Origin of the sequence: Chryseobacterium sp. 2VB (assembly GCF_005503635.1) — a bacterium.
Taxonomy (GTDB): domain Bacteria; phylum Bacteroidota; class Bacteroidia; order Flavobacteriales; family Weeksellaceae; genus Chryseobacterium; species Chryseobacterium cupriresistens.
This window is the reverse complement of sequence record NZ_SCNC01000020.1, coordinates 1-57,671: the sequence shown is the minus strand read 5'-3', so window position 1 is coordinate 57,671 and position 57,671 is coordinate 1. Positions and strand designations below refer to the sequence as shown.

Annotated in this window: 49 protein-coding genes and 4 tRNA genes (1 of these 53 running past the window's edge); 31 read left to right on the top strand and 22 right to left on the bottom strand. The window is 37.1% G+C overall.

The annotated features are described in order from the left end of the window. From FFS26_RS16995 to FFS26_RS16965, 7 genes are all read left to right on the top strand, one after another. Positions 1–804 carry the final stretch of a DNA topoisomerase IV subunit B gene (locus FFS26_RS16995; protein ID WP_110010988.1) on the top strand. It extends 1,083 nt beyond the left edge of the window, so only the last 804 of its 1,887 coding nucleotides appear in the window; the start codon falls outside the window, past its left edge; it ends in the stop codon at positions 802–804. Between the two features lie 107 nt (positions 805–911). Beyond that, a complete protein-coding gene (locus FFS26_RS16990; protein ID WP_110010987.1) occupies positions 912–1,418 on the top strand; it encodes a hypothetical protein in 507 nt (168 codons plus the stop codon). Further along, on the top strand, positions 1,393–3,984 hold the full coding sequence (locus FFS26_RS16985; protein WP_410493551.1) for a DNA gyrase/topoisomerase IV subunit A: 2,592 nt from the start codon (positions 1,393–1,395) through the stop codon (positions 3,982–3,984). The genes FFS26_RS16990 and FFS26_RS16985 overlap by 26 nt, the downstream gene beginning before the upstream one ends. 37 nt (positions 3,985–4,021) lie before the next feature. Next, positions 4,022–4,663: a rhomboid family intramembrane serine protease gene (locus FFS26_RS16980; protein ID WP_137905634.1), complete on the top strand. Its 642-nt coding sequence runs from the start codon at positions 4,022–4,024 to the stop codon at positions 4,661–4,663. A gap of 30 nt (positions 4,664–4,693) precedes the next feature. Beyond that, complete coding sequence (locus tag FFS26_RS16975) at positions 4,694–5,782, top strand: helix-turn-helix domain-containing protein (protein WP_110010984.1); 1,089 nt, start codon at positions 4,694–4,696, stop codon at positions 5,780–5,782. A 159-nt stretch (positions 5,783–5,941) separates the two neighbouring features. Then, positions 5,942–6,727, top strand: coding sequence for an SDR family NAD(P)-dependent oxidoreductase (locus tag FFS26_RS16970; RefSeq protein ID WP_110010983.1), 786 nt, complete (start codon positions 5,942–5,944; stop codon positions 6,725–6,727). Next, positions 6,673–7,713: an NAD-dependent epimerase/dehydratase family protein gene (locus tag FFS26_RS16965; RefSeq protein WP_228406550.1), complete on the top strand. Its 1,041-nt coding sequence runs from the start codon at positions 6,673–6,675 to the stop codon at positions 7,711–7,713. The genes FFS26_RS16970 and FFS26_RS16965 overlap by 55 nt, the downstream gene beginning before the upstream one ends. A 16-nt stretch (positions 7,714–7,729) precedes the next feature. Here the strand turns inward: FFS26_RS16965 and FFS26_RS16960 are convergent, their stop codons facing one another. The 8 genes from FFS26_RS16960 to FFS26_RS16925 form a co-directional block, all read right to left on the bottom strand. Further along, positions 7,730–9,271: a lectin-like domain-containing protein gene (locus tag FFS26_RS16960; protein ID WP_228449450.1), complete on the bottom strand. Its 1,542-nt coding sequence runs from the start codon at positions 9,269–9,271 to the stop codon at positions 7,730–7,732. Positions 9,272–9,278: 7 nt separating this feature from the next. Then, positions 9,279–9,851, bottom strand: a complete 573-nt coding sequence (locus FFS26_RS16955) for a hypothetical protein (RefSeq protein WP_110010981.1) — start codon at positions 9,849–9,851, stop codon at positions 9,279–9,281. Between the two features lie 533 nt (positions 9,852–10,384). After that, positions 10,385–10,744: a DUF4180 domain-containing protein gene (locus tag FFS26_RS16950; protein ID WP_110010980.1), complete on the bottom strand. Its 360-nt coding sequence runs from the start codon at positions 10,742–10,744 to the stop codon at positions 10,385–10,387. A gap of 2 nt (positions 10,745–10,746) precedes the next feature. Further along, positions 10,747–11,769: a serine hydrolase domain-containing protein gene (locus tag FFS26_RS16945; protein ID WP_137905633.1), complete on the bottom strand. Its 1,023-nt coding sequence runs from the start codon at positions 11,767–11,769 to the stop codon at positions 10,747–10,749. Positions 11,770–11,798: 29 nt separating this feature from the next. Beyond that, entirely contained in the window at positions 11,799–12,647 is an 849-nt protein-coding gene (gene prmC, locus FFS26_RS16940) for a peptide chain release factor N(5)-glutamine methyltransferase (protein WP_137905632.1), read from the bottom strand. Further along, complete coding sequence (gene yaaA / locus FFS26_RS16935) at positions 12,648–13,406, bottom strand: peroxide stress protein YaaA (protein WP_110010977.1); 759 nt, start codon at positions 13,404–13,406, stop codon at positions 12,648–12,650. It lies immediately after the preceding gene. A gap of 4 nt (positions 13,407–13,410) precedes the next feature. After that, on the bottom strand, positions 13,411–14,112 hold the full coding sequence (locus FFS26_RS16930) for a CPBP family intramembrane glutamic endopeptidase (protein WP_110010976.1): 702 nt from the start codon (positions 14,110–14,112) through the stop codon (positions 13,411–13,413). A 44-nt stretch (positions 14,113–14,156) separates the two neighbouring features. Then, complete coding sequence (locus tag FFS26_RS16925) at positions 14,157–14,768, bottom strand: L-threonylcarbamoyladenylate synthase (RefSeq protein ID WP_110010975.1); 612 nt, start codon at positions 14,766–14,768, stop codon at positions 14,157–14,159. A gap of 101 nt (positions 14,769–14,869) precedes the next feature. Between FFS26_RS16925 and FFS26_RS16920 the strand changes: the two genes are divergently transcribed. From FFS26_RS16920 to FFS26_RS16905, 4 genes are all read left to right on the top strand, one after another. Next, positions 14,870–14,942 (top strand) — tRNA-Met (locus FFS26_RS16920). A 38-nt stretch (positions 14,943–14,980) separates the two neighbouring features. After that, a tRNA-Met gene (locus tag FFS26_RS16915) sits at positions 14,981–15,053 on the top strand. Positions 15,054–15,091: 38 nt separating this feature from the next. Then, a tRNA-Met gene (locus FFS26_RS16910) sits at positions 15,092–15,164 on the top strand. A gap of 38 nt (positions 15,165–15,202) precedes the next feature. Further along, positions 15,203–15,275, top strand: a tRNA-Met gene (locus FFS26_RS16905). A gap of 155 nt (positions 15,276–15,430) precedes the next feature. Here the strand turns inward: FFS26_RS16905 and FFS26_RS16900 are convergent. The 4 genes from FFS26_RS16900 to FFS26_RS16885 form a co-directional block, all read right to left on the bottom strand. After that, positions 15,431–16,282, bottom strand: a complete 852-nt coding sequence (locus FFS26_RS16900) for a GLPGLI family protein (RefSeq protein ID WP_110010974.1) — start codon at positions 16,280–16,282, stop codon at positions 15,431–15,433. Between the two features lie 75 nt (positions 16,283–16,357). Then, positions 16,358–16,639, bottom strand: a complete 282-nt coding sequence (locus FFS26_RS16895; RefSeq protein ID WP_110010973.1) for a hypothetical protein — start codon at positions 16,637–16,639, stop codon at positions 16,358–16,360. 304 nt (positions 16,640–16,943) lie between these two features. Next, a complete protein-coding gene (locus FFS26_RS16890) occupies positions 16,944–17,192 on the bottom strand; it encodes an Ada metal-binding domain-containing protein (protein ID WP_110010972.1) in 249 nt (82 codons plus the stop codon). Between the two features lie 18 nt (positions 17,193–17,210). Then, the gene (locus tag FFS26_RS16885; protein WP_137905631.1) at positions 17,211–17,924 is read right to left on the bottom strand and encodes a 2OG-Fe(II) oxygenase; all 714 of its coding nucleotides are present in this window, start codon (positions 17,922–17,924) and stop codon (positions 17,211–17,213) included. A 184-nt stretch (positions 17,925–18,108) separates the two neighbouring features. On the opposite strand from FFS26_RS16885, the gene FFS26_RS16880 reads away from it, so the two are divergent. Then, positions 18,109–18,555, top strand: a complete 447-nt coding sequence (locus FFS26_RS16880; RefSeq protein WP_110010970.1) for a GNAT family N-acetyltransferase — start codon at positions 18,109–18,111, stop codon at positions 18,553–18,555. A gap of 346 nt (positions 18,556–18,901) precedes the next feature. Here the strand turns inward: FFS26_RS16880 and FFS26_RS16875 are convergent, their stop codons facing one another. Then, positions 18,902–19,483, bottom strand: coding sequence for a hypothetical protein (locus FFS26_RS16875; protein ID WP_110010969.1), 582 nt, complete (start codon positions 19,481–19,483; stop codon positions 18,902–18,904). A gap of 335 nt (positions 19,484–19,818) precedes the next feature. Between FFS26_RS16875 and FFS26_RS16870 the strand changes: the two genes are divergently transcribed. From FFS26_RS16870 to FFS26_RS16855, 4 genes are all read left to right on the top strand, one after another. Continuing rightward, positions 19,819–20,184: a BlaI/MecI/CopY family transcriptional regulator gene (locus FFS26_RS16870; protein WP_110011010.1), complete on the top strand. Its 366-nt coding sequence runs from the start codon at positions 19,819–19,821 to the stop codon at positions 20,182–20,184. A 5-nt stretch (positions 20,185–20,189) separates the two neighbouring features. After that, positions 20,190–22,106, top strand: a complete 1,917-nt coding sequence (locus tag FFS26_RS16865; RefSeq protein ID WP_137905630.1) for a M56 family metallopeptidase — start codon at positions 20,190–20,192, stop codon at positions 22,104–22,106. Positions 22,107–22,162: 56 nt separating this feature from the next. Beyond that, positions 22,163–23,065: a GLPGLI family protein gene (locus FFS26_RS16860; protein WP_137905629.1), complete on the top strand. Its 903-nt coding sequence runs from the start codon at positions 22,163–22,165 to the stop codon at positions 23,063–23,065. 218 nt (positions 23,066–23,283) lie between these two features. After that, positions 23,284–23,847 (top strand): sugar O-acetyltransferase, encoded by a 564-nt coding sequence (locus tag FFS26_RS16855; protein WP_110010966.1) that lies wholly within the window; start codon positions 23,284–23,286, stop codon positions 23,845–23,847. Between the two features lie 73 nt (positions 23,848–23,920). Here the strand turns inward: FFS26_RS16855 and fsa are convergent, their stop codons facing one another. Continuing rightward, positions 23,921–24,574, bottom strand: a complete 654-nt coding sequence (gene fsa / locus FFS26_RS16850; protein WP_002978975.1) for a fructose-6-phosphate aldolase — start codon at positions 24,572–24,574, stop codon at positions 23,921–23,923. A 298-nt stretch (positions 24,575–24,872) separates the two neighbouring features. On the opposite strand from fsa, the gene FFS26_RS16845 reads away from it, so the two are divergent. Continuing rightward, positions 24,873–25,361, top strand: coding sequence for a YdeI/OmpD-associated family protein (locus FFS26_RS16845; RefSeq protein WP_110010965.1), 489 nt, complete (start codon positions 24,873–24,875; stop codon positions 25,359–25,361). 64 nt (positions 25,362–25,425) lie between these two features. Here the strand turns inward: FFS26_RS16845 and FFS26_RS16840 are convergent, their stop codons facing one another. After that, entirely contained in the window at positions 25,426–25,956 is a 531-nt protein-coding gene (locus FFS26_RS16840; protein ID WP_228406548.1) for a tetratricopeptide repeat protein, read from the bottom strand. Between the two features lie 194 nt (positions 25,957–26,150). Here FFS26_RS16840 and pepE point away from each other — a divergent pair, with 194 nt between their 5' ends. The 4 genes from pepE to FFS26_RS16820 all read left to right on the top strand — a co-directional run bounded on the left by pepE (position 26,151) and on the right by FFS26_RS16820 (position 30,341). Next, complete coding sequence (gene pepE, locus FFS26_RS16835) at positions 26,151–26,843, top strand: dipeptidase PepE (RefSeq protein ID WP_137905628.1); 693 nt, start codon at positions 26,151–26,153, stop codon at positions 26,841–26,843. Further along, the gene (locus FFS26_RS16830; RefSeq protein ID WP_137905627.1) at positions 26,843–27,694 is read left to right on the top strand and encodes a hypothetical protein; all 852 of its coding nucleotides are present in this window, start codon (positions 26,843–26,845) and stop codon (positions 27,692–27,694) included. The genes pepE and FFS26_RS16830 overlap by 1 nt, the downstream gene beginning before the upstream one ends. 97 nt (positions 27,695–27,791) lie before the next feature. Next, a complete protein-coding gene (gene dacB, locus FFS26_RS16825; protein WP_110010961.1) occupies positions 27,792–29,165 on the top strand; it encodes a D-alanyl-D-alanine carboxypeptidase/D-alanyl-D-alanine-endopeptidase in 1,374 nt (457 codons plus the stop codon). Between the two features lie 6 nt (positions 29,166–29,171). Further along, positions 29,172–30,341: a sensor histidine kinase gene (locus tag FFS26_RS16820; RefSeq protein ID WP_137905626.1), complete on the top strand. Its 1,170-nt coding sequence runs from the start codon at positions 29,172–29,174 to the stop codon at positions 30,339–30,341. Between the two features lie 114 nt (positions 30,342–30,455). Here FFS26_RS16820 and FFS26_RS16815 read toward each other — a convergent pair whose 3' ends face one another. From FFS26_RS16815 to FFS26_RS16795, 5 genes are all read right to left on the bottom strand, one after another. Then, entirely contained in the window at positions 30,456–32,312 is a 1,857-nt protein-coding gene (locus FFS26_RS16815; protein ID WP_137905625.1) for a PDZ domain-containing protein, read from the bottom strand. Between the two features lie 132 nt (positions 32,313–32,444). Then, positions 32,445–34,076 (bottom strand): M1 family metallopeptidase, encoded by a 1,632-nt coding sequence (locus FFS26_RS16810; RefSeq protein ID WP_137905624.1) that lies wholly within the window; start codon positions 34,074–34,076, stop codon positions 32,445–32,447. Positions 34,077–34,211: 135 nt separating this feature from the next. After that, positions 34,212–37,172: a reprolysin-like metallopeptidase gene (locus tag FFS26_RS16805; RefSeq protein WP_137905623.1), complete on the bottom strand. Its 2,961-nt coding sequence runs from the start codon at positions 37,170–37,172 to the stop codon at positions 34,212–34,214. A 226-nt stretch (positions 37,173–37,398) separates the two neighbouring features. Beyond that, complete coding sequence (tatC, locus tag FFS26_RS16800; protein ID WP_171006338.1) at positions 37,399–38,226, bottom strand: twin-arginine translocase subunit TatC; 828 nt, start codon at positions 38,224–38,226, stop codon at positions 37,399–37,401. A 130-nt stretch (positions 38,227–38,356) separates the two neighbouring features. Beyond that, positions 38,357–39,316 (bottom strand): SIS domain-containing protein, encoded by a 960-nt coding sequence (locus tag FFS26_RS16795; protein WP_137905622.1) that lies wholly within the window; start codon positions 39,314–39,316, stop codon positions 38,357–38,359. A 158-nt stretch (positions 39,317–39,474) separates the two neighbouring features. On the opposite strand from FFS26_RS16795, the gene recQ reads away from it, so the two are divergent. From recQ to lpdA, 5 genes are all read left to right on the top strand, one after another. Continuing rightward, positions 39,475–41,679 carry a DNA helicase RecQ gene (gene recQ / locus FFS26_RS16790; protein ID WP_110010955.1) on the top strand — a complete coding sequence of 735 codons (2,205 nt, stop codon included), beginning with the start codon at positions 39,475–39,477 and terminating at the stop codon, positions 41,677–41,679. A 205-nt stretch (positions 41,680–41,884) separates the two neighbouring features. Next, positions 41,885–42,967, top strand: coding sequence for a glycosyltransferase (locus FFS26_RS16785; protein ID WP_110010954.1), 1,083 nt, complete (start codon positions 41,885–41,887; stop codon positions 42,965–42,967). 76 nt (positions 42,968–43,043) lie between these two features. Next, positions 43,044–43,388, top strand: coding sequence for a hypothetical protein (locus FFS26_RS16780; protein WP_137905621.1), 345 nt, complete (start codon positions 43,044–43,046; stop codon positions 43,386–43,388). 37 nt (positions 43,389–43,425) lie between these two features. Next, positions 43,426–43,812, top strand: a complete 387-nt coding sequence (locus FFS26_RS16775) for a cupin domain-containing protein (RefSeq protein ID WP_110010952.1) — start codon at positions 43,426–43,428, stop codon at positions 43,810–43,812. A gap of 130 nt (positions 43,813–43,942) precedes the next feature. Then, positions 43,943–45,346 (top strand): dihydrolipoyl dehydrogenase, encoded by a 1,404-nt coding sequence (gene lpdA, locus FFS26_RS16770; RefSeq protein ID WP_047429636.1) that lies wholly within the window; start codon positions 43,943–43,945, stop codon positions 45,344–45,346. Positions 45,347–45,484: 138 nt separating this feature from the next. On the opposite strand, the gene FFS26_RS16765 is transcribed toward lpdA, so the two are convergent. Then, entirely contained in the window at positions 45,485–45,946 is a 462-nt protein-coding gene (locus FFS26_RS16765; protein ID WP_228406547.1) for a hypothetical protein, read from the bottom strand. Positions 45,947–46,064: 118 nt separating this feature from the next. Between FFS26_RS16765 and FFS26_RS16760 the strand changes: the two genes are divergently transcribed. Further along, positions 46,065–46,889 (top strand): S1 RNA-binding domain-containing protein, encoded by an 825-nt coding sequence (locus tag FFS26_RS16760; RefSeq protein WP_137905620.1) that lies wholly within the window; start codon positions 46,065–46,067, stop codon positions 46,887–46,889. Positions 46,890–46,925: 36 nt separating this feature from the next. On the opposite strand, the gene FFS26_RS16755 is transcribed toward FFS26_RS16760, so the two are convergent. Further along, on the bottom strand, positions 46,926–50,837 hold the full coding sequence (locus FFS26_RS16755) for a T9SS type B sorting domain-containing protein (protein WP_171006337.1): 3,912 nt from the start codon (positions 50,835–50,837) through the stop codon (positions 46,926–46,928). Positions 50,838–51,015: 178 nt separating this feature from the next. On the opposite strand from FFS26_RS16755, the gene FFS26_RS16750 reads away from it, so the two are divergent. The 4 genes from FFS26_RS16750 to FFS26_RS16735 all read left to right on the top strand — a co-directional run bounded on the left by FFS26_RS16750 (position 51,016) and on the right by FFS26_RS16735 (position 57,318). Further along, positions 51,016–51,609, top strand: coding sequence for a TetR/AcrR family transcriptional regulator (locus tag FFS26_RS16750; RefSeq protein ID WP_062675102.1), 594 nt, complete (start codon positions 51,016–51,018; stop codon positions 51,607–51,609). An 89-nt stretch (positions 51,610–51,698) separates the two neighbouring features. Next, positions 51,699–53,051: a TolC family protein gene (locus tag FFS26_RS16745; protein ID WP_137905618.1), complete on the top strand. Its 1,353-nt coding sequence runs from the start codon at positions 51,699–51,701 to the stop codon at positions 53,049–53,051. A gap of 9 nt (positions 53,052–53,060) precedes the next feature. Continuing rightward, complete coding sequence (locus FFS26_RS16740; protein ID WP_137905617.1) at positions 53,061–54,122, top strand: efflux RND transporter periplasmic adaptor subunit; 1,062 nt, start codon at positions 53,061–53,063, stop codon at positions 54,120–54,122. Positions 54,123–54,129: 7 nt separating this feature from the next. After that, positions 54,130–57,318, top strand: coding sequence for an efflux RND transporter permease subunit (locus FFS26_RS16735; RefSeq protein WP_110010947.1), 3,189 nt, complete (start codon positions 54,130–54,132; stop codon positions 57,316–57,318). The last annotated feature ends 353 nt before the right edge of the window (positions 57,319–57,671 follow it).

The window sequence follows — 57,671 nt, the reverse complement described above, 5'->3', positions numbered from 1 at the left end:
ATTTCCGAAAGAGAAAGAAAAGAATTATCCGGAATTCAGAAACTGGCCAGAGAAAGAGCAAAAAAAGTATCTCTTCACAATAAAAAACTTCGTGACTGCAGGCAGCATTATAACGACCAGAAAGCCGAAAGAAAAGGAGATACCCAGATCTTTATTACCGAAGGAGATTCTGCATCGGGATCGATCACAAAATCCAGAGATGTAGAAACTCAGGCTGTATTTTCACTGAAGGGTAAACCGCTGAACTGTTATGGTCTTACCAAAAAAGTGGTGTATGAAAATGAAGAATTTAACCTTCTTCAGGCAGCTTTAAATATTGAAGAAAGTCTGGAAGACCTGAGATACAATCAGGTAATTATTGCTACCGATGCCGATGTTGACGGGATGCACATCCGTTTGCTGATGATTACTTTCTTCCTGCAGTTCTTCCCGGATCTGATTAAAAACGGACACCTTTATATCCTTCAGACTCCGTTATTCAGAGTAAGAAATAAAAAAGAAACAAGATATTGCTATACAGAAATAGAAAGGGTAAAAGCATTAAATGAACTGGGGAAAAATCCTGAAATCACGCGATTTAAAGGATTAGGAGAAATTTCTCCTGATGAATTTAAGCACTTTATTGGCAAAGATATCCGCCTGGAGCCCGTAGTAGTAGGAAAAGACCAGACGATTGATCAGCTTCTGGAATTTTATATGGGGAAAAATACTCCGGACAGACAGACTTTTATTCTTGAAAACCTTGTGGTAGAGGATGATACAGATATCGATAAAAAAGAAATACTGGATGAAGTAGAAAATTAAAAAAACTATAACTTTAAAAAACTGGTTGTAAAGCCATTGCAGACTGAAAAAAGCACAACTTTGGATGAAGTAGGAATTATAGTACTTACACAGCCAAAAAAAATAAAATGAGACTAAGTAACCGTAATAAAGCATCAATTTATAATTTTTTATGCACGTTGCTTTTGATGATAACCATGGTTGGCATCATCGCATTTGCTGCTAATGAATATAGGTTTAATGCGGTGGGGAAAGAAAGTTATTTATTGATTATTGTTCCTGCTCTGCTGCTGATTATCTTTTACATCAGCGGAAGACAGATTTTTGAATATGACAGCGATGGAGAAGCTTTGAATTTTAAAAACAGGAATATCATTCCATTTCTGGATAAGCCACTTCACGACGAATTTCCAAAATACAAACTGATCAAATATGATGTAGTCAGTATTCTCTTTTTCAAAAGATTATACATCACCGTTTCAAGTAAGAATAATGGTTCTGCTATATTGAAGTACCAGATCTCTTATTTGAACAGAAAACAAGTAAACGATTTAAAACTCTCTCTAAACAAAGTAGTGAAAACTAATAAAGAGAAAAAAGATAAACTAGATGATGACAGAAGAATATTCGCATGAGGGTGAAAGCTTAAAAAAAGTCTCCGGTCTCTACAAAGACTGGTTTCTTGATTATGCTTCCTATGTAATTCTGGATAGAGCTATCCCTTCAATATATGACGGTTTAAAACCTGTTCAACGAAGAATTATGCACTCCATGCGGGAGCTGGAAGACGGCCGTTACAACAAAGTGGCCAATATCGTGGGAAATACCATGAAATATCACCCGCACGGTGATGCTTCCATTACAGATGCCATGGTGCAGATCGGGCAGAAAGAGTTGTTAATAGATACACAGGGAAACTGGGGTAATATCTATACAGGAGATTCTGCAGCCGCTGCGAGATATATTGAAGCAAGACTCACCCCTTTTGCTCTGGAAGTAGTATTTAATCCTAAAACTACAGAATGGACAAAGTCTTATGACGGAAGAAACAATGAACCTATCGATTTACCGGTTAAATTCCCTCTGCTTCTTGCACAGGGAGTAGAAGGTATTGGAGTGGGGCTTTCCACCAAAATTCTTCCTCATAACTTTAATGAACTTATCAATGCCTCTGTAGCCTACCTGAAAGGTAAGAAATTTGAACTGTATCCGGATTTTTTAACAGCCGGTTATCTTGACGTTTCTGAATATAATGACGGTCAAAGAGGAGGAAAAGTAAGAGCAAGAGCCAAAATTACCCAGACGGATAAGCATACATTGGTGATTTCTGAACTTCCTTATTCTAAAACAACCACTGATCTTATTGACTCTATTTTAAAAGCCAACGAGAAAGGAAAGATCAAAATCAAAAAGATTGAGGACAATACTTCAGACAAAGTAGAAATCCTTATTCATATCCATAATGATGTTTCACCGGATAAAACTATTGATGCTCTTTATGCATTTACAGACTGCCAGGTGACCATCTCTCCCAATGCCTGTGTGATTGTAGGGGATAAACCTATGTTCCTTACGGTATCCGATATTCTGAAAACGAATACGGATCATACAGTTTCATTGCTGAAGAAAGAATTGGAAATTGAACTTCATGAGCTTCAGGAAAGCTGGCATTTCTCTTCATTGGAAAGAATTTTCATTGAAAACAGAATCTACCACGATATTGAAGAGGTAAAAACCTGGGAAGATGTTCTGAAGACCATTGATGCAGGATTAAAACCGCATACCAAACATCTTTTAAGAGCCGTTACGGAAGAAGATATTTTAAAACTGACAGAGATCAGAATCAAGAGAATTTCAAGATTCGATTTAGATAAGTTTAAGGAAAATATTGCTTCGCTGGAAGGCAAAATAGAACAGGTGAAATACAACCTGGCCAACCTGATCGCTTATGCCATTGAGTATTACTTAAATATTCAGAAGAAATACGGTAAAGACAAACAAAGGAAGACTGAACTCAGAATCTTTGATACCATTGATGCTACAAAAGTAGCCGTAGCCAATGAAAAGTTCTATGCGAATTTCGAAGAAGGCTTTATCGGGACATCTTTGAAGAAAGATCAGTATTTGTTCGACTGTTCTGATATTGATGATATCATCACATTCAGAAAAGACGGAAGTATGAAGGTTGTAAAAGTGGAAGCGAAAACTTTCATCGGAAAAGATATCCTTCATGTTGCCGTATGGAAGAAAAACGATAAAAGGACAGTGTATAATATGATCTACCGTGAAGGCAGGGAAGGACCCTATTATATGAAACGATTCTCTGTAACCGGAGTAACCCGAAATACGGATTATCCGCTAGCTTCAGATAAAAAGGGTTCTGAAACACTCTATTTCTCAGCCAACCCTAATGGAGAAGCAGAAACGGTAACCGTGCTTTTAAAACCAAACCCAAGAATCAGAAAGAACAAAATGGAGATTAACTTCTCCGATCTGGCCATCAAAGGACGTGATTCCAAAGGAAATCTGGTAACTAAGTACGCTGTCAAGAAAGTAGATATGAAGGAAGAAGGGGTTTCTACTCTGGCCCCTAGAAAAATCTGGTTTGATGATACGGTAAGAAGACTGAATGCCGATGCAAGAGGAACACTGCTGGGAAGCTTCAAAGGAGATGATAAAATTTTGACCATCAATACAAACGGGGAAGTAAAACTGGTGTCTTTTGACCTTGGCAACCGTTTTGATGATGAATACCTGGTATTGGAAAAATGGAGACCTGCACAGCCGATCACCTGCATCTATTACGATGGAGAAAAAGATATTTATTTCATTAAGAGATTCTTACTGGAAAATACAGTTAATGTACAGACTTTTATGCCATCTGAACATCCGAAATCATTCATTGAAAATGTAATTGTTGCCAATGATGCCACTGCAGAAATCATTTTTGCAAAAGATAAAGGCAAAGAACGCGATCCGGAAACGATAAATATTGATGAATTTATAGCGGTAAAAGGAATAAAAGCCATCGGAAACCAGTTTACAAAGTTCAAAGTAAAAGCCATTAATATTACCATTCCTGAACCGGTAGAAGAGGAGCCTGAAGTATACGAAGATCCTGAACCTGCTGGCGAAACCGATGAAGACGGAGGAATGATCGGAGATCTTTTCCAGGATAACGGGAATAATGAAAATGAATAGATCGCATGTTTATTCAGTTATAACATAAAAGAACATAATGGATATAGTTGTTATCATTATCATTGCAGCCACATGTATTTTTAGCTACATGGGTTTCAATAACACAGCATTATTTGAAAAATATAAATTCAACGTCGGAGCGATTGCGAATCGTAAAGAATATGTAAGGCTGATCAGTTCTGCATTTTTGCATGCAGACTTTATGCACTTGTTTTTTAATATGCTGTCCCTGTATTTTTTCCAGGGCGTGGTTATTAGTTTCTTTGGAGAAATAGGATTTTTAATTCTTTATTTCGGATCCATGATCCTTGGAAATTTATTCAGCCTGCAGATTTATAAAAAGCAGCCGTGGTATTCTGCAATTGGAGCATCAGGAGCGGTTTCCGGAATTATTTTTGCTTCCATCGCTATGGCTCCGAATGAGATCAGTGTCAACTTTTTGCCGGGATGGTTATTCGGAACACTGTATTTCGGATACTCTGTATACATGATGCTGAATCCCAAGCAGTGGGACAACCTGGGCCATGCTGCTCATCTTGGAGGAGCATTTTTCGGACTGGTTTACTCTATTGTAATGCATCCACAGCTCGCTATGAGTAATATTCTTTTCCTGGGAATCATGTCACTTCCCCTTATCTATTTAGGATATGAAATTTTTGTAAGAAAGCGAATAGGATAAAAGACTATTTATAATCAAATATCAAAACCAATGAACACATCAGAGTTAAACAGTTTCATCGTGATACTTATCTATGGTTCATTGGTTTTGCTTTCTCTGCTGAAGCTGGCGAACCCCTTAAAAGTAAACCATAAGGCCAATTTCTGGTTCGGGATATTTCTCTTTCTGTGGTCTACTTTTTGGCTGGATGAAGTACTGTTTCTCATCACTGGTTCAATCATCGAGTTTCATTCCTTGTTTTGGGTTAGACTTATTCAGTTTTTTACCCCTATCGTTTTTTACTTTAGTGTACTGTTTTATACTAATCCGTCTTTTACTTTTAGAACTAAAGATTGTAGATTTTTGATACTTCCTGCAGCTTTTGTGCTGTGTCTCATACTGGTAAAATCAGGGTACGAAAAACCATTTGAATATCTCAGTATTATTCTGATCCTGATCCAGGCTCTCTTTTACACGGGGCTTTCTTATATTACCATCAGAAAACATCAAAAGAAAATTCAGCAGTTCTCATCCAATACTGAAGGAATCAATCTAAACTGGTTGGAATATATCATTCTGGTACTACTTATCGTGAATATTATCTATGTGATTTATAATCTGTTCTATGATCCGAAATCACTGAATTTCTTTATCAATGCGGTCTTTTTATCCGTTATCTACTGCGTGGGATACTATTCTCTGAAGCAGAAGGAAATTTATCCGTTAGAAGAAAAACAAAGACAGGAGCTGATCTCTATTGATGAAGATTCCGGTCCGGAAGAAGTAAAGAAAAAACTGATATCCGATGAAGAATTATTAAAGATTAAAACCATGCTGGAAGAAATCATGGAGCTTCAGAAACCTTATCTTGACAGTGAACTTAACCTGATCAAGCTGGCTGAAATACTGTCCGTTTCTACCCATCATCTTTCTTATGTCATCAATACAGGGTTTGGAAAAAACTTCTTCCAATACGTTAATGAGTTTAGGGTAGAGTATGCCAAAAAACTTTTGAAAGAGCCCAACAGTAAATTGTCTGTTTTGGGGATTGCCTATGAAGCCGGATTCAATTCTAAAACCTCTTTTAATACAACCTTTAAAAAAGTGACCGGACAAACACCATCTGAGTTCAGAAAATAAGTTCAGGTTTATAAACTCTTACTTTTTATTTGTTTTAAATAATTGATTGTCATGTAGTTGTTTGTTTTAATTTTCATTTCTTAAAATCAGTTCGTTCAGATAATCCTGAACATTCAGACATCCTCTTTACGATAGCTTTGTACCATACAATTTAAACTTATGGATACCAAAGAATCATATGCGGTCGTCACGGGTGCAAGCCAGGGACTTGGAAAATCATTTGCTGAACATCTTGCAAAACAAAAAATCAATGTCATTCTTATAAGTCTTCCGGATCAGAATCTCAGAGAATTATCCGGAGAGCTGGAGAAACAGTATGGAATAAAGGCTCATTACTATGAAACAGACCTTTCTGTTAATGAAAATGTAATGAAGCTGACAGAGTGGCTCAACCGTTCTTTTGATGTTCATATTCTGATAAATAATGCAGGGCTTGGGGGAACAAAAAAATTTACGGAAGCCTCTTCGGATTATATCAACACTATTCTACAGGTGAATGTGGCAGCCACCTCACTGATGACACATCAGCTGCTTCCTAACCTTTTAAAGCAACCCAAAGCCTATATCCTGAATGTTTCAAGTATGGCTGCTTTTTCTCCGATTGGTTTTAAAACCGTATATCCAGCTTCTAAAAGTTTTATCCATTCATTTTCAAGAGGACTGCATGAAGAACTGAAAGATACCAATGTTTTTGTAAGCGTTGTGAATCCCGGGGCAATGAAAACCAATAAGGATGTTTGTGAAAGAATAGAAAAACAAGGTTTTATGGGAAGATTAACACTTTTGAATCCTGATAAAGTAGCTTCATACTGCCTCCGGCAGTTATTTAAAAAAGATTCCGTAATTATGGTGAACCCAATCAGCTGGCTGGTGATGAAAATTTTACCCATATGGATCAAGCTGCCATTGATGACCCAGGCTATAAAAAGAGAGATCGAAGCATGAAAAAAGTATGTGTAACCGGAGCAACAGGGCTTCTGGGAACTAATGTTATCCTTAAATTATTACAAAATGGTTATTCTGTTATTGCTCTGGTGCGTAAGAAAAGCAGCTGGCTGGGCGAAGAAAACGAAAATCTGAAGCTTGTGGAAGCGGATCTTCTGTGCGATATTTCTGGGCAGCTGACCGATATTGACTCTATTATTCATGTGGCGGCAGAAACACGCCAGAATCTTATCCGTTATGATGAATACAGAAAAGTGAATTACGAGGCTGTTGTAAATCTCTTTACCCATGCAGAATTGATGGGCGTAGAAAAGTTTTTGTTTGTGAGTACTGCCAATACCTTAGGATTTGGAAACACCGCATTCCGGGGAACTGAAAAAGCACCGCAAATCTATCCTTTTACCCATTCACTGTATGCTCAAAGCAAGCAGGCTGCGGAAGATTATCTTTTAAAGAACAGTAAGAACACAGAGGTTATCATTGTTAATCCAACCTTGATGATCGGAGCATATGACAGCAAGCCAAGTTCCGGGAAAATCATCTTCTGGGTATGGAAAAAAAAACTGGTATTTTATCCGAAAGGAGGGAAGAACTTTGTGCATGTGGAAGATGCAGCCAACGGAGTAGTAAATGCCGTTGAAAAAGGAAAGAATGGCGAAAAATATCTTCTAGCTAATGAAAACTTAAGCTACAGAGAGTTTTTTAAGAAAGTGAACCGGATTACCAGGCAAAATCCAATCATGATCCCAATTCCCAACAAACTTTTAAGTTTCCTTGGATTAATTGGTGATGTTTTGAGAAAATTTAAAATTAAAACAGATCTGAGTTCTTCCAATATGAAAGCTCTACAGATTAGTAATTATTATTCTAATCAGAAATCAATAGAAGAGTTGGGAGTTCAATACCAGCCTATTGATAAAGCGATCGAAGATGCTGTTCAGTATTTTATTGAAAATCCTGTTAAAAATAAAAAAACCAGCTCCTAAAAGCTGGTTTATCCAATTATCTTGTGATTTTCTGAGTTACATTTTTATTAGAAATAACGCAGGCTTTGCTGCAGTTATTGGCACTTGAAATATTAACCTGTACCAATGCCGGCAATGACCTGTACTCTTCCTTGTTGTAAGGCGCTTCAGTACCATTACTTCCACCTCCTTTAATATCATACTGTATCTGGGCTACTCCTGTGAATCCTGCCGCAGGTTTGAAAGAGAGTGCTCCGGTAGTAGGGAAATAGGTCCATGTTCCCTGGCTATTGGTGTAGACACCGCCTGTTATATTGGGAATTACAGCTCCGTTATTATCTAAAAAACGAAATGAATTAAAATCAAGGTTATTATAGGAAAGGGTTGGAGGATTCTGCCCATTAGCTGAAGAATAAGCCGCATCATTAAGCAAAGGATAATACGTCGACTTTATCCCTGGACAGCCTGCAAACAAATCATCTGTTACTTCGGCAGCATAAGGTCTTGTAACCCCTAAGTTTTTCAGTAAATGTATATTTTTGGCAGCTCCCGTAGATGCTGCAAATCCAATTCTGAAAGTAGAAGGAGGCGAAGTATCCAGAGTCCTTACCGTAGTGTTGGAAATGGTAGTCTCGGTATATTTCAGCGAAGGAGGGTAGTAATAATTGTCAATCACCTTTTCTTTCACCGTTCCGTGCTGAATTTCCAGGGTTATATTGTAACCTCCGGCCGGATTGGGGACAAGGGTAACATATGCTTTACGGAATCTTGCATCATTTTCATTCTGAGGAATTGTAGTTCCGCCACTTTCAATGCTGAACTGTTGAAGTGCTGTATTTTTAATCCCAATATATTTTCCTGTTGCCGTATCCAGGTAAGCAGATCGGTTGCTGCTGGTTGGTAAAGCATTGGTTGCGATACTGTAAAGCAGCGGATAACCGTTATATCCTGCAGGCTCAGCTGAAGACAGATACTGGTTTCCACGCTTTCCTCTTAATGAAATGTTGCTGCGCCCATCTGCCAGTCCCACCCCAAATATTCCGTTTCTGATCCTTTCAGTTTGGTTAAAACTTGTTTTAAAATTTCCGTATTCATCCAGGCCTATTCCCAGGTAACCACCTCTCAGTCCTTCCGTAGATTCTCCTCCGCGTACAAAACTATATCCTAATCCTCCCCCAAAATATCCGAGGTTAAGCTGATCTTTAGGAATAGAACCATCTACCAGGAATATGGAAATTCCATCTCCTCCGTTGGTATTTCCTCCATAAATGGCAAATTCAAACTCAAACTTGATTCCCTGATCACTTTTGAATATTTTATCTGCCAATATCACTCCTCCTGAAATATTATTCACACTTCTGGTGAGCCTTAGCCCGTCTGTGGTAAAGGTTGCGTCATTCTGAACACCGCTGGTAGCTACCTTATAGGCTTCCTGGGGCTGTAATCCCTGAGTAAAGTTTACAAAATAAGGATAACCGGTTCCCTGTTCGTTCTGAGCCTGGATATTTTGAGAACAGGCAAATAAGGAAAAGGTAAACAAAAACCTTTTGTACCGTAAAATTGAGCTGCTGTTTATCATAACTCAATTATTTAACAACAAAAACAATATTGATAAAAGAACAGTCAGTAGCTGCAGCTTTTACATCATAAGTCATAACTCCGTCATCAGAAATAGAAATATTACTGAATACATTAGGGTCGGCATCGGTTACGTAATAGTACAGATCTTTACTGGACGGGAAAAAAGGAATAGAAGCGGGAGCACTGGTACTCTTTGCTTTTGGAGATCCAAACTGGGTTTTATACAATGTATACAAATCTTTAGTCCGGCCAGTAGCTGTGATGGAAGTGTCAAAAGAAACACTAGGCATATAAAACATTTTTACGGCATTGCTGCTGATACAAAGCCAATCCGGTTTGAGAGGAGTACCGATATTCTGACTTAAACATTTCTTATCTGTATCGTAGATAAGAAGCGAGTTGGCAGGATTGGCAATAGCATCTCTTTGTACTGTAGTCAGTCTGGGTATCAGCATACCTTTATTTTGACTATAAACATCCAGAATCGCACTCTGGTCTGGGGTAGATGTGTTAATCCCTACTTGAGCGAAAGAAAGTGAACTTGCAAAAACGATTGGTAGAAATAATTTTTTAATCATGATGTCGTAATAATTTTTATTTGTGTGTTTTTTGTTTTTTACAGGAAGAAATCTTTATAAGGCTTAATTTCATTAAAGGCAATAGATATAACCAACAAGTCCATTAATACAATGAATTGTTTTGCTCAAATAATAGCCAGACGAAGCTTTTGTTCAAAAGCTCATCAACAGATATAGTAAGTATGTTTCATAAAGAAATATCCTATACCTACCTGGGTGGTTGAAAAATTAAACGATTATGTAGCCGTATAAGCTCTTAAATAAGTAAGATTCATATTCCCTCGTGTTTTTTGCAAATGTACAAAGAAATGTTCAGATGTTTATGGTTATAGAATTAATTCTAGTCTTCTCTTAATGATTAATGTAATTTGTGTTGAATTTTTACACAAGCTTACCAATCAATAAGATTATTTTTATTATGTACATCTTTGTATTGTGGTAAGAAATTAAAAAAACAGATGATGTTGAGGCAGTGACAGCTTAAATTGAAGAAAAATTTTTCCGTTTTTGTATCTAAAGAATTGAAAAATAGACTATTTTGAAAAATTAGCTAAAGCATCTTCCAGTGTTTGTACAAAATTAATGTGATTTGTTTTATTACTTTCAAAAATAAAATCCCTCATACTTTTGCTTTCATATTTACTGAAATCGCCAACAATAGCCAGTCCTATGCGGTAGTTTGAAAATTTCTGTAGAATTTCTCCGGCAATTTTTGTTTTTAAATCAAAGAATTCAGGAGTAATATTTTTTTCGTAAAGAATAACTTTGTCAAACCCCTGATAATAGATATTTCCCATAAGATCTAACCCATCTTGTGCAGACCGGATAATGATGTCATCAGAAATAATTTCTGCAATTTTAATAGAATTGATTTCGTGTTGCTGAATAATCATGTTTACTGTATTGTTTTTTTCATGTCATGTAGAAAGTGGTGTGGCAGAAATGCATCTCCCTGATTGGTAAGTGCAATAATACAGCTGTTATGCTGCAAATCTCTCCAGAATAAAGCTTTAAAACCGTTCAGGCCACCTGTATGCATTGCTGATTTTTCTCCGCTTTTATTCTCTATGTACCACGCAAAGCCGTAATTTGATATTTGTCCGTCAGATAACTGGAAAGGAGAATACATCATACTGATATTTTCTTTATTAATAAAAGAATTGTTTCGTAAAGCCTGATCAAATTTATAGAGATCTTCAGGAGTAGAGTAGATTCCACCGTCACCGGTTGTTAAAATTGAATAATCATCAGGCTGCTTTTGTTCATTATATCCGAGTGCTCTATTGTGAATAACTGTCCCAGGTTCATACACATAAGTGTTATTCATTTTTAATGGAGTCATAATCTGTTCATTGATGAATGTACTGTAAGATTTACCTGAAACCTTTTCAATAATCAGGGAAAGAACAATATATCCGGTATTGCTGTACTTAAATTTGCTGTCCGGAACAAAATCAAGATTTTTAAGATTAAACAGCCAGTTTATTACCTCCTGATTCGTTAATCCTCTTTTAGAAAACAGGTTTTCATAATCCCTGATTCCTGAAGTATGATGCAAAAGCTGTCTGATTGTAATGTTTCTGGCATATTCAGGAAGCGTTATAAACCGGGATGCTTTATCATCAAACTTCAATAAACCTTTTTGCTCCAGCATGATAATAGCTGCTGCAGTGAAGGGTTTACTGAGGGATGCAATGTAAAATAAGGTATTTTTATCTGTTTTCAGCCCTTTTTCAAAGTTGCGGAAACCCAAAGCCGTATCGCAAACAATCCTGCCGTTGTTCACAATCAAAACGGAACCATTGAACTCTCCTTTACTATAATATTCATTTACAACATCCTTAGTTTGCTTCTGGCAGGATGTCAGCTGCATCATCAGTGAAATACAAATGAGAATTTTCCATAGTAAAGTTTTCATAGGTTAAGTATTTAAACAGGTAAAATTACTTATTTCCCTGCATAAATAAACCGGTCATTTTCAGATAAATCCTTCAATAGTTGTGCATTAGGAAAATCCTGATAAAGACTGAGTGTTTCAAGCCCCAGCTTCTGATTGATTTCAAGGAATACAAGTCCGTTCTCATTCAAATACTTTTCAGCATCTTCTGCAATTTTTCTGTAAAAAATCAGAGCATCTGAAGTAGGGGAGAAAAGAGCCATTTTAGGTTCAAATTCTTTCACAGAATCAGCAATTTCAATCTCCTCCTCAATTCCTATATAGGGCGGATTTGAAATGATGATGTCATAATTTTCAGCCAGATCAAAATTAAGATAGTCGGCATGAATGAACCGGATTTCCAATTGGTGATACTCTGCATTTCTTTGGGCTGTCTTCAAAGCTTTCTCAGAAAAATCAATAGATGAAACCTCTGCTTCCGGGAAATGTTTCTTTAAAACCAATGGAATAACTCCGCTTCCGGTACCTATATCCAAAATCTTTAAACCTTGAAGCTTAAACTTTGAACCTTTAATCTCCCTGATAGCAATTTCCAATAATTCTTCTGTTTCAGGGCGGGGAATCAGAACATTTTCATCCACAAAGAATTTCATTCCGTAAAATTCTGTTTCACCCAATATCTGCTGATAAGGTCTTCCGGTTTTAAGTTCTGAAACAATATGATCAAGTTTTTCTTCATCATCCATCAGAAGTTCCTGTTCAGCAAATCTTCTTTGCTGAAATGAATCGAAACCTACGATCTGCTGAATGAATAAAGACGATAAAAACACACTTTCCGAGTCTGTATAAAGATCGGAAAGTTCTGTTTTGAAATATTTTTTAAATGCTGAGATTGTCATTTATCTTGTAAAAACCAGTTTTGTATCTGTAGACTTCTCTTCATCAATTCTGTATCCTTCATAGTTGAATGCTTTTACATCCTCCAGTGTTTTGGCGTTGGTTTCTGCACAGAATCTAACCACAAGACCTCTGGCATGCTTTGTATACACAACAATGGTCTTCAGTTTTCCATCTTTTAATTCATAAAAATCAAAATCAATGACTTGGTGGTCCAGTTTTTTTCTGTCGACTACTTTTCCATACTCGTTGCTGGCAAGGTGAAGGAGGATTTCTCCTTTTTTCATTTCAGCATTCAACTGCTCTGTAATCTTTTCTCTCCAGAATTCGTATAGGTTTTTGTATTGCTCAAATTCAAAAGGACGACCCATTTCAAGCCTGTAAAGCATCACTTTATCAGATGGTTTCAGTAAACCGTAAAGCCCGGAAAGGATTCTGTAGTTTTTTTGAAGGTAATCTACAGCATTTTTATCCAGTGTTTTAGCATCAAGACCTCTGTAAACCTCTCCTGTAAAGGCAAACATAGCAGGAGCAGATTCTTTTGCTGTAGGTTTGGACTTCCATTTTTGATTTCTTTCCCAGTTTTCATCAGCAAGCTTGGGTGATATTTCCATAAGCTCGGAAAGGTATTTTGGTGATTTTTCTTTTAAATAAGATTGTATCAATGCTGCATCTTCAATGAATTTGGGAGTAGTGGTTTTCAACAGATCCGTTGAATTTTCCGTGTTCATTAACTTGGCAGGAGATGTTATAATTTTCATAATGTTAAAATACAGATAAGTGTTTTATATCAATACAATTCATGACCATCATTGCGATAAAATCAATCATAAAATGACAGATGATCAGAATTTTAATATTTGAATAGCGTTTATAAAATACAGCAAACACGATTCCGATAAAAAAAGGTCCAAGAACCTGGCTTATGGTACCGTAAGTGCTGTGCAGAATTCCAAATAAGACAGCTGAAATAACAATGGCAACTGTCGGGTTATTATATATTTTTTCAATCCTGGGCTGGATATAGCCCCGCATCAGAAATTCCTCTACAATAGCAGCCGTAAGGCATGTAAAAATAACTAAAAAAAAATTATTTCTAAGAATGGGAACAAGGTTGAGAAGCTTCTCACTTATTTTTTCCTGTGTAACGAACATGACGACTGCATTCAGAATCACTCCGCCAATCAGACAGATAAAATATAAGCTCACAACAGCTTTGATGTAAAATGTTGCGGAATATTTCTTCTCCTTTTTAAGAAAAAAAGCACTTTTCTCAATAAAGACATTGTATAGAAATACAATGATAAGAACGATCCATAGTATAATTCTGCTGAGAAAGAAATTGGTTTCTGTAATTCCTCTTATTCCCGTTATTGTGGTAACAGCAGGAAAAGAATAGAGCATCGCTGCCGCTAAAATAACAAAAGTGAGTAAAATTCCTACAGCATATTTCCCGGTAAGACTCATAATTCAGTACCCTAAACCTTGAACTTTAAACTTTGAACCTTGAATTAAATGATCCCTTTTCCCTGACGGATGATTTCCGGTTCTCCTGAAGTAAGGTCTACAATAGTAGAAGCTACATTATCACCATATCCTGAATCAATCACGATATCTACCAGATGATCATATTTTTCAGCAATAAGTTCAGGATCGGTAGAATATTCGATAATTTCATCATCATCTTTAATGGAAGTGGATGCTATGGGATGGCCCAGTTTTTCAACAATAAGCTGCGGAATCGGATGATCCGGAACACGGATACCAATTGTTTTGTGGCCTTTATAGGCTAAAGGTAAACTTTTGTTGGCTTCAAGAATGAAGGTAAACGGCCCGGGAAGATGACTTTTCAGAAACCTGAAAACTGACGTATCAATAGGTCTTGTAAAGTCAGAAAGATGGCTGAGATCATTACAGATAATTGAGAATTTAGACTTGTCAAGCTTTATTTTTTTGAGCTGAGCCAGCTTTTCCATGGCTTTTATATCAAAAATATTACAGCCTAAAGCATAAATCGTATCAGAAGGATAGATAATCAGCCCGCCATTGTTTAATGTTTTAATAACCTCATTCACAAGATTTTCCTGTGGGTTGTCTGGGTAAATTTTTAATATTTTTGCCATAAAACAAAGATACAAATAATAAAATAGTTTTTATAAAAGTCCTTTATTTAAAAGAAAAATTAGGATTTGTAAAAATTATTCGTACCTTTGCAATCCAATATCGCGGGATGGAGCAGTAGGTAGCTCGTCGGGCTCATAACCCGAAGGTCATCGGTTCGAGTCCGGTTCCCGCTACTAAGCAAGTGTTTTCGGTAAACACTCTAAAAATACACCGCGGGATGGAGCAGTAGGTAGCTCGTCGGGCTCATAACCCGAAGGTCATCGGTTCGAGTCCGGTTCCCGCTACTAAGCAAGTGCTTTCGGTAAGCACTCTAAAAATATACCGCGGGATGGAGCAGTAGGTAGCTCGTCGGGCTCATAACCCGAAGGTCATCGGTTCGAGTCCGGTTCCCGCTACTAAGTAAGTGTTTTCGGTAAACACTCTAAAAATACACCGCGGGATGGAGCAGTAGGTAGCTCGTCGGGCTCATAACCCGAAGGTCATCGGTTCGAGTCCGGTTCCCGCTACTAAACGAAAAATCGGTATGACTTATTGTTATACCGATTTTTTATATGTTCTGCCTAAAAAAAGCTTAATTAAATGAACATATTAATTAAGCTTTGTAAATTCTATAGTATTTTTAAGATCTGTTGATGGTATCCGATATTATGATATTGCATAATTATTGAATTAGTTCAATTGAATTTTCATCTGTTAAATTTTGCAGTTTTTGTTTTTGTATATTTCGTACCGTTTCCATAGACTCTGATGTTATAGTGGTCTCCGAGTTTGAAAGTGATCCGATCATATTATTAATGAAATTCTTTTTCGCCTCTTGTAAGCCCGCTATAGAAGTTTCCGTAGAATTCTCATATCTTTTTTTCCTTACTGTCAATTCCATACCCTTCAGTTTCTCGCTTGATACAGATTTTACAAGTTCATAGTCATAATCTCCATTTTGATCCGATATTTTAATAATCAATCCCGGTAATCCTGTAAATTTATAAGGGCCGTACGAGAGGGGAATATCGGTGGAATACCAGGCGATCCAGTTTCGCCCTTTGTAATTAAGTTCAGCTTTTTTACAGTTAAATGATTTTATCACTTTGGACTCATTAATAAGTTTCCAGTTGTTTATGATAGGTTCTTTATAGGAAAGTAATGTCATCCCGATATTTTCAAAATATTGAATGTTCTGATTAGATTGGATAATTGTGTACGGGAATTTGGTTTTTGGGAAAGATTTTCCCCTAAAATCTATATTTGAATATCCGTTTACGGTAGCTTTTTTAAACTCACTTTGAAACACAGAATCAAATTTTACAGCTTTTTCACTGATAAAAAAAGCCCGGTCATTCAAGACTTGTAAAGAGAAAAACTCTTCATGTATATAGTTGGGGGTTGATTTGTTTATTTTCCCTTTTAATAAATAGGTGAAGTCCGCAACAAGGGCTTCTTTTCTTTCTGTTTGAGAATAAAATAATGCAAATAAAAAGAAGGTAAAAAATAAAGAAATTTTCTTAGAGTTACTCATGATATTATGATAAATAAAAACTGCACTTACAGTTTATTGTTATTATTACTGTAAGTGCAAGATATAATTAAAAAATTAATTACAGTAATTTGCTTCAAGAGCTTCTGTCCATGCCATTATCTGTGCTTCACTCCAGTTAGACTGATTAGTTACCGCAGCTACACCACAGCTTGTAGTATAATAGATTGGATAAAATTTGGAATATTTCTTCTTTGTTTTAGAATCTTTCTTCAAAACTTCTATTCGGTTTTCTTTTTGAATCTTAGACGTAGTTGATTTTTCGTTCTTAGATGGAGCTGTAGCAGCACTCATGATTCCCGCTGTAAGAATTCCAGCGATTAAAATAATTTTTTTCATGGTTTTAAAATTTAAAATTAATTGAGTCGCGAATATCCGAGCGTCTTTGTTGTCAAAGGTTCTCTTCTGTTTTCATTTTTGTAAATCTAGGACATTACTACTTCTAATATATGTTTCAAAAATGATATTCTGATAACTGCTTAAATACTATCGCAATAATCAAATTTATATAACCATTAATTAATTTGATTACGGTTTTCCATAAGGAAAAATATAAAATTTTTTTATAGCAGCTTAAATTTTATAGAATTCTGTTTTTATTCTCTGGTCATTGCAGACAAAACGATGTTGGTGTACATTTGAATTAGTCCATATTCATTTCCTTCCATTTTTTATAAGCTTCTTTCATACAATGCCCGCAGGGACGATAGCCATTTTCTAAAGCTTCTTTCTCATCTGTGAAGAAAACCCTGTTGCCTATTTTCATTCTCTTTCCTGAGCGGCAGCTGAGCAATCCATAGATTTTCAGTTTTTTATTTCCTCCAAAACGAATTTCTCTGTGATGGATTTTACTTCTTAGACTTTCGGTTGGGATCTGAGAGTGCTGAATCATGATTTACTTATTGAATAATTAAGCAGTCGCATCATGGAAGATAATACCTAACGCGTAGCGGTTTCCTTCTTTAACTTCACTTACACCATGTTTCATATTGACCCTGTAATAGCCTTTGGTTCCTTTCTCTGGTTTAAACTGAGTCGTAAAAATAAGTACATCCCCTTTTTTGGGTTGCAGAACAATAACCTTTGACTGAGCTCTGGGAATCTGCTGGGTAAGCACAAACTCGCCTCCCGTAAAATCCTTGCCGGGTTCGCTGAGCATTAAAACAATCTGAATGGGAAAATAAATATCTCCATATAAATCCTGATGCAGCGTATTAAATCCTCCTTTTCCATATTTTAAAATTAATGCCGTCGCTTTTTGCTGCCCGTTAAGATGACATTGGTCTAAGAATTCCTGATGATCTGAAGGAAATTGGGTGTCTATTTGTAAAGCTTTAAACCATGCATTGGCGACAGGCGCCAGATAAGGATAAATAGTTTTTCGTATGGTTTGAATAATTTCAGGTAATGGATAGTTAAAATATTTATATTCACCCAATCCGAAACGATGTCTGGCCATGACAACTGTTTTCCGGTAAAAAGCTGAATGATCATAATCCGATTTCAGTTTTTCACATTCGTTTTCTGACAGCAGATTATCAATGATGGCATAGCCGTTTTGATGCATTGTTTCCGTAAGGCTTTCCCAGTCAATATTCTTGATTGTATGAATGATATCTTTCATTGTTTTGATTTTATTCTGCAAAAATCCATAGTTCTTCAGAACAATACAATCCGAAACATGTGGTATTTTTATCGATGAATAAAGAGTTATAAAATACCTGGCCTATTGATTTAATATATTTCTGGATGATACCACTGGTCTTGTTTAAGGCTACCTTTGCCCTATTAATAAAATAGATATAACGATGAATTACATTATTAAAAAGGCAAGTCTTGAGGATCTTGATGAAACAGCTGAATTGTTCAATCTTTATCGTGTTTTTTACAGACAGGAATCGGATCTTGAAAAAGGGAAGGCTTTTCTCAAAGAACGGTTTTTAAACAGTGAGTCTGATATTTTCCTTGCTGTAGCAGACGGAAAAGCCGTAGGATTCGTACAGCTTTACAAATTATTTCATTATACCAGATTGCAAAAACAATGGTTGTTAAGTGATCTTTTTGTTCATCCTGATTATAGAGGGAAGGGGCTTTCTGTCGCATTAATTGACCGCAGTAAACAATGGTGTGAAGAAACAGGAGCGTGTGGACTGATGCTTGAAACCGAAAAAACAAATGATATAGGAAACACGCTGTATCCACGCTGCGGGTTTGAATATGACGGACTACATAATTACTACCATTGGTGGAAGTAGAATAAAGCTATTCAGTACTGATCATAGTGCAGCTTTTTCAGCTACTTTTACTTCTATAAGGACAAGTAGTATTAGTTCTACAGTTCTGAACGTTTAATTCTACAGGTATTTTCAGCCAGCAGAAGGGTATAATCCTATTTTTGTAAAGCTCTTACAGATCATGGGTAGGACAGTTGATCTGTAGAGCGTATGCAAAAAAATCTCTGCCTATTTTCTACTTTTTCCCCAAGGTTTTATGATTAGTACCACAAAACTGCTTTTTCCGGCGGAGATTTTTTGCTTTTGAATACAAAAAGAGAATGACGATCGTCATTCTCTTTTTGTATTCTTAAAATATAATTAAATATTATTGAGCCAGTTGAGCGTAAGGAGTAAGCTTGTTGTCATCAGACATCGTCTGTCCCAGAAAGTCTCTTTTCTGATCCGCTTTCATTCTGCCTGCAGCATCATTGGCATTGAAATAAGCTTCACTTAGTTTTGTAGCGATATCAGCAGGTTTGAAATCGAATTTTGTATCTCCTTCAACTCCAAGATAACCATTCTTTCTTGTAAGGTTAGTAATATAATTGTTGTAATTGATCATGGTTCCTCTCATCATATTGTTATGGTATTCCATACATTTCTTAGCTTTTTTAGATGAATTGTTCAGGATACAGTTTTTCATGTTGTTTCTGTATAAAAACCATTCAGATTCTACAATACCATATTCTCTACCCAAAGCAATCTTTCCGTTATTCACAATATTATTATCGCCTTCTTTTGTAGCGATCGTCTGAAGATGTTGAATAACCAATGGAACGGTAGCTTCGATTTTTGATTTTGTATCTTTCAGTATGCTAAGATCGGCAGCAGGAGAACCCTTCTTTTGTGCTGTAGTAACATTAAAAATAAGCAGTAATAGTACAATCAGTAAATTATATCTTTTCATGAGAAATTTTTAAAGCACTAAAATAAATATAATTTCCCGGTTAAAACAAATTCATTTTAATTTTATTTAATAAAACTTAACAAGTTTTAAGAATTTATTTTTGAAATCCTTTTTTTTCTATCGATTACGCAGGCTATATTTTCACTCTCTTAAAAATTTAATATATTTTAACTATTTTTATTCAATTGATTATCAAGCGTTTAATGTTTTACTGGTGTTTATCACTAAAAAAATAGTTGTTTGATTCAATTTTATTTCTACATTTGTATAACTAATTTCTTAGTGATATAGAAGTCAAAAGGTTTATATCACGATAAATGATAAATGAACAGGATATGAAAATTCAGACTTTAACAAAAGCAGAAGAACAGGTAATGCAGTATTTATGGAAGATAGAAAAAGGATTTCTTAAGGATGTTCTTGATCTTTTTCCGGAACCCAAGCCCCATACCAATACGGTATCTACCATTTTAAAAGTGTTGAAAGATAAAGAATTTGTAGACTATCGTGTACATGGAAGACAGCATGAGTATTTTCCGCTGGTTTCAAAAGAACAGTATTCCGGGAAAACCATTAAAAGTCTTGTAAAGAACTATTTCAAAGGCTCTTACAAAAGTGCCGTTTCATTTCTGGTAGAAAAAAATGAAATGACGGTAGAAGATCTTGAGATGCTATTGGACGAACTCAAAAATAAAGACTAAGACCTATGGAAGCAATACTTTTATACTTTGGAAAAATTATTTTATGTTCAGGTGTAACATTTTTGTATTATCAATTGTCTTTAAAGGACAAGACATTCCATCATTATAACAGATTTTATCTGCTGGCAGCAATTGTGATATCCCTGTTATTGCCACTTATCAGAGTAGATGATTTTACGATAGAGGTGAATAATGATATATATATGCTTCTTGACAAGATTCAGAATTTTAATTCAGAAAAAAATATAAACAATGGTAACCTTTATTTTAACATTATTTTTTCAGCTCTGGGACTGGTTTCTTTCTATTTTCTAGGAAAGCTGCTGTATGGGATTTTTAAAATCCAGCAGTTTAAAAATCAATTTCAGAAAGAAAGCTTTGACGGGATCAATTTTTACCGTACAGACCTTAATGAAGCTCCATTTTCCTATTTTAAAAACCTGTTCTGGAAGAATACAATTACCCTGCATTCTGATATCGGAAAACAGATTTTAAAGCATGAAATGGTACATATTGAGCAGAAACATTCCTTTGATAAGATCTTTATTGAGATTATTACTTCTGTGTTCTGGTTCAATCCGTTTTTTCATATCATCAAAAAAGAAATTAATCTCATCCACGAATACCTGGCGGATAAAAAAGCCGTACAGCAATCGGACACCAAAGCATTTGCGCAGATGCTTTTAGCAAGCCACTTTTCCGGAACACAGTTGCCTGCTGCCAGCCCGTTTCTAAGTTCAAACCTTAAAAAAAGACTTAAAATGTTACAAAAACCAAAAACCAAGTTCGGATATGCGCGAAGAATTCTTGCATTGCCGGTTTTATTTACCGTAGCGTTTGCTTATCTGGTAAATGCGAAGAACAGAGAAATCGAAGAAACCAATCTTTCTATTAAAAAAGCAGTTTCAGAAATAAAAAAAGATACCATCAGACCTGAAAAATCGGTTCAGGGAAATATCCGGGAATTAAAAACCTTATCACCCGGTGAACACAAAAAATTAACTGATCTTGAAAAAAAGATAAAAGAAAAAGAGAAGGAGCTGGATGGATTGGATCCGGAAAGTGATGCCTTCAGTGATAAAATTGAAGAAATAAGTAATCTGGCATCAGAGATTGGAGAGGTAGCTGCCAAAGTTGAAGTTGATAAATATTTCAATTCTGCTGAATGGAAAAATCAGATGAAGGAGCTTGAAAATATGGATCCTCTTGATAAGAAAGAACTTCGCAAAATAAAAAGAGCAGCTAAAAAAGCGGGAAGAGAGGCTGCAAGAGCGGTAAAAGACATCGTTCCGCCCACACCGCCTAATGCACCGGATGCACCTCTGGCACCAATAGCTCCAGAAGCTCCACTTGCCCCAAAGGCTCCTAAAGCTCCCAAAGTAGTTTATTTTAAAAATAATAACACCGTTTATTATAAAGATCTGAGCGCTAAAGAAAAAGAAGAAGTACGCAAAGCAATGGCAGAAGCCAGAGAGGCGATGAAAGAAGCTGTAAAAGCCAGAGTGGAAGGTGAAACAACAAGAGCCGAAGGAGACAGAATAAGAGTGAAGGCTGAAAGAATCAGAATTGATGGGGAAAAAATCCGAAAACAAGTTGAAAAAGCCCGTGCAGAAGCAGAGAAAAGATCTGTCAGCTTCAGAGACGGAGCATTTATTAAATTTGACGGTAAACCTGATGTTATTGTAATGAATGCTGATTTTATCAAAAAAGACGGCAACGGAAATATTGCCATGAATGGAGTGAAAAATTTCAAAATAAGCGGTAATGATGATGTAAAATATAAGTATTATATTGACGGAAGGGAAGTTTCTAAGGACGATGTTAACTCATTAGATACAAGTAATATATCGAAAGTTAATGTCAATACTCAGAAAAAAGGAGATTTTAAGCAAGGGGAAGTAAGAATCGAAACAAAGAAATAAGTTCCATCAGGCTTTGTCAGTGTCAGATTGGCAAAGCCTTTTTTTAAACATACATTATGAAAAGTAAAATTCTATTTTTTTTATTTCTGGGTGGGCTTGTCAGTGCACAGGTCAACAGGTTTTTTTATGAATACAAGTTTATTCCGGATTCCAATAATAAGGAAGATGTAAAGACGGAAATGATGATGCTCGATATCGATAAAAACGGATCAAGCTATTACAGCCGCGATAAATTTGTATCAGATTCTATTGGAAAGGCAGAGCTTGAAAAACAGTTAAAAGCCGGAGGTGGAAATATCAGTGTTAACAGACGGGAAAAGCCCGGGCAGGTCTCTTATAAAGTTACCAAACAATATCCTGATTTCAAAACCTATCTTTTCAGAAGCATTTCTACAGATAAATATAAAATAAAAGAAGATCAGAAACCGGAATGGAAAATATTGGCCGAGAAACAAAAAATAGGAGCGTATCAGGCTCAGAAAGCCACTGCCAGCTTTGGAGGAAGGGAATGGATAGCCTGGTTTGCAACAGATCTTCCTTTTCAGGATGGGCCTTATGTCTTTTACGGTCTTCCCGGTCTCATCGTAAAGATTGAGGACACCACCGGCTCTCATATCATGACGATGATAGGTAATAAAACGATTAATACTCCGGCTGCTGACTCGGAAATGCAGATGCCTGATCATGTAAAAGTATTGGGAATAGGCGGAAAAGAGCTGGAAGTAACTAAAGATCAGTTCAAAAAAGTATGGAAGGCTTATGTAAATGATCCGGCAAAGAATATGAGAGAAATGTTAATGAAAAATGGTGATGGCAATACGAAATTTAGTTTTAAGCTGAGAACAGGAGACGGTAAAGAAATCTCAGATCCCAATCAGGTACTTAGGGAAATAGAAAAAAATACTAAAGAAGCCCTAAAAAAAGATAACAATCCGATAGAACCGGATCTGGTAAATTAAAAATTATATTTTCTAATATCTGCAGGATGGCATACGTGTCATCCTGTTTTTGTTTGACAAAAGAAGTCAAATAAAATGGGACAAATATCAATTCATGATGTTATAATATATTTTTTTATCTTTCAATAAGCAATAAGCAATAAGCAATAAGCAATAAGCAATAAGCAATAAGCAATAAGCAATAAGCAATAAGCAATAAGCAATAAACTTTATATCTTATGACAGAAAAGGAAAAATGTGCAGCCGGACTTTTATACAACGCCAACTACGATAAAGAATTAATAGAAGAACGCATTGCATGCAAAGATTTGTGTCAGGAATATAATGCCCTCAAAAACTCCGATTCCGAAAACAGATTCCGATTGCTTAAAAGCATTATGGGTAGTATAAAAGAAAATATCTGTATAGAACCCAGCTTTTGGTGTGATTACGGATATAATATAACCGTAGGAGAGAATTTCTACGCCAATCACAATCTGGTTATTTTGGATTGTGCCAAAGTAGAGTTTGGTGATAATGTGTTTATAGGCCCCAATTGCAGTTTTTATACGGCAGGTCATCCGCTTGACGCGAAACAGCGAAATGAAGGACTGGAATATGCACATCCTATCAAAGTAGGTAATAATGTATGGCTGGGAGGCAATGTGGTTGTACTTCCAGGAGTTTCTATCGGAAATAATTCTGTGATTGGAGCTGGAAGTGTGGTAACGAAAGATATTCCTGAGAATGTAGTGGCCGTGGGAAATCCGTGTAGGGTAGTAAAAAATATCCCGGAAGAATAATATACAGAATCACTATAAAGTAAAATCCCGGAACAATGTTCCGGGATTTTTATGTTTGAACAAGGATCAGTGATTATGCTAATTTCTGAGAATCTGCAACAAACTGAGCCAATCCGCTGTCTGTTAATGGGTGCTTCAATAAGCTCAAAATCGGAGGAAGTGGAGATGTGATAACATCAGCCCCGATTTTAGCACAGTCGATAATATGCATTGAGTGACGGATAGAAGCTGCCAGGATTTCAGTTTCGTACATATAGTTATCGAAAATCAATCTGATTTCCTGAATAAGGTTCAAACCGTCTGTAGAAATATCATCTAATCTTCCTAAGAACGGAGAAACATAAGTTGCTCCTGCTTTAGCTGCCAGAAGAGCCTGCCCCGGAGAGAAGATCAATGTACAGTTTGTTTTGATTCCTTTGTCAGAAAAATATTTTAAAGCTTTGATTCCGTCTTTGATCATCGGAATTTTTACAACGATATTCGGGTGAATAGCAGCCAATTCGTCTCCTTCTTTAATCATTTCTTCATACGTTGTAGAAAGAACTTCCGCAGAAATATCTCCGTCTACAAGCTCGCAGATCGTTTTATAATGGTTTTTGATGGCTTCAGCTCCCTGAATACCTTCTTTTGCCATTAGGGAAGGGTTGGTTGTTACACCATCTAAAATTCCAAGGTCTCTTGCTTCCTTGATTTGCTCTAAATTAGCTGTGTCAATAAAAAATTTCATTTTGATAAATAGATTTATTGATACAAATATAGGGAATTAATTGGGTTATGAGGTATGAATTTTGAGTTACCGGGTTTTGGGTTTGCGGTGGTAGAGTAAGAGAGTTTGAGGGTAAGCGGGTTTGGATATGGGAGTGTATGAAAGTAATGGTTTTGAAATAATAAAAAAAGAAATTCCCTACATATTCGTCAAACTGTTATTTTTGCTTCTAGCTTCTAGCTTCTAGCTTCTAGCTTCTAGCTTCTAGCTCTAGCTTCTAGCTTCCAGCTTCCAGCCAGACCAACTTAAATTACCATCCATGAAAAACAATAGTTTCAGCGCCACATTGAAAATCATAGGAATTAATCCTTTTGTATTTGTTCCGGAAGAAATATTGGACACGATTTTTGAAAAATCCGGTAGAAATAAGAGCCCCATTGCTGTCAAAGGAACGGTGAACGGGAAAGAATTCAAACAAAACCTCATGAAATATTTAGGTGATTGGAGGCTTTACGTGAATCTGACAATGCTGAAAAATTCTCCCAAAAGAATCGGGGAAATTATTGAAGTTGTTCTGGAATATGATGATTCCGACCGAAGTATCGCTATTCATTCTCAATTAGAAAAAGCAATTAGAGAAAGTGCTCTGGCAACAGAAAATTTTGAAAAGCTTATTCCTTCAAGAAAAAATGAGCTGGTAAAGTATATTAATAATTTAAAAACCGAAGCCAGTATTCAGAGAAATATTGAGAAAATCATCAGGCATCTACATGGTGAAACAGATTTTTTTGGAAAAATGATTGAGTAGATCTAAAACTTATTGATCATTAAAAGAAAATGCCGGAAAAACTTTCCGGCATTTTCTTTTTTTACTAAGAATTTAATGCTTTGCTAAGCTTCACAGCATCCTCGTTGGTAGGATCATACTGTATCGATTTCGCAATATGTTCTTTTGCTTTATTAGGATCTGTTTTCTGCTCTGTAAAGGCAAGATAGAAATAAGCATATGCCAGATTCTTCTTGTTTTGCTCTACTTCTTCAGGTTTTACCGTTGCAATATACTTTTCATAAGCAATTTTTGCGTTGGCATCATCTTTTGCAGACTGATAGGCATAAGCCTGGCTGTAATAAGCCGGAGCCCAGTCCGGTAATAAAACTGATACTTTTTTCCAGGTATCAATAGCATTGGGCCAGTCTGAAGCCTCCTGATAAGCATTAGCCAGCTTTGCTAATGATTCTGCATCCTTTGGATTGGCCGCGATCTGTTTTTTAAGATCTTCGATAGTTGGATTAGTTGTTTTACTCGTTGCTGCTGAAGTTTCAGGCTGAGTCGTTTGTGCATTTACAAGACTTACACTTCCTGCTAGTATTAAGCCTAAAAACAGGCTATTAATTTTACTCATTTTCATAATCTTATATTTTAAAGTCAAAATCTAAAATTCAATAATAATTCCACAAAACCGTAAATTTTAGAGGCTTTAAGTTTTTTTAGAAAATATTAACGGGATTGATGTTTTTTTTAATTTAATTTTTGATTCGTTGCTCTTTGAGGCTATCTTTGTGATTCGTTTTTAATAATACTTATAAATTTCGTGGTATGAATATCATATTAGCTTCAACATCTACACTTTTTGGTGGAGAATATCTGGAATACTTAAGAGAAGAATTAATCCAACTTTATAACGGAATTGATGAAATTGTATTTATTCCTTTTGCAAGACCAGGCGGAATTTCCCATGATGATTATACCGCAAAAGCACGTTCTTTCTTTGAAACCATCGATATAAAAGTGAAAGGTCTTCACGAATTTGAAGATAAAAAGGAAGCCATTCATCAGGCAAAAGGTTTCTTTACAGGAGGCGGAAATACCTTTTTATTGGTTAAAACATTACACGAAGAAGGGCTGATGTCTGTCCTGAAAGAAAATGTATCAAAAGGAAAAGCCTATCTCGGATGCAGCGCAGGAAGCAATATCGGAGGCCAGAATATGAAGACAACGAACGATATGCCGATTGTATATCCGCCAAGTTTCGACTGTATGGGATTGGTGCCTTTCAATATTAATCCGCACTATCTTGATCCTAATCCCGACTTAAAATATAACGGAGAAACCAGAGAAACCCGTATTCAGGAGTTTCTTACCCAGAATGATATCAAAGTGGTTGGTCTAAGAGAAGGGAACTGGATCAGAAGAACCAATGATTCCATTACTGTAGAAGGAAGTGAGCTGACAAGGATTTTTGAAAAAGGAAAAGAGCCTTACGAAATAGAAGCAGGAAGCAGACTTTAATGAGCGAAAATGAAATTAATCTTTTCATAGAACGCAATCTCACTAATTTTTCAGTGAACAGTACCGGATGGAATGAACTTATCCGGAAATTGCTGTATGAATTTGCTTTGGCAGGCTGGAACATGGAACACCGTGTCTTTGGAAAGGAGAAGTTTGGTGAATTGAGATGCTATACCTATTCTGAGGATGAAATACTCAATAACAAGCTTAAAAACATCAAAGATAAGTATTCGAAATTATCGGTAAAAACTTGTGAAATCTGTGGAGAAGAAGGTAAAATGAGAACCATAGGTTCCTGGCAGACCACATTGTGCCTGAACCATTTTCTGGAACAACAGCCCGTTATTGAAATTGATGACAAACAGAATGTCAAAAGAAGTAATGAGGTTGTTCTGAATATTCAGAATATTGTCAAAGCCGAGGTTGAGTATGATCTTAAGAGTTTATGGCTTTATACCCATCCTGAAGAGGGATTTTACTTTTCATGGCAGGAACCCAATTATTATCTGCTTTTGAGAAGCGTTCCCCTTTCTTTTTTTCCAGAAGAGAGTCGGAATGAAATCTCAGCAGTATTTCAGGACCTCCGGAATTGTGAAATATGCGGTTATAAAGCTGTGCACCAAAAAAACTGCCTGAGATGCCATCATGAACCCTGGAATGATTCAGGATATTTTATTCAGGATTACGGGGAAAAATCAAACTATATAAAGGAATGCCAGATGGACATTTTTATAGATGAAGATGATTATGAGAAATATTTCAAACATGATCGTTCATTTGAAAAATCTCCTGGCCATCAGATACTTTTCACCTCCGAAGAGCTCAGTGAGTATGAAAAGCTTTTATTTTAACTATATTTGATCAGAATTTAAATCAATAGAAAAAGGTCCGTATACTCTTTGTAAACTGTATTGGAAACCTTTGCATGCAGACCCAAATAACAATGTAATGAAAAAAACATTTGCAGTTCTCATACTCTCTGTACAGATGGTTGCTGCACAGAATATAGCCCAAAAATTAGATAAAGTAACAAAGGATCTTATGGATTCTTCAGGAGCAGTATCTTCCAGCTTATCTTTTTATGTTTCCGATGAAAACGGAAACTTTTTATATGAATATCAGGGAAATAAGGGTCTTTCTACTGCCTCTACGCAAAAGATTTTCACAGCAGGAGCTGCACTGGAAACTTTAGGAAAAAACTATACTTTTACCACGACTTCAAGCTATTCCGGAAATATCTCCGGAGGAACGCTGAATGGAAACCTTTTCATCAGCTCCAACGGCGACCCTACTTTGGGAAGCTGGAGATATGATGGCTATAAACCCGAAAATTTTAAAAAGAAACTGATTGATGCTATCAAAAATTCAGGGATAACAAAAATATCAGGGGATCTGATCATTGATGATTCTTATTTTGATCATCAAACGATTCCGGGAGGCTGGCCGTGGGATGACCTGGGGAATTACTATGGTGCGGGTGTATGGGGAATCAACTGGAAAGAGAACCAGTTTGATATCAATATTAATGGAACCGATTTTAAAAGCTTTTCTTATCCGCTGGAAGGGGTGAAGTGGCTGAATGACCTGAAAACAGGAGGAAACTCGGATCAAAGCCTGATCTTTACCGCTCCTCATTCTGATGTCGCTTTGATTAATGGAATGCTCCCGGCTGGAAAAACAGTTACTGTTTCCGGTTCTGCTCCCAATCCGCCGCTGCAGCTGGCAGCAGAAGTAAAACAATGGCTGAAGGAGTCAGGAATTGAACTTTCTGGAAAAGCTGTAACGAATTCTCAGCTTGAAGTAGATGGAAAAAATTCTTTAGCAGCTCCAAAAAATAATATTCTCCTGACTTATCAATCTCCGACTCTTGATAAAATTGTGTACTGGTTTCTGAGAAAAAGTATCAATCTGTATGGAGAAACATTAATTAAAACGTTAGGAAAAGAGAAAAAAGGAAATTCAAGCTTTAAAAGCGGAGTTGCCTATCTGAAAGAATTCTGGAAATCAAAAGGAATCAATCCTAATATGATCAACTTTGCAGATGGAAGCGGACTTTCCCCTCAGAATTATGTGTCTGCAAAAGCAGAAGTGCAGGCTCTTTTATATGCTAAAAAACAATCCTGGTTTGAAGCTTACTATGATGGATTTCCGGTTCAGGATAATGGAATGAAAATGAAAAGCGGAACGATGAGAGATACCAAATCATTTGCCGGATACCACACCGCAAAAGATGGGAAAAAATATGTATTTTCGATTATCATCAACAACTATCAGGGAAGCGGAAATACTGAGCTGCAGAAAATACTGAATGTTTTAAAATAAAATACTTTGAGAAAATCCATCCTCACCAGACTGAATAACTGGATCATTTTTGTTGTGATGACTACTTTGGTGATCGCCATTGTAGTGGCTTCAACATCGCTTATTAATTTTCTCAGAAAAGAGGAGATCAAAAGGATCAGTCTTCTTTCCAAAGCGATAAGAATACAACAGGAGGTTAAAACTCCGGATACTGATGTTCTGGATCTGCTGCCGGATATCCTGAATATCAACAATACCATTCCGTTTATTGTAACAGACAAATATAAGAACCCGATTCTTGACCTTGGATACTATAGAAACATTCCTGAAAGTACGATTAAGAATCCTGAAAAACTACAGGATCTGATCCGAAATATGGAGAAAAATTATGATCCTATCGAGATCAAAGTGCCCGATGGAAATAATCAGTTTGTCTATTATGACAACTCGCGTCTTCTTAATAATCTCCAGTATTCTCCCTATATTTTAGGGCTGTTTATTCTGCTGTATTTTGGTTTTTCTTTCTGGTTTTTCAAAACTATTAAAAAGACGGATGAAGGATATCTTTGGGCGGGTCTGGCTAAAGAAACCGCGCATCAGATCGGAACTCCTTTATCATCCATGATCGGATGGATGGAAATTATGAAGCTTGATAATCCGGATTCGGAAGGAGTACATGAAATAGAAAAAGATATTGAAAGACTCAGAACGATCTCAGAGCGATTCTCAAAAATAGGTTCTGTTCCAGAACTGAATGACAGAAATTTTAATGAAACCATTCAGGAGAATTATGATTATTTAAAAACAAGGATCTCCAGAAAGATCAATTTTACGATTAATCTTCCTACGTATACCGTTCTGGTTCCTCACAACAAAATTCTGATGAGCTGGGTGATTGAAAATCTGGTAAAAAATGCGGTGGATGCGATGAAAGGTGAAGGCTCTATTACCATGTCTGTCTTTGAAAGAAATAAGAATATTCTCATTGAGGTAAAAGACAATGGAAGCGGGATGACCAAACAGCAGGCACGAAATGCTTTTAATCCCGGATATTCTACCAAGAAAAGAGGCTGGGGACTAGGATTGTCACTGGCAAGAAGAGTTATTCATGAATACCACAATGGAGATATTAAGATTTCCCAGACTGAAGTAGGAAAGGGGAGTACTTTCAGGATTACGATCAGAAAAGAGGATTGATTCTCGTTGAAATTAGGGCCAATAAGAAACCTAACACGTTTTCAAAACCTGTTAGGTTTGTATCAGGATAAAGCTGATAAAAATAAAAAGCGGGAAATTTCCCCGCTTTTCTCTTTATTTTTTACCTGTAAGCCACTGAGTCTGTAGTTTCAGTTCTTCCGGTGTTGGATTCGCTTTGAAAGAAAGTGTTTCCATGGTCATTTTATCCAGAATAGCCTTTCCTTTCAATGTCATTTTCTCTTTCTTCCCGGCATTGTCTCTTAGAATGGTTACCGTAACTTCCTGTCCTTCTTTAATGGTTCTGGTATATCCAATAAAATCCTGTACCTTTTTGATGTCTACCGTTCTTCCGTCTAAAGCAAGTACCTGGTCTGTGATTTTAAATCCGATGCTTTTTGCAAATGGAGACAGTGCAGAATGTTCATTAAAAGCAAAGGCATTGGTCTTTTCATCAAAACCTGTCTGGTTCGGATCTTTGATAAACCAGAACAAAGGCTGGCTTTCCTGCTTTTTAATATCCACCCCTACCATGCTCAGATATTGTGCATAAGGTGTTGGCTGGTTTCCTGCGATATATTTGTTGTAGAATTCTTTTACCTGAGGATACCCGGTAATTGTTACCAGTTCGTCAATCAGTTTATCATCTTTGAAAGGTTTGTTTTCACCAAATCTCTGAGACAGTTTTCTGATCATATCACGATATCCCATTTCTCCGTTGGACAATTTTCTAAGCTCGATGTCTAAACACATGGCTAAAAGAGCTCCTTTCTCATAGACGTTTCTGTACTGATCTTTATAAGGCTCTACCAATACATTTTTACTCATTACTGTAAATGGCATTGTATCGTCATAGCTCTTGGAATTGGCAATTTTCTCTCCCATTCTCTGAAGGAACTGATCTTTATTGATCAAACCTTCCTGGATCTGGAATAAGTTGGCAAAATATTCCGTTCCGCCTTCATACATCCATAAGTGCTGAGACATTTTCGGATCTGCATAATCAAAATAATGAATCTCTTCGGAATGGGTTTTCAGAGGGTTTACCGTATGGAAAAACTCGTGGGAAACGACATCCGTAATGGTATTGTCAATGGCATCCTTCGGCATTGCTTCAGGCAGCACCACACTTGTCGATTCGTGGTGTTCCAATGCTCCGAAACCTTTAATGCTAGGTCCGTCACCACCGGAAAGATAAAGCATGATAGCATACTTTTTATTCGTGTTCATATCGCCCAGGAATTTCTTTTGGGCAACCACCATTTTTTCAAGATTTTCTTTGAAATCGGCAGCTTTATACTTTCCTGTCGGAGAATAAACGCCTAGCACTAGATCCATTCCTCCGGCATTGAAGGTAATATAATCCGGCTTTGTATACATTAATGGTGAATCGGTCACCTTACCATAGTTGGCTAGAGTATAGGTATCTGTTGATTCAGATTTATCCTGATCTACCAGCGCTGTGGTTCCGTAGAAATCAGTGGGTTTCTGAATGACAAGCTGATAAGGAACATCCTGCATGTTCTCGATATATCCGATAAATCCGTGGGTATTGATCATGTATATCTTTCCTTCTTCAATATCAGTTCCTGAAGGAGAAAATACGGCTTTATGCTTAGAGGTATCCAATTCATCATCAAAACTGTCATTTACAAGATAAGAGATTTTGGAAAGACCCTGAGCATTTTTCAATGAATAGGTATTGTCATTTACTTTAGTATAAGTAAGCTCTTTTCCTTTATTATCGTAAAATTTGATTCCTTCGATGAATCTTCCGTAGTCGTCTACAGAATAAGTACCCGGAACTGTTTTAGGGAAATGAAATTTAATGTCACCGGATTTCATTTTTGGGAACTCCATGGTAACGGCTACTTTATCATCTTTTACGTTGACTAGATCAATAGTGGTTTTTATAGACTGTGCATTTGCTAAAAAAGCAGCAAAAATACCAAGGCTAAGTACTGTTTTTCTCATTAGGTTTAAATTAATAGTTAAATAGTTGCTTTTTTTCTGAATTTGTTACGAAAAAAGTATTAAACTTTTCTTAAAATTTTAAGGTAAAAAAACGAAAGGCAAATCTGCTGGTCTGCAAATCTGCCTTTTTCTTTATTTAATATTTTTATAATTAATATAATAGTTGGGATCAAGCTCAACCGGAGAGCTCTTTTTAAGCTTTACAGTCTGCCATTCTTCCGTTGGATTTATGGTTTGGTCACCATTGATGAGTATCGGCAGTTTAATGTTTTTTACCACATCGGTATACCGGAATTTTAAAGTATCACCATCCTGAGCATACTCAAGGGTTGGAATTTTTATTGTTCTCAGGTACTGATCAAATACCGTTGAAAAATCGATTCCCGATTTTGAGGAGATATAATTTTCTACCTGTTGTGTGGTAACCGTCTGATGATAAAAATCTTTATTCAAACCTCTTAAAATCTGTCTGAATTTTTCATCATTATGGATAACCTGTCTTATCGTGTGAAGCATATTAGCCCCTTTCGGGTACATATCTCCGCTGCCTTCATTTCTTACACCATAACGGCCGATAATAGGAATGTCATTGTCTATCAATTTTCTGATCCCCTGAACATAGGTGTCAGCAGATTTTTTGTCCATATATTTTTCCGTGAAAAGAGTCTCGGAATAATTGGTGAAACTTTCATGGATCCACATATCAGCCTGATCTTTTGCTGTGATATTATTGGCGAACCATTCGTGGCCGCTTTCATGAATAATAATGAAATCCCAGTTTAACCCGACTCCTGTCCCTGAAAGATCTCTGCCCAAATAGCCGTTCTGATATTTGTTTCCATAGGCTACATTACTCTGATGTTCCATACCAAGGTGAGGAGATTCTACAAGTTTGTATGAATCCTCATAAAACGGATACGGGCCAAACCAGTATTCAAATGCGGAAAGCATAGGTTTCACCTGTTGAAACTGTTTTTTTGCCTTATCCAGATTATAGTCAATTACCCAGTAATCCAGATCCAGTTTTCCTTTTTCGCCTTCAAATACATCTTTAAAATTTACATATTTTCCTATACTCGGGATAATGGAGTAGGCATTGATAGGATTTTTAACCTCCCAGGTATAAGTAGTTTTATTTCCGGCTGTCTTTTTATCAGTGAGTCTGCCGTTACCTACACCTACCAGATCATTAGGAGTTATAATTTTCATGATGATTCCGTTGTCAGGTTCATCACTCCAGATATCTTTGGTAGGAAGCCATATGGAAGCTCCTATGCCTTCGTCAGCAGCAGTCATCCATGGATTTCCTTTCTCATCTTTAGTGAAAACCCATCCGCCATCCCATGGTGCATTTTTAGCAATAGCAGGATTTCCGGAATAGATGACGTTAATCGTATATTTTTCGCCTTTTTTGAATTTTTTATTCGCTGTAATGAAAATAAAGTCTCCATCCTGTCTGTAATTGGCGATAGGAAAGTTTCCTTCCACTTTGTCAGCTTTCATAGGCTGCTGAAGGTCAATCTGAAATACAGGATTGGTAATATCTTTTATAATCTCAAAACTGATTTTATTATTTCCTTTGATACTTTTCTGCTCAAAATCCGGTTCCACGGAAAGGTCATATTTTTTGACATCCCAAAAATTTCTGAACTCGGTATTGGAACCCTTTAAAGTATCCTGTTTGGTGAAAGTCTTATCTTTTTCAAAGAACTGTCCGAAAACCAGTCCTGATGCAAATAAGAGGGTGTATGACAATTTTTTCATGTAAACTGTTATTAAATCTTTTCAAAAGTATAAAATTAAATTAATAGCCCGATGCCGGAAATCAAATTAAATACAGATTTTAGGAAGGCATAAAAAAAGCCCGGTCATTGCCGGGCTCTAAAAACGGGTTAGGTTTTATTTTTTGATGAATTTCAGATTTGAAGTCGTTCCTTTGTCTTCAATTGAAATAATATAAGTTCCTGTCGTTAATTTTGAAACAGAGATTTTATTATCATTAATAGGTCCGTTCATAACTTTCTGACCTGCCATATTCGTAATGATAAACTGAGCTTTAGATGAAATTTCAGTTACATTCAATATATCACTTGCCGGGTTAGGGTAGATCTGGATTGAACTCTTATCTTTCACTGTCTCACTGGTGGAAAGCTGCTGCTGAATCAATACCGGATAATCCTCAACTTCACCATATTGCTGGTTGCTGCATCCGCTGCTTGGCTGGCTTTCATATCCTAATACAACTCTCATAATAACGTTGCCTCCCGTATACGCGTCTGCCGGTACAGAGAATGTTCCGGAAACCGGTGTTGCTATACTAGGTGCACTGGTGTAGATTACTTCAGAAGAAGAGAATACTCCGTCTTTGTTGAAGTCTATCCAGGCGGTTACTCCATCGTTATACTGTGAGCTCGTCCACGCCTTGGTGATGCTTATATTATTCCCTGAAGATCCGGACATAAGGGTAATCAGTTTCGATGGATCAGTAGTGTAGTCTGTGTAAGGAGTGTTGCTGCTGGTATTTGAAACGGGGTTCATTCCTGCGCCGGTTACCGTAACATTGGAAATATACTCGTCAGCGGCATTGGTTCCGGTGATTGAACATTTAGCAAAAGATAATGTGGTAAAATTCGTTGATGCTGAATAAGAACCAACCGAAGCACTACAAACATTGGCTACCTGTACTTCATATTGAGTAGCTTCTGTAAGCCCTGAAATATTATAAGAATTTGTTGAAACAGGAACAGTAGTCCATGTGGCTGTCCCCACTTTTCTGTACTGTACAGAATACGTTGCTCCAACTAACGCTGTCCAGTTTACAGATGCAGATGTTCTGGTAATACCACTTACTGTAACTCCTGCAGGAGCAGATGTTGTACAGGCGCCGGCTGATGCGGAAACAGTGGCATTCCCAACGGCATAGAATACATTATCAATAGCACTTACTCTTATTTTTACACCTGTACCTGTAGCCAGAGAAGAGAATGAAAACGGCTCAGATCCGTCATTAGCTGTAGATGGGCTGATAACTGTCCATGTCGTTCCATTATCTGTAGTATAATCTATTTTAACATTCTGAACATTGTATGGTGCATTATTCGTGTTGACAACATCCCATGTAACCGCTCCAGGTGTATTATTATAAACGGTGGTTGAAGTCACTTTGAAAGGACCTTCATTTCCTATGTCCACCTTCATCAGGCTGCTCTGTGTCTGCTGCTGTGCAGCATCCGGATTGTTATCTCTCACCGTTACCTTGAAATTCATTGTTCTTGGGATATTGGATACAGTTTCCCAGTCTGTAGGGCTGGTAAGAGTACCATTAAGAACGTTGGTGAATTTAGGGAAATAACGGGTAGGGGAAGTGGTAGGCATCAGAGATCTGAAATTCGCACCATTATTTCTGGTTGCACTTACCGGACCAAAAGCAGACGTAGCCAGATCATACTGTTCCCAGGTATAGGTCATCGGATCATTTTGTGGATCTGTTGCAGAAGCTGTTAACACAAAAGCTGTTCCTTTAGGGATCATTTTATTAGCCATTGGCTGAATAGAAGGAGGTGTATTCGCCACATTCGTAATAATTCCACAGTCCTGAGCATTAACGTAGGCTCCTACTTCTTCAATATTTTTGGTATGGAAATAAGCATCAGAATGCATCTGAACATTATAGTTGGTAATACCGGCATATCCCATAATCGAAGATCCTGATCCCGGTTCCATGTGGGCTCCGTGCAAAGCAATAGACATGGTGTGTGCAGCCCCGAACTGGTGACCAATTTCATGCGCTACAAAATCGATATCATAATTATCTCCAAAAGGCTGATCCGGAGTAGAAGGAGAAGTGATTCCCGCTCCTTTGGAAGTAGCATCATTGTTGTTTGCAGGGTTTCTGCAGACATTTCCTACATCTCCGGCACTTCCGCCACCACCTCTGTGGCCAAAGAAATGTCCTATATCATAAGCTGCGTTACCTACACCAGCGGTATTGGTAAGGGTTTGCTGAAGCTGAAGGTTCCATGCTGCGGGAGCGCTATAGGTACCATTTGAATTGGTAATTACATTCGAATAAGGATCTGTAGCGGGATCTGCAAATATAAGTTGTGGAAGATCCTGTACGATCATGTGGATCCCAAAATCTTTTTCAAAAACACCATTTACACGGTTCATGGTAGCATTAATTCGCGCTGCTGCCAAAGGAACACTTCCGGCAAGCTGTGTATATTCGCCGTTTACCGAGATGGCAATTCTATAGGTTCTGTATTTTTGTTCGTTACTTTTATTAGCATTACCTAATCCCTTCAAAACATTTTTTGTTTTAAGAAGCTTATTCATTTCTTTCTTTGCTTTCTCAGGCTCAGCAGTTCTGCATTCGAAAGGGTCTTCATGGGATTTGTTGGATTTGAAAAAGACCCCGTATACATCCTTTTCTTTATTAATAGGTTCTATGAATTCATATTTTCCTGAATCAGTATCGAATGTCATAGATTGGAAATCATTAGGTGCTGTACTGAACCGGATTTGTTTATGTGGATTATCTAACCCGATACCGGCATATGCTCCCAATTCGTATCGGTCTGCCATTGATTTTTCAACTACGGGCGAACTGTAAACCGAAAACCTTTCAATTCTTCCATCTGCTGTAGGGATAGAAACGATTACAGCGTTTCCACCTTTTCCTGCTTCAGGAGCATCCTTTAGTTGATTTCTTAATGCAGAAAGGTCAAATTTGTAGGCATATTCTACCTTTATTTCCTTTCTTATCGGGGTAATTTTTTCCGAGACAGGTTCCCAGCGTTGTGCCTGCAAACCGCCCAGACTTAAAGCCAGTGCACAGACGAAAATAATTTTCTTTTTCATATTTTTATTGATTGTTGTTAAAGTTTTTAAAGATAGTGTATTTTTTTAAAAGAAATGTTGATATAACTGTGTTAATTATTCTAAACTTTATATTTTTGGTTAAATTTTATTGTTGTTTTAATTAAATTAAGAATAAATCTAATTAAGATTAATATTTTTATATAAAATAAGCGCTACTATTCAGCTGAATAGTAGCGCTTATGCTTTTATGAGTAAAAAATACTGTTTATTTCTGTACTACAGGAAGATTTGCGTTGTTTTTCTGTACTTTTTTATAAGTGAACGTACACATCATGATGCTGAATTCATATAAAATCAATAGCGGGAATGCGGCCATCAACATACTTAAAACGTCTGCCGGAGTAATGATTGCAGCTACTACCATAATTAATACAATGGCATGGCGACGGTAAGTTTTCATGAACGTAGGCGTAAGAATTCCGATGCTGGTAAGGAAATAGATCAGAATCGGGAAAAGGAAAATAACACCCATACCCAACACCACCTGTAAAAATAATGTGGTATAATCACTTAAATCATAAAGGGGAACAATAATATCTGAGATTTTAAAAATAACCCCGAAATTGACTGCAAACGGAAGGATAAGAAAATAACCGCATAAAACTCCGGTCATAAAAAGCATCCATACCGCATTAATAATATAAATAGAATTTTTTTTCTCTCTCGGATGTAAAGCCGGACTGATAAAACGCCACAGTTCCCATACAATATAAGGAAATGCTGCTACCATTCCGCCAAAAATTGAAACAGCCATCATGACATTGAACTGCTGATACAATCTTTGTACACGAACAGGAAAGTCCTTTGGAAGATGAATACTGTCTTCACCTAAAATCATTCTTGAAAAATGATTTACAAGTCTGAAGGTAGGGAAATCATTTCTGGTAGGCCCAAAAAAGATATGGTCCATAATCCAGTTGATGTTAAAGCCTACCACAAAAGCGGCAACTATGATAGCAATAATCGATCGGATCAGGTGCCCTCTTAATTCTCCTATATGCCCAAGAAAGGACATGTCTTTACCTTCACTCACAGAATAAAATTTTAAAGCGCAAATTTATAAAAAAAATGACAGAAGCAAGAGTCTGTGAATGATTAGTTAGATTTTACTTACAATCTGCAAAATCATCCCTCAGTTTAACATCTCCTCTGATTTATAAGTTCTAATTAATCCCTTCGTCTAACAATTTATGCAGGTCTATGATCCCGAAATACTTCCCGTTTTCCGTTACTACAAGCTGGCCGATATTATTTTCTTTCAGAATTTTCATGGCTTCTTTGGCCAAAGCACCTTTTTCAATTGTTCTCGGACGGACAGACATGATATCTTTAGCTGACACCTTACTGATATCTTCTCCTTTCATCAGCATTCTTCTTAAATCTCCGTCTGTAATAACGCCAATAATCTGGTCTCCATTCGTTACCACCGTGATTCCGTGACTCGAGGCACTGATGGAAATAATGACATCTCTTATTGAAGAATCTTCCGTAACCTGAGGCTTTTGAGAAGAAAGGAACTGTTCTACTTTTGATGTCAGGTTTTTTCCTAAACTTCCTCCCGGGTGGAATTTGGCAAAATCATTCGCTTTAAAATCATTCAGTTCCATTAAAGCAACAGCCAAAGCATCTCCCAAAGCCATTTGTATAGTTGTAGAGCTGGTGGGTGCCAGTTTATTAGGGCAGGCTTCGATATCAACATGAGTATCCAAAATAACTTCCGAAAATTCTGCCAGTTTACTGGATCTGTTTCCGGTCATTCCAATTAAAGAAGAAGAGTAATCTTTTAAATATGGAACCAGATTGGCAATTTCCGGAGAATTTCCTGAATTCGAGATACATAAAACCACGTCCTGTTTCTGAATAACTCCAAGATCACCATGAATCGCTTCTGAAGCATGTAAAAACTGTGAAGGCGTACCGGTTGAGTTTAATGTAGCAACAATTTTGTTACCCACATGTGCCGATTTTCCGATTCCTACAACAATGAGCTTCCCTTTTGCAGAATGAATGATCTCTACTGCACGGGCAAATTCGTCATCGATTCTGTTTTTTAATTTTTCAAGTTCAGAAATTTCTATTTCTAAAGTGCTTTTTGCAATTGATATAATGTTGGTTCTATCCATTTTACGATGATAAGGTATACAAAAAAGTTCCTAAAAAATGTTATATTTTAAAAAGAATATTTAATATAAATTTTATTTTTTATAAATTCGTTCGCTTTTATTTTAAGCAGAATTTTTATAACTTTGGGTGAGATGCAAATTTAGCAATAGAAAATTAGATGAGCGCAAAAAAAGCCAATTTATCAGGCGAATTGAAAAAGTATTTTGGGTTTTCTACATTTAAGGGCCAGCAGGAACAGATTATAGATAACCTATTGAATGGGAAGGATATATTTGTTTTAATGCCTACAGGTGGCGGAAAATCATTATGTTACCAGCTTCCGGCTCTTATTTCGGAAGGAACGGCAATAGTAGTTTCGCCCCTGATAGCGTTGATGAAAAATCAGGTAGATGCCGTGAACGGCCTTTCATCTGATGATGGGGTAGCACACGTATTGAATTCATCATTAAACAAAACGCAGACCAAACAGGTTTTTGACGATATCAAAAGCGGCAAAACCAAGCTTCTGTATGTAGCTCCTGAATCATTAATTAAAGATGATTACCTGGATTTTTTGAAAGAAGTGAAAATTTCTTTCTTTGCTATCGACGAGGCTCACTGTATTTCAGAGTGGGGACATGATTTCAGACCGGAATACAGAAATCTGAAACAGATTATAGACAAAATCGCCAATGTACCGGTGATTGCTTTAACGGCTACTGCTACTCCTAAGGTTCAGGATGATATCCAGAAAACTTTAGGAATGACCAATGCATTGGTGTTTAAAGAAAGCTTTAACCGTCCTAATCTCTATTACGAAGTATGTCCTAAAATCAATGTAGATAAGGAAATCGTAAAATTTATCAATCAGCATAAAGGAAAATCAGGAATTGTATACTGCCTGAGCCGTAGAAAAGTGGAAGAATTTGCCCAGCTCCTGCAGGTGAACGGAATCAACGCTCTGCCTTATCATGCCGGTCTTGACCAGAAAGTGAGAGTAGCGAATCAGGATAAATTCCTGATGGAAGAGGTAGATGTTATTGTAGCCACCATTGCCTTCGGGATGGGAATTGATAAGCCGGATGTACGTTTTGTGATCCATTACGACTTCCCGAAATCACTGGAAAGTTATTACCAGGAAACAGGAAGAGCTGGAAGAGACGGAGGAGAAGGCCACTGCCTGGCATTCTATGATCCTAAGGATATCGAAAAACTGGAAAAATTCCTGGCTCAGAAACCCGTTTCTGAAAGAGAAATCGGATTACAGCTTCTGAATGAAGTCGTAGGCTATGCCGAAACTTCCATGAGCAGAAGACAATATATTCTATACTATTTTGGAGAAAGTTTTGATCCTGTGAACGGAGACGGAGCAAAGATGTGTGACAACTCATCCAATCCTCCAAAATTGAAAGATGCTACTGCCGATTTAAAAAAGGCCCTGGAGCTGATTAGAGACACAGGCGAGAAGTTCAAATCAAAAGATCTGATATCCGTTATTGCAGGAAAAGAAAATGCAGTGACGAAATCCTATAAGCTTGAACAAAGTTCTCACTTTGGCTTTGGAAAGGATGAAAAAGATAACTATTGGAAAACAATTTTAAGACAGGCGACTGTTCAGAATTTTTTACAGAAAGATATTGAAACCTATGGGGTTTTAAAAATTACAGAGAAAGGAAAAAGTGTTCTGAATGGCAAATCTAAAGACACCTTTTTAATTGCTGAAGACAGAGAATTTGATCTTACCCAGGCGAAAGCTGAAAGTGATCAGGTACAGCAGCAGGCTGGAGGAGGTATGGATCAGAACCTTTTCAACCTGTTGAAAGAATTAAGAAAGAAAGTCGCTAAAAAACATGGAATTCCACCATATACCGTCTTTATGGATCCAAGTTTGGAAGATATGACGGTTCAGTATCCGATTACGGTAGATGAAATTACCAAAATCTATGGAGTAGGGGAAGGAAAGGCCAAAAAATATGGTAAAGAATTCGCAGACTACATCAAAACATACGTAGAAGATAATAATATCGAACGTACCCAGGATATGGTATTGAAGCAGGTGGCCAATAAATCCAGCCATAAAGTTTTCATTATCCAGAGTACTGATAAAAAGATTGATCTTGAAGATATAGCAAGAGCTAAGAACCTTTCTATGGATGAACTCCTGAAAGAGATGGAAAGGATCGTTTACCAGGGAACAAAGCTGAATATTGATTACTATATTGAAGATAATTTTGATGAAGATATTGTAGATGGATTCATGGAATTTATGAACGAATCTGAAAGCGACAGTATGAAAGTATTGCTGGATGAATTCGGGGATGAACTTTCTGATGAAGAAGTGAGAATGTTGAGAATTAAATTTATCAGTGACGTAGCGAACTAAAAGGAGAATACATTTTAGAATATAAATTATAAGTAAGTTTTTCAGCAGAAGAACTTACTTTATTTTGTAATGTGTTAACTCTATAATGAATAGTAATCAAATTAAATTTAAAGCTTAGTTAATTTCTGTTAATTACCATGAAAACGGCGATCTTCACCCTCACAATATTTGAAAGATAACTAAACTTTTTAGTAACTTTGATAGGATGAAAAAAATATCTGTCATATTTATTCTGCCGGACTTAGAAACCGGGGGCGCAGAAAGGATTGTTACCACAATAGCGAATCATCTTTCCAGAGATCGGTTTGAGCCTAAGATTTTGCTATTACGTAAGCAGGGCGGATATTTGAATTTTCTGAAAAAAGATGTCGAAATTATCGATATCAATACTGAAAGAATAAGACATTCATTAAGACCTATTTTAGGAGAGATCTACAGAAGAAAACCGGATATTGTCTTTTCAGGTTTTGGTGAGGTGAATGCTTATTTATCCCTGTTTATAAAACTTTTTCCAAGAACGAAATTTATTGCCAGGGAAACTAATGTTGTCACACAGCATGTAACCCGCAAAGAGATTAAGTTTTTCTATAATTTTTACAACAACTATCAGAAAATTATTGCTCAAAGCGATGATATGATGAAAGATCTTGTCGATAATTTTAATATTAAAAAGAAAAAAATTGTCAAGATCAATAATCCTGTAGACTTTGATTTCATTGAAGATAAAATGGCCTTGTCTTTAAAACCCGAATGCTTCAAATACAATTATAAAAATGTAGTGGCCATTGGAAATCTGTCTTCCAGAAAAGGGTTTGATAACCTGTTAAAGGTTTTTTCAAGGCTTAAAAATGAAAATATTATGCTTCATATTTTGGGAGATGGAAAAGATAAAGACCTTTTGCTTCAGACCAGGGAACTTTTAGGATTAAAAAAAGTGATTTTCCATGGCAGACAGGAAAATCCCTACCAGTATCTTAAATATGCGGACTTATTTGTGCTTTCTTCACGATACGAAGGCTTTCCCAACGTTCTTCTGGAAGCTGGTGCCTGCGGAACTTATTCCCTGGCCAATAACTGTCCCGGCGGAATCAACGAGATTATCCAGCATAATATAAACGGAGAGATTGCAGATATTGAGAACCATGACAGGTTTGCCCGGGAGATTGTAAGAATCCTTCAGGGCAATTATAATCGGGATGCTGTAAAAAATTCCATTAAATCAAGGTTCTCAAAAAATATTATTCTGGATAAATATGAAAAGGTCTTATTGGATCTGGTCAAACCATAATGACTCCATTTGCTTTATAGACTGTTAATTTCTTACTTTTGAGGCTACAAATTTTATCTGAAAACCCATTTTATTCATGAATAAAATCCAAAAATTAGGATGTGCCTGTGAGAAACCTGATTTCCATTATACCGAATTCAGAAGTTCAGAATTAGGAATCGATCATACCAACGGAAGAAATGGAGAAGTGTCTATCCAACAGTGCAAATTATGCCAGAGAATCTGGATTCATTACCTTGTGGAATATGAGCATTATTCCAGATCAGGAAGATGGTATAAAGGAATTGTTTCGAAAAAAGACCGTCCCAACATCACTCCGGAAAATGCAGTAGAATATCTGGAAAGCCTTGAATGGTATGTCTATGGAGGCTCATTTTTTGAAAGTACGGAAACCATTGGACAAGGAAAGTTGAATATATAATTTTGCTATACTGATTTCTTACAATTAATACCGATCTATGAAGCCACTTATTTTCGCTGTTTTAATGTTGAATTCTGTTGTTATGATTGCTCAGCAGAAAACCATCTCCAGAAAAGAGTTATTAAAAACGGCTCTTGATCAGCAAGTAAAATCCACAGAAATTCAGGAAATAACTATGGCTGCAGGACAAGGAGCTCCCGAGCATCTGCATCCCTGTCCGGTTTTGGGAATCATCAATTCCGGAGAAGCCGTTTTTCAGATAGAAGGACATGAGAAAGTGGTACTTCATACAGGAGATGCTTTTTACGAACCTAAAAATGTAAAAATCCTTCGTTTTGATAATGCATCAGCTGAAAAACCGCTTGTATTTACCGCAATTTATCTGAAGGAAGGCAATGAAGAAAATATAAAATTCATAAAATAATACTTTTCATTAAACTGGAGCATATAATTACCATTTTTAAAATTGATAAAACTCACTTTGGTGCTTGGTAATTTATATGTAAATTTGTAAGAATTAAGATAGATAATAATAAACAAATTCATACAATAACATGAGTCAATTCGATGTTACCGTAATAGGTTCTGGTCCCGGTGGTTATGTTGCTGCTATCCGTGCAGCACAATTAGGTTTCAAAACAGCAATTATTGAAAAATATTCAACTTTAGGCGGAACTTGTCTTAACGTTGGATGTATTCCGTCAAAAGCACTTCTTGACAGCTCTGAGCATTTCGAAAATGCAAAACACAATTTTGCAGGTCACGGAATCATCATCAACGAGCCGCAAGCGGATATTGCCAGAATGATCGAACGTAAAAACGAAGTGATCAAGCAGAATACTGACGGAATCAGCTACCTGATGAACAAAAATCAGATTACTGTTTTTGAAGGAGTAGGAAGCTTCGAATCTGCTACTCAGATTAAAGTGACTAAAAACGACGGTTCTTCTGAAACGATCGAGTCTAAATATACCATCATTGCAACAGGTTCCAAGCCATCTACATTGCCTTTCATCTCTTTAGACAAAGAAAGAGTGATTACTTCTACGGAAGCTTTAAACCTTAAAGAAATTCCTAAGCATTTAGTAGTAATCGGAGGTGGAGTAATTGGTCTTGAACTAGGTTCGGTATATCTAAGACTGGGAGCACAGGTAACGGTTGTTGAATTTATGGATAAAATCATCCCTGGAATGGATGGAGCTTTAAGCAAAGAATTGACTAAAGTTCTTAAAAAACAAGGAATGAAGTTTATGCTTTCCACTGCGGTATCTGCAGTTGAAAGAAACGGAGATACTGTAAAGATCACGGCTAAAGATAAAAAAGGTGAAGAAGTAGTTGTAGAAGGAGATTACTGTTTGGTTTCTGTAGGTAGAAAACCTTACACAGACGGTCTTGGTCTTGAAAAGGCCGGTGTTGAGCTTGACGAAAGAGGAAGAGTAAAAGTAAACGATCACCTGCAGACTAATGTTGCTAATATCTATGCGATCGGTGACGTTATCAAAGGAGCTATGCTTGCTCACAAAGCTGAAGAAGAAGGAGTTTTCGTTGCTGAAACATTGGCAGGACAAAAACCTCACATCAACTATAACCTGATTCCTGGTGTTGTGTACACATGGCCGGAAGTTGCTGGAGTTGGTAAAACTGAAGAGCAGCTGAAAGAAGAAGGTGTTGCTTACAAAGTAGGATCTTTCCCGATGAGAGCTTTAGGTAGAAGCCGTGCAAGTGGTGATATCGATGGTCTTGTGAAGATTATTGCAGACGAAAAAACTGATGAGGTTTTAGGAATGCATATCGTAGGAGCAAGAGCTGCTGACCTTATTGCAGAAGGGGTAATTGCTATGGAATTCCGTGCAAGCGCTGAAGACATCGCAAGAAGTTCTCACGCTCACCCAACCTATGCAGAAGCTATCAAAGAAGCTGCATTGGATGCTACCGCAAAAAGACCTATTCATATGTAATATCTGATTAAAGGATTTAATCATTTAAATATTTAAAATTAAAGGCTGTTTCTTTTGGAGACAGCCTTTTTTATAGATTTTTGCTATAAAGAACGAAACTTGGTTTTGAAAAAAAATCATCTATAAACCAATAACTGTTTACATCATTTTCAGATGGTCATAAAACTTAGAATGTTTTTGTGCAATGTTGAACTGGATCCCAAAAGTTATCCCTTTAAAATATTTTTCTTTATGAATGGGAAAAGCATATCCTGTATTGAGAAATATCGCATTAAATAAGGAAAAACCTATTCTCGGTTCCAATGAATATGGATTACCAGAGACTCCGATCAAAAGCCCGGCACGAAGAATGTTGACATTCATCTCAGGAATAAATTTATCTTTATCATTAACATGGGTATAAAGTAAAGAAGGGCCAAGGATAATAGAACCATCATAACTATTTCCCAATCTGATTCTAATCCTGCCTGAAGGACATTTCTTCCGGTATAACGATAGGAAAGACCCAATGCTGTTTTTTCCAGCAGCTGAGCATTTGAAAAAAACGTTAAAAAAATAAGAGGTAGGATTATCAATTTTCTCATGATTATTTTTGTTCAAATATAAAGGTTTCAGAGGCTTTACAAAAGATGAAGATAGGCCTTTAAAGAATTATAATAGCATTGACTAGGATAGCATCTTCAAATTTCCGTACCTTTGTCAGCTAATTTTATCATCAATGCAACTCGGAAGAACTCAAACTTTAACAATTTCAGAAAAAATTAATTCAGGATGGATCCTCGTAGATGAATCCGGTGAGAAGGCTTTTCTGCCTAAAATCTTTATTCAGGAAGAAAAAGAAACAGGTGAAGAAGTTGAAGTTTTTGTATATCAGGATGATGATAAATTAAAAGCAACCACTGAAATTCCTTTGGCTGAAGTAGGTGAATTTGCGGTAATGAGCTGTGTCCAAAGCCTTCCTAGCGGAGCTTTTATGGACTGGGGAATCATTAAAGATTTATTTATTCCTTACAAGCAGCAGAAAACCAAAATCATTGAAGGGAAAAGATATCTGGTTTATATCTATGTAGACGAAGATATGGAACTGATTACAGGTACTACGAAGTTCAAAAGAAATCCTCAGTATGATGATCTTCCGTTCAAAAAAGGTGACAAAGTAGATCTGATTATGATGAACGAAAGTGAACTGGGCTGGAATGTGATCATCAACAAAAAATACATTGGTTTGATCTATGCTTCCGATGTTTTTAAAAAACTGTATCCATTTTCAGAAGAAACAGGATACATCAAAGCTATCCGTGAGGACGGTAAAATAGATGTTTCTTTGCAGCCGGAAGGTTTTGAAAATATTGATGAGTTCAAACAGAAGATTCTGAACAAACTGGAAGAAAATTACGGACTTTTGTATGTGTCCGATAAATCTTCTCCTGAAGAGATTAAAGATGAGCTTCAGATGAGTAAGAAAAACTTTAAGAAAGCAATCGGAGGACTTTATAAAGATAAGATCATCGATATCTCAGACGATAAAATCAAATTATTATAAAACAAAAAACGGGCAGAAATTTCTGCCCGTTTTTTGTTACTCCCTGTTTTTGATCAAAAGCCATCCGTTGTAGATTCTTCCGTCAGAAACTTTTATGGTATACCAGTAATTTCCTGTAGAAATAGGATGGGATTCATATCTTCCGTCCCACTGGAAAGGTTTATTTCTGATAATCTCTTTGTAGATTACAGCACCTCTTCTGTCATATAAACTTATCTCTGTTCCCGGATAGTTTTCCAATCCTGCTATTCTCCACGCATCATTGATTCCATCTCCGTTAGGACTGATGGCATTGGGAATATTGAATATCGAGAAGTTTTTCTGTCCGATAATACATCCGGATTTTGTTCTCACATAAACGGTGTATTCTCCCATACTTAAATTGGTGAAAATGTTGGAATCCTGCCATGTGGAATTATTTAAAGAAAATTCAAAGTTTCCGCTCTGAGAAAGAATAACGGTCGCTGTATTGTTCGTGATATTGACAGAAACAATATGTGCTAAAACAGAATAGCTTACCTGAGTTGAACTTGTATTTTCACAACCGAAAATATTGGCCACTTTTACAGTATACGTTCCCGGAGTCGTTACAGTAATTGTTTGAGTGGTTGCTCCGGTATTCCATTCATAAGACATAAATCCTGGTCCTGCATCCAGAACAACAGACTTTCCTTCACAAAAATCAAGCTTATCAGGAAGTTGAACAAAAGGTTTTGGATTTAGGGTAAGACTTAACCGAACTCCTTTGAAACATCCGTCAGGCGTTGCCACTCTTACGTGAATAAGTGTTGTTCCGGTATTCAATACGTAAGCCGAAGGATTGGCAATAGGGTTGCCTGCCGTATCAGTGTAGGTAAAAATATAACCGGCCGGATTATTAATAATACTGGCTTCATAAGAATGAAGATCGACAGTCATTGAATTTGCGGTAGTTGAATTACATAAAACCTGTGTTACATCTTTTGCAGGAACATTATCAGTAGACAGAGTTACTGTTATTGCCAGTTTTTCAGATTCACAGTTGTTTAATGTTTGCGTTACATAATAGATTTGTCCGCTTACCAGAGGAGTTGACATTGGAATTACATTTCCTGCTGCATTATAAAATTTAAGAGCAGTTCCCGTTACAATCAGTTTTTCTAAAGTAGGGTTGGCAGAAGCACAGAAATCCTGATTTACATTGGCTGTCGGTTTAGGAGTTGTATTTACCGTTACCAGAACTGCTGTTTTATTACTCTCACAACCATTAATAGTCTGAGAAGCATAATAGGTCTGTCCATTGATAAGAACAGTTGTTGCAGGTACAATATTTCCTGCCGCATCATACCATTTTATATTCTGACCTGTGATCTGTATGTCAGAGATTTTAGGATTATTGGTGGCGCAGAATGTTTGCTGGGTATTAGCCGTTGTCGGAAGAGCTGTTGATGTCACAATTACATTCTGGTTCTGAGTAGCGGTATTTCCATTTCCGTCGTTATAAGTCCAGTGGATAATATAGTTTCCGGGGTTTGAATAAGATAAAGGATCTGTTGTTGTTGCAGTAATTGGTCCTGCACAGTTATCAGTAGCAGTAGGAATAGTAGTAACCGTTGTATGACAGTCTCCTGTAATGTCTGCCAGCAGAGTAACATCAGGAACCGGAGCCGCATTATCACCTACAATCACGTTTACTGTAAAAGTCCCATCACAAGCACCTGATCCTGAAACCTGGCATATATATGATCCTGCCTGAGCTGTTGTTGCATTTGGAATAGTAGGGTTTTGCTCATTGGATGTGAAGCCATTTGGCCCGGTCCAGCTATATACTGTTCCTCCGGTAGCGTTGAGTTGGATTGCCCCATTAGGACATACCGGCGAATTAGAAGTAACAACCGCTGCAGAGGTACAATCCTGAAATTTAGCAATGAAAATATCATTTCCACCACCTGGCGACTGTTGAAAGGTTCCCGGTGTTGCAATACCAGCTGAATTCCCACTTGACATGCCTGTCAGATAAATGGCACCTTCATCATCTTTTGTCGCCTCTCCCTGTTGCGTTGCACCGTTTCCTGTGTAATAGGTTCCCCATTCTTTTACATCATTCTGATTGTATTTAATTAAAAACGTAGAAATATACATTGCGGGCATTCCCATATAGGCACCCGGAGTAGAGATGTCGGGCTGCCCGCTGGAATGCAGTCCTGTAAAAAAAACATTTCCGTTAGTATCAGGATATGCCAATAGCTGGAAAGAGCCTGTAAAGTTAAAATAGCTTTTGCTAATCGCATTCGTAGTTAAATTTACCCTCCATATTCCAGGCTGTCCCATTGGAAAAGCGGTAGTTGAATATCTTCCCGGAAGAATTAAAGTATTGTTTACAATTCTGGCTTTCCATATCTGTTCCGAACCACTGTTTCCATAATAGCTTGATCTCAGAATTGAAGTTCCTGATTTTGAAATCTTAAGGTATAGTCCGTCTGATTCCCCTCCTTTTAACGGTTGAAAAGCATTGCTCATAGGGATTGCAGAAGATTGTGTTGCTCCAATTATTTCAAGGTTATCGCTTGAGGAGAGAATTTGGAAAATGGAAGTAGAACCGTCACTTCTTCCAAAGTAAGTAGCCCAATCGACATTCCCTGTTGTTGAATTCAGAGATGCCAGAATACCGTCTGTATACCCGATCGGTGTTGATTTTGCAGGCTGCATGGCGTTAACAGTCGGAAAGTCAGCACTGAAAGAATCACCACCAATGTATACATGATTTTGATTGTAGGAAACAGTATAGAGTTTATTCTGCCTGCTTGAAGAAAACTCTTTTTCAAAAGCAAAACTTCCGTTATTATTAAACTTTACCAAAACAATATTTTCATTATATTGTGCTCTTTGAACGGTTCCGCCTGCATAAATATTAAAACTTTCATCAAAATCTACATCTGCAAATCCGTCATTCATTCCGAAACCATAGTAAGTTCCCCAAAGCCTCTGCCCGGTTTTGGTCAGTTTCATCAGAAATGCATCAAGAGCGCCGGCAACATTTTGCTGATAGGTCCCGGAAGTAGCGAAGTTTGTGGTACTGGTAGTGGTTCCGAAAACATAGCCCTTACTCTGAAGATCTGTTTTTATCCTGCCGTAATCTTCTCCGTATCCTCCTGCATAGCTTCCCCATATTCTTGTGGGTACCGGATCTATTACAATGGTCTTGTCAGAAGTATTTACAGGAGCGGCAAATCCAAAAGTATGGTCTCCAAGATCCTTAAAAGAAACTTCAATATTTTTTTTGGTATTTCCGACAACCCAGCTGTTAGGAATATCTTCATAGATTTCCCCAAACCGCACACTCATGGTGAGCCTACCATTGTTTATTAAAGTAGGAGCTCCATTAAATTTCATTTGTATGTCTGAAATTTTTCCACCAGGATTGATGATGAAATTATATTCGATGGGTTTTAAAGTATCGTTAGGTTTAAAGAATACCAAATCTATATGAGGGTATATATTCTTATAGCGGATTTTTTGATATCGGTGAACATTACTAATGCCTTTTGGATTATCTGGAAGGTTATAATAGTTATCATAATCCGGAGATCGGCCTTCCGCAGTAATTGTTGATTGGGTATTGGAATTCACGAGATCAATATCTACCCTGTGAATCAGCTTTTCATAAATATATTCACGGATATGATACTGATCTGGTACTGAAAGCGCATTTTTTTCCTTTTTTGAAAAATCAGGATTACTGGTTTTCTTTATTTCGTAAATATCGTAAGAAAATCCTCTGGTTCGAAGCTGTACATTAAGACCATTTGAATGGAAAAGGTATCGTACATCTCGATTTACCTTCCCGTTCTGATCCGTAATCTGACCTTTGTTTTCATAAAAATAATAGAAATTGTTTTCAGAAACTTTTTTCTGTGAAAATAGAAGTACCGCGCTCAATAGTGAGAACAGTGAAAGAATTTCCTTCATCAGGTTATTAATTTTGCGGCAAAGATATAAAAATAGACTTCTCATTAAATAATAACTAATCACAAACTTTCATTCACAAACATGATGGATATCATGACATATTTGTTTAATTTTTATGTTTAACAATTTTGTCAAAAATAAATTTTACTATAAATTTGCACAAATTTGTTTAACAAAAATGTCAAATCAAGCAAAAAAAGACCAAACACAGGAATTGATCAAGGAGACAGCGAAGAATTTATTCTTTGTGAAAGGAAAGTTTGATGCTACTACGCAGGAGATTGCAGATGAAGCAGGAGTGAACAGAACCCTTATTAATTATTATTTCCGTTCAAGAGATAAGCTTATCCAGATCATCTTTGATGAAGCGCAAAGAGTAGAACAGGAAAAATCGAAGATCATTCAGAATTCAGCTCTTCCTTTTAAAGAGAAGATCAGCAAATTTATAGAAAGCAGTCTTTCCACAAGCCTTCAGTATCCATATCTGGAAACGTATATCGTGTCACAGATCAATAAAGGAACCTGCCATCACAGAGAAATTGAGGAAGATATCCTGAACGATATGTACAAGGATATTGAAAAAGAAATGGAATTGGGAAATATTGAGAAAATGGCACCCGTTCAGTTTATTCTGAATATGGTTTCGCTACTGGTATTTCCTAGTGCTATAAGACCATTATTCATGGAGAATCTATTAATTAATGATGAAGAATATGATAAGATTATTTCTGAACGAAAAGAAATTATTATCAATATGTTGTTCAAAAACTAAAAAAAACTAAAGTATTTCTGAAAATGATTCGTCAAATAGAAATAAATAATGAATGAAAATTAAATAAAAAATAAACGAAGTATAAAATTATGAATAGAAAACGTATAACTGCTACAAAGCTAAAAATTGGGATAGCTTCAGCATTTATGATTTTCGGCTCAACCCTGATGTCTGCCCAGCAGCAGGTTTCCCTGCAGGAAGCAATTAAACAGGCACTTCAAAATAAAGCAGAAGCTAAAAAAGCTGCTTTACAGGTGAAAAAAGCCGAATACAAGATTGATGAAGCCAGAGCCGGTGCCCTTCCTCAGGTCACTGCGACGGCAGGCTTAACTTATAATCCGATTATTCAGGAATCTTTGCTGGAATTTGGAGGAGAGAAAATCAGAGCTCAGTTTGGGCAGCCTTGGGGTTCAACAGCTTCTGTACAACTTCAGCAGGCGATATTTGATCAGAGAGTATTTACAGGACTGAAAGCGGCAAAGTCAACAAGAGAGTTTTATGTACTGAATGCTCAGTTAACCAATGAACAGATTATTGAAAATGTTGCAACAGCTTATTATCAGGTGTTCGTACAGGAGGAAAACCTTAAAACGGTAACAGCCAGCTATGCCAACACTGAAAAAGTAAGAAATGTCATTAAAAGCTTGGTTGATAACGGTTTGGCAAAAGCAATCGATTTGGACAGAACCAATGTTCAGCTTACCAATATCGGTTCCAACAAGCAGGCTTTAATCAATTCTGTGGAGCTTTCAAAAAATGCCCTTAAGTTTTATATGGGAATCCCGATTTCTACAGACATCGAGCTTGAAGAAAAAGAAATCGAACCAAAACCTGAATTGATTGCGAGCAACGTAAATCTTAATGATCGTACGGAGCTTAAAGTTTTAAATAAAAACAGGGAACTTTTGGTTTTCAATAAAAAAGCGACTGAAGCTTATCTTTATCCATCAGTAAATCTAACAGCGAACTACGGATGGGGAGCCAACGGAGCCAAATTCCCATTGACCAATGGCCTTAGTAAAGGCGTTCTCTGGAGCGATTTTTCAGCAATTGGTTTGAATGTCAATATTCCTATTTTCACGGGTGGAGCTACCAAAGCGAAAATCAATCAGGCAGAAATTGATATTCAGGATCTTGATGTTGATATTGAAAACACTCAGCTGAGCTTAAGTTTAGATTATAAAAATGCCGTTACCAATATGGAAAATGCATTGATCAATCTCGAAAGCATGAAAGATAATGTAGGATTGGCAGAAAGAGTTCAGAAAAATACCCAGTCAAACTACCAATATGGGCTGGCAACACTTACAGAAGTGCTGGATTCTGAAAATGCTCTTACGCAGGCAAAACAGAACTATTCTAATGCATTGCTGGATTATAAACAGGCAGAGATCAAGCTGATAAAAGCTAAGGGTGAACTAAACACACTACAAAACTTATAATAAACTAAAATGAAAAAAACTTTAATATATATCATCGTAGCAGCTGTACTGGTTGGTTTAGCCGCTTACAAGATTGCCGGAAACAAAGAAAAACAGACTCAGGAAGTAAAAGAAGTTGCCAAGCAGGTAGATAAAATCAATGTTAATATTGTAACCGTTACAAGGGAAAATATTGATACCGACTACTCAGCCAACGGAACTTTTATTCCTAAGCAGGAAATGAACCAGTCTTCTGAAATATCAGGACGTATTGTAAGCGTTCTGGTAAAAGAAGGTTCAAGGGTAGGAGCAGGACAGGTTTTGGCAACGATTAAAAAAGATGCTATCGAAGTGGATGTTACCCAGGCTCAGAACAATCTTCAGAATGCTATTATTGATAACCAACGCTATGAGAACGCATATAAAACAGGCGGAGTTACAAAACAACAGCTTGATAACTCAAGACTACAGCTGAAAAATGCTCAGGCTGCAGTAAGAGCTCAAGGTGTGAAAGTAAATGATACAAGCATCCGTGCTGGAATCAGCGGTACTATCAACAAGAAAATGGTTGAACCCGGAACGGTGGTTTCTCCGGGAACATCGATGTTTGAAATCGTTAATATCAACAGTCTGAAGCTTTCTGTTTTGGTAGATGAAAGCCAGATCGGAAAAATCCAGTTAGGTCAGGAAGTTCCGATTAAAGTAAATGTTCTTCCGGAAGACTCTTTCGTAGGGAGAATTACTTTCATCGCTCCTAAAAGTGATGCTTCTCTGAATTTCCCAGTTGAAATCGAAGTACAAAACAGAGGAAACCTTAAGGCTGGTATGTATGCAACAGCTAAATTCAGTACAAACAACGGCGCAGAAACTCAGAATATGCTGACCGTTCCTGCAGAGGCCTTTGTTAACGGAGTAAGCTCTGGACAATTATTCATTGTCCAGAATGGTGTTGCTAAATTGATCAAAGTAACCATCGGAAAAGTTTACGGAGATAAAGTTCAGATTTTAAGTGGATTGAATGGAGGAGAGCAGGTGGTAACCAGTGGACAGATCAACCTGGACAACGGATCTAAAGTGAACATTGTAAAGTAGCAGATCTATGAAGTTAGCAGAAATATCGATCAAAAGACCCTCGCTGGTAATTGTATTATTTACAATTCTCACGTTGGGAGGTATCCTGAGTTATACACTCATGGGGTACGAATTGATTCCGAAGTTTGAAACCAATATGGTAACCATTTCTACGGTATATCCGGGAGCTTCGCCTGCAGAGGTGGAAACCTCCGTAACCCGAAAAATTGAAGATGCCGTAGGTTCTTTGGAAAACGTAAAAAAAGTAGAATCTTCTTCATACGAAAGCTTATCCGTAATCATGGTTCAGCTGAATGATGGAGCCGATGTAGATTACGCTTTAAATGATGCGCAGAGAAAAGTAAATGCGATTCTGGCAGACCTTCCGGAAGATGTGAAGGCGCCGTCTCTGAATAAATTCTCCTTAGATGATTTACCGATTATCACCATGAGTATTTCATCGGATAAACTGAACAGTAAGGACCTTTATGATTTATTGGATAAAAAGATTGAACCTATTTTCTCCCGTGTAAACGGTGTGGCTCAGGTTGACCTTGTAGGTGGACAGGAGAGAGAAATTCAGGTAAATCTTGATGAGAAAAAATTACAGGGGTACGGACTTTCCATTGGAGACGTACAACAGGCAATTCTTTCATCAAACTTAGATTTCCCTACAGGAAGTTTGAAAACGAGAACTACAAAATCTACGATCAGACTTTCAGGAAAGTATAAATCTACGGAGGAAATGAACAACCTTGTTGTTTCCAATAAAAACGGAGCTCAGGTACGTTTATCTGATATTGCAACCGTTTTCGACTCTCAGAAGGATGTTGAAAAAGTAGCGAGATTCAATCAGTTCCCTACGATTTTGATGCAGGTTAAAAAACAATCTGACGCGAATGCCGTTGCCGTATCTGAAAGTGTTCAGAAGACCATCAAAACAGTAGAAGAAGCCTATAAAGTTCAGGGAGTAAAAGTAAAAATCGTAAACGATACGACAGAATTTACCCTTGAATCAGCCAACCACGTTATTTTCGACTTATTCTTAGCGATTATCCTCGTGGCAATTGTAATGTTACTATTCCTTCACAGTATCAGAAACGCATTCATCGTAATGGTTTCTATCCCGGCTTCATTGGTGGCAGCGTTCATCGGAATGAACCTGATGGGATATACTTTGAACTTAATGAGTTTACTTGGACTTTCACTTGTGGTAGGGATCCTGGTGGATGACGCGATTGTAGTACTGGAAAACATTTACCGTCACATGGAGATGGGTAAAAGTAAGATCAGAGCAGCGTATGATGGAGCTTCAGAAATCGGATTTACTGTTGCGGCAATTACCCTGGTAATTGTAGTGGTATTCTTACCGATCGCGATGAGTTCAGGTCTTGTAGCCAACATCCTTGCCCAGTTCTGCGTCACGGTAGTTATTGCCACCTTGTTATCATTATTGGCTTCATTTACCATTATTCCTTGGTTATCATCAAGATTCGGTAAACTGGAACATTTAACAGGGAAAAACTGGTTCGAGAAATTCATTCTTTGGTTTGAAGGATTAATAGACAAGTTTACACACTGGATCACAGGAATCCTTGAATGGTGTCTGAAAACGACGTTAAGAAGAATTTCAACAGTGGTAATCACATTCATTGTTTTAATCAGTTCATTCATGCTGGTAGCATTCGGGTTTATCGGAGGAGAGTTCTTCCCACCAATCGACCGTGGCCAGTTCCTGGTACAAATGGAATTGTCAAAAGATGCAACCGTTGAGAAGACAAACCAGTTAACGTTAGAAGTTGAGAAATTCTTAAGAAATGATAAAGATGTTGTAGATCTTATCACAACAGTCGGACAACAGTCTACTGGTTTTGGTGGTGCTCAGGCAACTACTTACCAATCTGAGGTTCAGGTGAACTTAACTGATAAGTCTGAACGTTCTGAAAGTACCAACATCAAAGCTGCAAAAATAAAAAGACAGCTGGAAGAGAAATTTACAGGAGTTGAGTTTAAAACGGCTCCAATCGGTATCATGGGTGCGGAAAATGCTCCTATTGAAATGGTAGTAACAGGACCGGATAACGCTACAGCAGTGAAAGAAGCAACAAGAATCCTTGAGCTATTGAAAAAAGTTCCTGGAGCAGTAGACGCCGAATTATCAACCGATACAGGTAGCCCTGAAGTTCAGGTAAGTATCGACAGAGATAAAATGGCAGCTTTAGGCCTGAATCTTTCAAGTGTAGGACAGACGATGCAGACCGCATTCAACGGAAATACAGACGGAAAATTCAGAGCGGGAGAATATGAATATGATATTAATATCCGTTTCGGTGATGTGAACAGACAATCTATTGATGACGTTAAAAACCTTATGTTTACAAACCCTCAGGGGCAGCAGGTTCGTTTAAGTCAGTTTGCTAATGTGGAAATGGGTTCAGGACCGAGTTTGCTTGAACGTAGAGATAAATCTCCTTCTGTAAAAGTAAGAGCGAAAGCTGTTGGTAGACCGGTAGGGGACGTAGCGAATGAATGGGCAAACCAGTTCATGAACAGCGATAAAAAACCTGTAGGTGTAGATTATATCTGGAGTGGAGATATGGAGAACCAGCAGGAAGGTTTCGGTACGTTAGGAATTGCATTATTGGCCGCTATCGTATTGGTATACCTGGTAATGGTTTCACTATATGACAGTTTCGTGTATCCTTTCGTGGTATTGTTCTCAATCCCGTTGGCGATGATCGGGGTAATGGTTATCCTTGCCTTAACAGCCAACTCGCTGAACATTTTCACCATGTTGGGTATGATTATGTTGATTGGTCTGGTAGCGAAGAATGCGATCCTTATCGTTGACTTTACGAATGCAAGAAAAGCAGCTGGTGCCAATACTCATGATGCCCTGGTACAGGCGAACCACGCACGTCTTCGTCCGATCCTGATGACCACCATTGCGATGATCTTCGGTATGTTACCGATCGCATTGGCAACAGGTGCCGGAGCAGAGATGAACAAAGGTCTTGCATGGGTAGTAATCGGTGGTCTGACATCGTCACTATTCCTTACCCTGATCATTGTGCCGGTAGTATATTCATTATTTGACTCTCTTTTAAGAAGAATGGGACAACATAAGAAAGTAGACTACGAAGCTGAAATGAAAGCTGATTACGTACACAGAGAACTGAATGAAGACGGATTTACTCCGAAGCATTTGGATAAATAAATTAAACCTTTAATTAACCGAAAGCCGTGTCATCTTGATACGGCTTTTTTTGTTGGTAAATGTCATTCTGACGAAGGAAGAATCTCGTTTTGTAGTCTTTCCTATGAGATTCTTCACTTCATTTCATTTCGTTCAGAATGACAAACGTAGACTGTTAACTTTTGGCTCATTCAATAGGAGCGGCCTTACTCCTGAGCTCAGATGAAGGAAGCATGCTTAATTCTATAACGTTCATTATTCGGCTTTAGATTCTGTGTTAACTTCCAAATATTTTTTATACATTTATATTTATAAAAGCGACCTTGAGTTAGCTTGCGTAGGGTGAACGTCTTTGATTTTTACCCTACTTTCTT

Bases quoted from the DNA above. Each gene is read 5' to 3' on its own strand.
- pepE (WP_137905628.1), top strand. From the start codon at position 26,151: ATGAATATCATATTAGCTTCAACATCTACACTTTTTGGTGGAGAATAT.
- FFS26_RS16965 (WP_228406550.1), top strand. From the start codon at position 6,673: ATGGATCAAGCTGCCATTGATGACCCAGGCTATAAAAAGAGAGATCGA.
- FFS26_RS16735 (WP_110010947.1), top strand. From the start codon at position 54,130: ATGAAGTTAGCAGAAATATCGATCAAAAGACCCTCGCTGGTAATTGTA.
- lpdA (WP_047429636.1), top strand. From the start codon at position 43,943: ATGAGTCAATTCGATGTTACCGTAATAGGTTCTGGTCCCGGTGGTTAT.
- FFS26_RS16970 (WP_110010983.1), top strand. From the start codon at position 5,942: ATGGATACCAAAGAATCATATGCGGTCGTCACGGGTGCAAGCCAGGGA.
- FFS26_RS16775 (WP_110010952.1), top strand. From the start codon at position 43,426: ATGAAGCCACTTATTTTCGCTGTTTTAATGTTGAATTCTGTTGTTATG.
- FFS26_RS16945 (WP_137905633.1), bottom strand. From the start codon at position 11,769: ATGAAAACTTTACTATGGAAAATTCTCATTTGTATTTCACTGATGATG.
- FFS26_RS16810 (WP_137905624.1), bottom strand. From the start codon at position 34,076: ATGAAAAAATTGTCATACACCCTCTTATTTGCATCAGGACTGGTTTTC.
- FFS26_RS16795 (WP_137905622.1), bottom strand. From the start codon at position 39,316: ATGGATAGAACCAACATTATATCAATTGCAAAAAGCACTTTAGAAATA.
- fsa (WP_002978975.1), bottom strand. From the start codon at position 24,574: ATGAAATTTTTTATTGACACAGCTAATTTAGAGCAAATCAAGGAAGCA.
- yaaA (WP_110010977.1), bottom strand. From the start codon at position 13,406: ATGAAAATTATAACATCTCCTGCCAAGTTAATGAACACGGAAAATTCA.
- FFS26_RS16805 (WP_137905623.1), bottom strand. From the start codon at position 37,172: ATGAAAAAGAAAATTATTTTCGTCTGTGCACTGGCTTTAAGTCTGGGC.
- FFS26_RS16860 (WP_137905629.1), top strand. From the start codon at position 22,163: ATGAAAAGTAAAATTCTATTTTTTTTATTTCTGGGTGGGCTTGTCAGT.
- FFS26_RS16890 (WP_110010972.1), bottom strand. From the start codon at position 17,192: ATGATTCAGCACTCTCAGATCCCAACCGAAAGTCTAAGAAGTAAAATC.
- FFS26_RS16855 (WP_110010966.1), top strand. From the start codon at position 23,284: ATGACAGAAAAGGAAAAATGTGCAGCCGGACTTTTATACAACGCCAAC.
- FFS26_RS16925 (WP_110010975.1), bottom strand. From the start codon at position 14,768: ATGGCAAAAATATTAAAAATTTACCCAGACAACCCACAGGAAAATCTT.
- FFS26_RS16840 (WP_228406548.1), bottom strand. From the start codon at position 25,956: ATGAGTAAAATTAATAGCCTGTTTTTAGGCTTAATACTAGCAGGAAGT.
- FFS26_RS16740 (WP_137905617.1), top strand. From the start codon at position 53,061: ATGAAAAAAACTTTAATATATATCATCGTAGCAGCTGTACTGGTTGGT.
- FFS26_RS16985 (WP_410493551.1), top strand. From the start codon at position 1,393: ATGATGACAGAAGAATATTCGCATGAGGGTGAAAGCTTAAAAAAAGTC.
- FFS26_RS16865 (WP_137905630.1), top strand. From the start codon at position 20,190: ATGGAAGCAATACTTTTATACTTTGGAAAAATTATTTTATGTTCAGGT.
- FFS26_RS16980 (WP_137905634.1), top strand. From the start codon at position 4,022: ATGGATATAGTTGTTATCATTATCATTGCAGCCACATGTATTTTTAGC.
- FFS26_RS16755 (WP_171006337.1), bottom strand. From the start codon at position 50,837: ATGAAGGAAATTCTTTCACTGTTCTCACTATTGAGCGCGGTACTTCTA.
- FFS26_RS16975 (WP_110010984.1), top strand. From the start codon at position 4,694: ATGAACACATCAGAGTTAAACAGTTTCATCGTGATACTTATCTATGGT.
- FFS26_RS16900 (WP_110010974.1), bottom strand. From the start codon at position 16,282: ATGAGTAACTCTAAGAAAATTTCTTTATTTTTTACCTTCTTTTTATTT.
- FFS26_RS16830 (WP_137905627.1), top strand. From the start codon at position 26,843: ATGAGCGAAAATGAAATTAATCTTTTCATAGAACGCAATCTCACTAAT.
- FFS26_RS16885 (WP_137905631.1), bottom strand. From the start codon at position 17,924: ATGAAAGATATCATTCATACAATCAAGAATATTGACTGGGAAAGCCTT.
- FFS26_RS16785 (WP_110010954.1), top strand. From the start codon at position 41,885: ATGAAAAAAATATCTGTCATATTTATTCTGCCGGACTTAGAAACCGGG.
- FFS26_RS16950 (WP_110010980.1), bottom strand. From the start codon at position 10,744: ATGATTATTCAGCAACACGAAATCAATTCTATTAAAATTGCAGAAATT.
- FFS26_RS16815 (WP_137905625.1), bottom strand. From the start codon at position 32,312: ATGAGAAAAACAGTACTTAGCCTTGGTATTTTTGCTGCTTTTTTAGCA.
- dacB (WP_110010961.1), top strand. From the start codon at position 27,792: ATGAAAAAAACATTTGCAGTTCTCATACTCTCTGTACAGATGGTTGCT.
- prmC (WP_137905632.1), bottom strand. From the start codon at position 12,647: ATGACAATCTCAGCATTTAAAAAATATTTCAAAACAGAACTTTCCGAT.
- FFS26_RS16870 (WP_110011010.1), top strand. From the start codon at position 19,819: ATGAAAATTCAGACTTTAACAAAAGCAGAAGAACAGGTAATGCAGTAT.
- FFS26_RS16895 (WP_110010973.1), bottom strand. From the start codon at position 16,639: ATGAAAAAAATTATTTTAATCGCTGGAATTCTTACAGCGGGAATCATG.
- FFS26_RS16745 (WP_137905618.1), top strand. From the start codon at position 51,699: ATGAATAGAAAACGTATAACTGCTACAAAGCTAAAAATTGGGATAGCT.
- FFS26_RS16990 (WP_110010987.1), top strand. From the start codon at position 912: ATGAGACTAAGTAACCGTAATAAAGCATCAATTTATAATTTTTTATGC.
- FFS26_RS16930 (WP_110010976.1), bottom strand. From the start codon at position 14,112: ATGAGTCTTACCGGGAAATATGCTGTAGGAATTTTACTCACTTTTGTT.
- FFS26_RS16955 (WP_110010981.1), bottom strand. From the start codon at position 9,851: ATGATTAAAAAATTATTTCTACCAATCGTTTTTGCAAGTTCACTTTCT.
- FFS26_RS16880 (WP_110010970.1), top strand. From the start codon at position 18,109: ATGAATTACATTATTAAAAAGGCAAGTCTTGAGGATCTTGATGAAACA.
- recQ (WP_110010955.1), top strand. From the start codon at position 39,475: ATGAGCGCAAAAAAAGCCAATTTATCAGGCGAATTGAAAAAGTATTTT.
- FFS26_RS16875 (WP_110010969.1), bottom strand. From the start codon at position 19,483: ATGAAAAGATATAATTTACTGATTGTACTATTACTGCTTATTTTTAAT.
- FFS26_RS16760 (WP_137905620.1), top strand. From the start codon at position 46,065: ATGCAACTCGGAAGAACTCAAACTTTAACAATTTCAGAAAAAATTAAT.
- FFS26_RS16845 (WP_110010965.1), top strand. From the start codon at position 24,873: ATGAAAAACAATAGTTTCAGCGCCACATTGAAAATCATAGGAATTAAT.
- FFS26_RS16960 (WP_228449450.1), bottom strand. From the start codon at position 9,271: ATGATAAACAGCAGCTCAATTTTACGGTACAAAAGGTTTTTGTTTACC.
- FFS26_RS16750 (WP_062675102.1), top strand. From the start codon at position 51,016: ATGTCAAATCAAGCAAAAAAAGACCAAACACAGGAATTGATCAAGGAG.
- FFS26_RS16780 (WP_137905621.1), top strand. From the start codon at position 43,044: ATGAATAAAATCCAAAAATTAGGATGTGCCTGTGAGAAACCTGATTTC.